This window comes from Lysobacter sp. KIS68-7 (genome assembly GCF_021284745.1).
GTDB lineage: Bacteria > Pseudomonadota > Gammaproteobacteria > Xanthomonadales > Xanthomonadaceae > Noviluteimonas.
Window position 1 is genome coordinate 224,521 of sequence record NZ_CP089925.1, and the last position, 56,418, is coordinate 280,938.

Genomic DNA, 56,418 nt, shown 5'->3' on the forward strand with positions numbered 1-56,418 from the left:
CGGGCCGGCCCGCGCGGTGCCGTACCCCGCCCCGAATGGCGTCCGCAGACGCATTTCGAGACGCGCGGCCAGAAGCTTGGCCACGGCACGTGGGACCTGCTGTACGACATGCTCGAAAGGACGCCAGGGGAACCGAGCGCGTGAACGATTCCGCGTTGATGCTCACCACCGACATGAAGCTCGTGCTCGGGCTGGTGGGCTTCACGATGGTCATGTTCCTGTTCGAGCGCATCCGCGCAGACGTCGTCGCGCTCGTCGTCCTCGTCCTGCTCGGCCTCACCGGGCTCGTGGCGCCGGAAGACCTGTTCGGTGGTTTCTCCGGTAACGCCGTGATGTCGGTGATCTCCACGATGATCCTCGGCGCAGGCCTGGATCGCACCGGCGCGCTCAACCGGCTCGCGGCCTGGCTGCTGCGTCGTGCCAAAGGCAACGAATCGCGGCTGCTGCTGCTGATCCAGGGCATCGCGGGCCTCAACTCCTCTTTCATGCAGAACCCGTCGGTGATGGCGCTGTACATGCCCGTCGCCTCGCGACTGAGTTCGCGCACGGGCCTGCCGCTGTCGCGCTTCCTGTTGCCGCTCACGGTCGCCATCGTGATGGGCGGCTCGCTGACGATGGTCGGCACCTCGCCGCTGATCATGCTCAACGACTTGCTGGTCTCGTCGAACGCGAACCTGCCCTCGGGCGCGGCGACGCTCGAACCGCTGCACATGTTCGCGCCCATGCCGATCGGCTTCGCGCTGCTGATCGCGGGCCTGTTGTACTTCCGCTTCTTCGGCGACAAGCAACTCGAGCGCTACGACATCGACCGCGGCGTCACGCCCGCGCGCACGCAGAGCTACTTCGCGCAGGCCTACGGCATCGAAGGCGACGTGTACGAACTCACGGTCTCCGCCGACAGCCCGCTGGTGGGCATGTCGCTCGGCGAAGCCGAAGCGCTGCGCGGCGCGCCCTTGCTGCTCGCGCTGAAGACGGGCAACGAATCGCGCCTGGCGCCGCCGGCGGACGCGCGCATCTGGGTCGGCAGCGTGCTCGGTGCGATGGGCAAGCGCGAGCAGGTGGCCGACTTCGCGCAGAACAATTTCCTGCGCCTGAGCACGCGCCTGCGCACCTTCGGCGACCTGTTCAACCCGAGCCGCGCCGGCATCGCCGAGGCGGTGGTGCCGCCGACTTCGCAATACCTCGGCAAGTCGCAGGCCGAACTGCAGCTGCGCAAGCAGTACGGCATCAGCCTGCTCGCGGTGAACCGCGACAAGCAGGTGCACCGCGAGAACGTCCGCCAGCTCGCGCTGCGCGCCGGCGACATGCTGGTGCTGCACGGCATCTGGCAGGACCTGGCCTCGGCCGCGGAGAACAAGGACTTCGTGGTGGTCACCGACTACCCGAAGGGCGAGCAGCGTCCGCACAAGTTCAAGCTGGCCATCGGCATCTTCGCGGTCACGATGCTGCTCGCGCTGTCCACGCGCATCCCGGTGTCGATCGCGCTGATGACCGGCGTGGCCGGCATGCTCGTGGCGGGCGTGCTGCACATCGACGAGGCCTACGCGGCGATCAACTGGAAGACCGTGTTCGTCATGGCCTGCCTGATTCCATTGGGCTGGGCGATGGATTCGAGCGGCGCGGCGGCGTGGATCGCGGGGCACACCATCGAGCAATTGCCCGAAGGCCTGCCCGTGGTGTTGCTGGAAGTCGCACTCGGCTTGCTGACCACCCTGTTCTCGCTGGTCATCGGCCACGTCGGCGCGACCATCGTGATGGTGCCGATGGGCATCAACCTCGCGCTTGCGGCGGGCGGCAATCCGACGGCCTTCGCGCTCATGGTCGCGCTCTCGGCGTCGAACAACTTCATGACCGCGTCCAATCCGGTGATGTCGATGATCACCGGGCCCGCGGGTTACCAGCCGCGCGACCTGTGGCGCCTCGGTGCGCCCTTGTCGCTGCTTTACCTGGTGATCGTGGTAATCGCGCTCAACATCATGTACTGAGCACGACGAGCCCGTCGCGCACTTCGACGTCGACCTGCTTCAGCGCCGAGCCCTTGCACGGCCCCGCAATGCATTCGCCCGCGGTGAGTTCGAAGGTCGCGCCGTGCACCGCGCACATCAGGTGCCCCTTTTTGTCGCGCAGGAACTTGCCCGGCGCCCAGTCCAGCCGACGGCCGGCATGCGGGCAGACGTTGAGCCACGCACGCACCGCGGCGCCGTCGCGATGGAGGATCAGGGATTCGTCGTCGCCGGCGAGGCGCGCTTCGGTTTCGAAGAAGCCGCCGTCTTCGATCTGGTCCAGGCGGGCGAGGACTTGTGGCAACGATCCGGATTGTTCGACGGCTGTCATCACGGTTTAACAAAGTCCTCACACACCGGGGAAACGGCGGCCGGATACTCGCGACCCCGGCACCGCCTAATTGTGTCACGGCCCCCGACGATGAAGTTTTACGCCCACCGCTTCGACTTCTCCCGCTTCGCGCCGCGCAAGCCGCGCAACACCTGGCTGCGCGTGTTGCTCGGGGTCGTCGGCGTCGCTGTGTTGCTCGCGCTGGTGTTCGTCAGCGTGTTCGTCGGAATCGCGATGCTCGCGATCGGCCTGGCGGTGCGCCTGCTGAAGCAGCGCGGCAAGCCCGTCGCGCGCGACCGCAACGTGCTCGACGGTGAGTTCCGCGTCGTGCGCAAGCACGCCCTGCCCTCTGCATGAGCGATGTGATTGCCGCGCCCGCGCAAGCGCGGGTGCCCGTGCGTGGCGGCGGCACCTTCCCGGTACGACGCATCTTCTGCGTCGGCCGCAACTTCGCCGACCACGCGAAGGAAATGGGCGCCCCGGTGCCCGCCTCGAAGGCCGAACGCGGCCAGCCCGTCTTCTTCACCAAGCCCGCCGATGCGATCGTGATCGACGGTGTCGTGCCCTACGCCTCCGCAACGCACGACCTGCACCATGAAGTGGAACTCGTCGTCGCGCTCGGCGAAGGCGCGAAGGTCTTCGGTTACGCCGTCGGCCTCGACCTGACCCGCCGCGACCTGCAATCCGCCGCGAAGGCGAAGGGCCTGCCCTGGGACATCGGCAAGGCCTTCGACCACTCCGCCCCAATCGGCGAGATCGCCCCCGCCGCGCTCGTGGGCGAACTCGCCCCGCGCACGCTCTCGCTCATGGTCAACGGCACGCAGCGCCAGCATTCCACGCTCGACCAGCTGATCTGGGACGTGCCGGACATCCTGGCCGAGCTCTCGAAGCTGTTCGAACTCAAGGCAGGCGACCTGGTCTTCATGGGTACGCCGGCGGGCGTCTCCGCCCTGCAGGTCGGCGACCGCTTCGAAGCCCGCCTCGACGACGTGCTGCACCTGGCCGGCACCATCGCACCGCCACGCCCCGCGCGTTAACCTCGCCGCAACCGGCGCCCCGGCCGGCAAAGGGAGGAACCACGATGGGCATGCTCACCGAGTTCAAGGCCTTCATCGCGCGTGGCAACGTCGTCGATCTCGCGGTCGGCGTCGTGATCGGCGCAGCCTTCGGCAAGATCGTCACGGCGCTGGTGGACGGCATCGTCATGCCCGTCGTCGCGTTGCTTACGGGCGGCACGAGCGTGGCGGACTGGAAGTACGTGGTCACCCCCGCGGCGGTGGACGCGGCGGGCAAGCAGACGGCCGAAGTCGCCTTCAAGTACGGCATGGTGCTGCAGACCCTGATCGACTTCCTCCTCATCGCCTTCGTGATCTTCCTGTTCCTCAAGGCCTACAACCGCCTGCGCGATCCGGCCCCCGAGCCGGCGACCCCCGAGGACGTGCTCCTGCTGCGGGAGATCCGCGATTCCTTGAAGCGCTGACGCTTCGACCATGACCTGCGGCACCCCGGCACCGCCGGGGGCCGCTGCTACGCTCCGGGGCTTCCGTCGCCTGTCCCTGGAGTTCCGCAATGCGTTTGACCCCGACGATGCTGGCCGTCGCCCTTGCCGTGACCCTGGGTGCCGCGCAGGCCGCGACGCCGTCGCAGACCACGATCTCGCCGAAGTCGATCGACGCCGCCACGCAATTGCGCGAGCGCGCCTTGAACGACGACACCGGCTACAAGGTCGTCGAATCGCTCACCACCGAAGTCGGCCCGCGCATGGCCGGCAGCGAAGCCGACGCACGCGCGGTCGCGTGGGCGCAGGCGAAGTTCAAGCAACTCGGTTTCGATCGCGTGTGGACCGAGCCGGTCACCTTCCCGAAGTGGGAACGCCGCAGCGAAAGCGCGCAGGTGCTCGGCGACCATTCGCAGAAGCTGGCCGTCACCGCACTCGGCGGTTCGCCGGGCGGCACCATCGAAGGCGAAGTCGTGCGCTTCGCCGACCTCGCTTCGCTGCAGGCCGCGCCGGCCGGATCGCTCGCGGGCAAGATCGCCTTCATCGACCACGAAATGGAACGCGCGAAGGACGGCAGCGGCTACGGCATGGGCTCGCGCATCCGCAGCGCCGGCCCGTCGGCTGCAATCCGCGCCGGCGCCGCCGCCTACATGATGCGTTCGGCGGGCACCGACTCGCACCGCAACCCGCACACCGGCATCACGCACTTCGACGACGGCCTGGCGCCGATCCCGTCGGCCGCACTCGCTGCGCCGGACGCGGAACAGCTCGCGCGCCTGGTCGCGCTGGGCAAGCCGGTGCGCGTGAAGCTGGCGCTCGACTGCGGTTGGAACGGCACGGCGACGTCGTACAACGTCATCGGTGAAATGCGCGGCCGCAGCAAGCCCGATGAAGTCGTCGTGATCGGCGGCCACCTGGATTCGTGGGACCTCGGTACCGGCGCGATCGACGACGGCGCGGGCGTGGCCATCGCGATGGGCGCGGGCAAGCTGATTGGCGACATGAAGCAGCGTCCGGCGCGCACGATCCGCGTGGTGGCGTTCGCGAACGAGGAGCAGGGCCTGTTCGGTGGTCGTGCGTACGGGGAGAAGCACGTGGCCGATGTGCGCAAGCACCAGATCGGCGCGGAGAGCGACTTCGGTGCGGGGCGCGTCTATGCGTTCAGCACGAGTGCGCCGGATTACGCGAAGGATGCGGCGAAGCAGATCGCGGATGTGCTGGCGCCGTTGGGCATTGCGTATACGCCGGGCGAGGGTGGGCCGGGGCCGGACGTGGGTCCGTTCGCTGCCAATGGTTTGGCGTGGGCGGCGTTGCGCCAGGACGGTACGGATTACTTCGATTTCCACCACACGCCGGACGATACGCTCGACAAGATCGATCCGAAGGCGTTGGCGCAGAACGTGGCGGCGTATGCGGTGTTCGCTTACTTGGCTGCGGATGCGCAAGGGGATTTCGGGAGCAAGCCTGGGAAGGTCACTCCGCCGCACGAGTGATCGCGGGTTTCCACAAGACGGGCGGATCGCCATGAGGTGTCGTGCCCGTCTTGTCCACTCCATACGACAAGTCGCGGCCAAGACGGGCACGACACCTCACGTCGCTCCGCTCGCTACTTGATGCTTGCGCGGAGCGTCTGGCAGCCGCGCGCCACCGCGATGCGAACGGCTGCGCCAACTCCCGGCTGCGGAGGGTCGGCACTTTGCCCCCTCGCTCGCTGCATCGGCATGTGCGTCCCGCTTCGGAGGGCAAGGTGCCTAGCGACAAAGTTGGGAGGCGCTCCTTCGGATGAAGGAGAGCGCTGCTTCGCTTTGCCGAAGGCGCATGTCTTGCAAATGAGGTGAGGCACGTCGCTCTTCGAAGCGGGACGCAGCATGCCGATGCAGCGAGCGAGGGAGCGATGTGCCGTCGTTCCGAAGCCGGGTGTAGGCGCGAAGGAGTCTGGTCGCGACGGCCCGAAACCCCAGACGCTCCGCGCAAACATCAGATCGCGAGCGGGCCGACGTGAGACGTCGTGTGCTCCTCGACGGGAGCTGCGGTATGTGAGCGGCGAGGAGCACACGACGGCTCGCGGCGGAACGCCCGTCTTGTGGAGTGCGTTACAACCGCACGCGCCCGCGCAGAATGTCAGCGAACATCACCCAGTCGCCCATCAGCGAATAGATCGGATGCTTGAACGTCGCCGGGCGGTTATGTTCGAAGAAGAAGTGGCCGACCCAGGCGAACGCATAGCCACACACCAACGCACCGAGCAGCCACCACGCATTGCCGGACACGATCGCGAACACGACCAACGCGATCACCCCAATGCTGCCGACGAAATGCAAACGGCGGCACGTCGGATTCGCATGCTCGCCGAGGTAGAACGGATAGAACTCGCGGAAGCTGGCGAATTGCCGGCTCACTTGCGCTCCTCCGCCTTCGCACGATTCCAATAGGCATCCTGCGCATCGAGCGGCAAGGACGACAACACCACGCCCTCCTCCGCCGCCAGCGCCTCCATGTGGCGGAAGCGGCGCTCGAACTTCAGGTTGGCGCGGCGCAGCGCGTTGCCCACGTCGACCTTGGCGTGACGCGCGAGGTTGGCGCAGACGAACAACAGGTCGCCCATTTCGTCTTCCAGGCGCTCGCGCGCGGCGCCGTCGCCCGGATCGGCGGCGACGGCGGCGAACTCGGCGCGCACTTCGTCGATCTCTTCGTGCAACTTGTCGATCACGGGCGCGGGGCCCGGCCAGTCGAAGCCGACCTTCGCGGCCTTGTGCTGCAACTTCACGGCACGCTGCCATTCGGGCAGACCGCGCGCGACGCCGGCGAGTGCAGAGGTGTCTTCGTGTCCTGCTTCGTCGCGCTCGCGGCGCTTGTGTTCTTCCCACGCGATCGTCTGCGCGGTGGCATCGCCCACTTGCGCGTCGGCGAAGACATGCGGGTGGCGGCGGACCATCTTGTCGCAGATCGCGGCGACGACGTCATGGAATGCGAAAGCGCCCTGCTCTTCCGCCATGCGCGCGTGGAAGACGACCTGCAGCAACAGGTCGCCGAGTTCGTCGCGCAGGCCGGGCAGGTCCTTGCGGTCGATCGCGTCGGCGACTTCGTAGGCTTCTTCGACGGTGTACGGCGCGATCGTCGCGAAGGTCTGTTCGACATCCCACGGGCAGCCACCCTGCGGGTCGCGCAGGCGCGCCATGATCTGCAGCAGCGTTTCGATCGAAGGTGTGCTCACACGCCCATCCATTCGCGCCACGGCAGGTCGGGGTCGCCCACCGCGAGGAAATCGCCGTTGAGCAGGGTGTCGCGCTGGTTGTAGCGCATCGGGCGGCCCTTGCGGTCGACGACCAGGCCGCCGGCGGCTTCGAGCACGACCTGGCCCGCAGCGGTGTCCCATTCGGAAGTCGGGCCGAAGCGCGGATACACATCGAGCGCGCCATCGGCGATGCGGCAGAACTTCAGCGACGAGCCGATGCCCACCACGTCCACCTCGCCCATGCGCTGGATGAACGCGTCGGTCTTCTCGTCGCGGTGCGAGCGGCTGCCGGCGACGCGCAAGGGCGCGGTCGCGGGACGGCGCACGTGCAACTCGAATTCCTGCCGGCCTTCGCGCCGGAACGCCTGTCCGCCGCGCACGCCATGCCAGCATTGTCCGGTCACCGGCGCCTGCACCACGCCGAAGATCGCTTCGCCGTCTTCGATCAGGGCGAGGTTCACGGTGAACTCGCCGTTGCGCTTGACGAATTCGCGCGTGCCGTCGAGCGGGTCCACCAGCCAGAAGCGACGCCAGTCGCGACGCATGTGCCAGGTGGTGTCTTCCGCGGCTTCCTCCGACAGCACGGGGACGTCGGGCGTCAGCGCTTCCAGGCCTTCGACCAGGATGCGGTGCGCGGCGAGGTCGGCGGCGGTCAGCGGGCTGCGGTCGGATTTTTGCTCGACTTCGAACGCGTGTTCGTACACCGCGAGGATGGCGTCGGCGGCTTCGTACGCGAGTGCGATGGCGCCTTCGCGCAGGGCGTCGTCGATCTTCATGCGCGTGCGCCGGGTTGCGTGCGCAGCCATTCGCGCACGAGGAACAGGGCGGCGATGGAGCGGCCTTCGGAGAAATCCTCGCGCAGGATCAGCTGGTCGAGGGCATCGAGTTTCCAGGGCACGACTTCGAGCTCCTCGGGTTCGTCACCGGGCAGGCGTTCGGGATACAGGTCGCGGGCGAGGACCAGGTGGGTCTGGTGGCTCATGTAGGTGGGCGCGAGCGTAAGGGCGCGCAGCACGACCAGCGAGCGCGCGCCGTAGCCGGCTTCTTCCTTCAGTTCGCGGTCGGCGGCCTGTTCCGGGGTCTCGCCGGCGTCGATGCGACCCTTCACGAGGCCCAGCTCGTAACGGTGCACGCCCGCGGCGTATTCGCGCACCAGCAGCGCGGTGGCATCGTCGAGCATGGGCACGACGATCACGGCCCCGTGGCCGCGGCCGTGAAGGCGCTCGTAGCGCCGGCGCTCACCGTTGTCGAACTCCAGGTCCAGGCGTTCCATGCGCCACGGGCCCGCGTCGTGCTCGGTGATGCCGTGGATGGTGGGCAGGCGGCGGGTCATGGACCAGAATGCGCACATGGCACAGGGAACGGACCACCGGATGATAGCGCGCGACCTCGCGGTGCTGTGGCATCCGTGCACGCAGATGCGCGAGCACCCGGACACGCTTCCGCTGGTGCCCATCGCGCGCGGGGAAGGCGCGTGGCTCATCGGCCATGACGGCCGGCGCTACCTCGATGCGGTGTCGAGCTGGTGGACCAACCTGTTCGGCCACGCCGAGCCGCGCATCGCGCGCGCGATCGCCGAACAGGCGGGCACGCTCGAACAGGTGATCCTCGCCGGCTTCTCGCACGAGCCCGCGGTCGCGCTCGCCGAACGCCTGCTGGCGCTCGCGCCGCGCGAGGCGGGCCGCGCGCCATTGGCGAAGGTGTTCTACGCCGACAACGGTTCGGCCGGCGTGGAAGTCGCGCTGAAGATGGCCTTCCACTGGTTCCGCAATCGCGGCGACACGCAACGCACCAAGTTCATCGCGCTGGAGAACGGCTACCACGGTGAAACCATCGGCGCGCTGTCGGTCGGCGACATCCCGCTCTATCGCCGCGTGTATGCGCCGTTGCTGGCCGAAGCGATCTTCGCGCCTTCGCCTGACGCTTATCTCGCACGCGACGGCGAATCCGCAGCCGATTGCGCAGAGCGCGCCGCTGCGGAACTGCGCGACATCCTGCAACGCCACGGCCACGAAACCTGCGCGCTGATCCTCGAACCACGCGTGCAGTGCGCCGGTGGCATGCGCATGCACGACCCGGTCTACCTCAAGCGCGTGCGCGAACTGTGCGATGCGCATGGCGTGTTCCTGATCGCCGACGAGATCGCGGTCGGCTTCGGCCGCACGGGCACGCGCTTCGCGTGCGAACAGGCCGGCATCCAACCGGACCTGATGTGTTTGTCGAAGGGCCTCACGGGCGGCTTCCTGCCGCTCGCGGCCGTGCTCGCCACGCAGGCGATCTACGACGGCTTCCTCGACGATTCGCGCGAACGCGCGTTCCTGCATTCGCACAGCTACACGGGCAATCCGCTCGCGTGCGCGGCGGCGCTGCGGGCGCAGGCGATCTTCGACGAAGACGACGTGCTGGCCCGCAACGTGCGCACCGCCGCGCGCATGACCGAACTCGCCGCGCCGCTGGCGGACCTGCCGCACGTGGCCGACGTCCGCCAGGCCGGCATGATCGTGGCCTTCGAACTCACCAGGGGCGGCGATCGCAACACGCCGTTCGCGGCCGGGTCGCGCGTAGGCCTGCACGCGTATCGCAAGGCGCTGGAACGCGGGGTCGTGCTGCGTCCGCTGGGCGACATCCTGTACTGGATGCCGCCCTATTGCGTCGACGAGGACCAGCTCGTGCTGCTCGCCGACACCACGCGTGAGGCCATCGCGCATGCCACGAAGGATGCGAACTGATGCGTACGACGCGCGTGCACGTGGATCTCCCGCTCGCGCGCGGCGCGCATGTCGCGCTGCCCGAGGACGCGGCCAACCACCTCGTACGCGTGCTGCGCATGCGCGAGGGCGACGCGTGCGTGCTGTTCAACGGCGACGGACACGACTATCCGGCGACGCTCACCGTGGCGAACAAGCGCGGCGTCGAAGCGGACGTCGGCGCGCCCGTCACGGTGGACAACGAATCGCCGCTGCGCATCGCGCTCGTCCAGGGCATCGCGCGCGGCGAGAAGATGGACTGGATCCTGCAGAAGGCCACCGAACTCGGCGTGGCGTCGGTGCATCCGGTGCACAGCGACCGCAGCGAGGTGAAGCTGGAAGGCGAACGCGCGGCCAAACGGCTCGCGCACTGGCAGAGCGTCGTGGTGTCGGGATGCGAACAGAGCGGACGCGCGCGGGTGCCGGCGGTGTCGGCTGCGCAGGCGCTGGACGCGCTGCTGACGGGCGCCCTGCCTTCGACGCATCGTTTCCTGCTCGATCCCGAAGCGCGCGACTCGATCGCGACGATGGCGCCGCTGCAAAGCGATTGCGTGCTCGCCGTCGGTCCGGAGGGTGGTTGGTCCGCGCGCGATCGGCAGGCACTGCATGCCGCAGGCTTCGTCGGATTGCGCCTCGGTCCGCGGATCCTACGCACGGAAACGGCGGGCATCGCGGCCATCGCCGCGCTGCAATCGCGTTTCGGGGATCTTGGCTGAGGCCGCTTAAGCGGCCTGGCGCAACGCTTCGCCGATCATCGCTTCCACGCGCTCCAGGTCCGGCAGCAGCGCGTTGTCTTCGTTGAGCAGCACGCGGGCCTGCACGCCGGCGGGCAACGTTTCGTCGTCGTCACCGCCGTCGGCGACCACCGTGTCCTGCGACACCGTCACCAGGCGCGGGAAGCCCTGGGTCAGCAGCGCGAAGTAAGGCGTCTTCGCATCGGCGCTGAGTGACTTGAGCACGACGACCTTGGAGCCCAGCCCGCCCTTTTCATCGGCGATGCCCGACAGGCGCGAGAACGCGATCAGCGGCAACTGCCAACCGCGCCAGCGGATGCGGCCGAGCAACCAGTCCGGCGTGTTCGCGACGGGTTCCGGATCGGCGAAGGACATCACCTCGGCGATGGTCGCGTTGGGCAGCAGCAAGCGGCCACCGGTGACCTGGATGAGGACGCCTCGGATGTCGTGGCTGGGCGTTTGGGTCATCGTGATGGATCTCAGGCAGGCCAGCGCTGCAGCAGCGACTGGACAAGTTCGTTGGGCGTGCCGGCGGTGCCGCCGCGCTCGGCGAGCGCGATCGGCGCCGCGGCGTCGTAGCAACCTTCGGGCGATTGGCCGGCGACCAGCGCGCCGCGTCCGGCATGCGCCATCGCGGCATCGACCAGGGCCGGATCCGCGCCGCTGAGCAGCAGCACGGCGCTGTCGTCGGAGGGCAGCGCGTCGAGCAGCGACACGCCGGCGGTGAAACGCAGGCCCGCGCCGGCATCCGGCGCGACGCCGATGTCCGGCGGCACGATGTACACCTTGCCCGGCGCGATCATCTGCGCCGCTTCGGCCAGCAACACCGGCATCGAAGCCGCGCGTGCCATCTGCTGCACGAGGCGGTCGTAACGGCCACCGTCGAGGCGCTGGTGGATCAGCACGGCGCGCGGGAAGCCTTCCGGCAGCGCGGTGAGGATCTGGCGCACCGCATCGGGGCCGCCGATGCCGGCGAGGATGACCACGGCGCCGCGTGCGCCGTGTGCCATCTCGGGCAGCAGCGACAACGTCGAAATCTTCTTTTCCAGCTCCGTCAGGTCGTGGCGGAACTTCGTGGAGACCGGTGCATCCTCGGCGCGGACGGTGGCGGCCACGACGCCCACGTGGGGTTCGTCGGTCAGCGCTTCCAGCGACAGCGAGCGGAAGCTCGGCATCGCACGTTCGGTCTCCTTCGGCTTCGTCAGGTCGACCGCGATGTCGAAGTCCATGCTCGGCAGGGCTTCCTTCGGCGCGAACTCGCGCATCGCCGGCATCTCCATCGGCGCGACGTCGTCGGCCTCGACGGCCTCCACATCGTTCCCGCCGAGGTCGCGCAGCAGCGCGTCCAGGTCCTGCACGTCCTGGCCGAATTCCGGCGCGGGCGTCGCGAGGGACGGTGCGTCGGTGGATTCGAAGTCGAGTGCGTTGAGGTCGTCGGTGAAGGAGAGTGCGCCGTATTCCGAAACAGGTTCTGCGGCGATCGCCGCGGTCGGCGTCGGCTCGGAGTCCACTTCGAACGACACGGCTTCGAGCGCATCGAGCGAGACTTCTTCCAGCGACACGGCTTCCAGGGACGGGGCTTCGAAAGACACCGAATCCATCGTCGCTTCCGCGACCTCGATCGATTCGCTCGCTGCCACCGGCGGCATCTCGATCTCTTCGATCGCTTCCAGCCCGCCCATCGACACGGCTTCGAGTTCGAGCCCGCCAAGGCCCGGCGCCTGCGCGGCTTCCGGATCGAAGTGGACTTCTTCCTCCGCGTACGCGACATCCGCTTCCGCCGCGACATGGATCGCGTCGACGTCGATGGCCTCGTCGTCCTCGGGCTCGCGGCCCGGCGGCAGCACGTCGTCGTGGCGGTGCAGCTTCGCGGCGAGGTGGCGCACCCAGCGCGCCGCATCCCAGCCTTCGCGGCGCGCGGCCAGGTCCGCTTCGTCGAAGATCACTTCGATCGCGCGGTCGCCGAGCACCTCGTCGAATTTCTCCAGCGCATCCTCGACCGCGGGGTCGAGCGCGACGAGCACCGTTTCCACTGCCGCGACCCGCAGCGACTGCGGGTCGAGCGTGGACGGATCGGCCTCGATCACGATCTCGCCACCGGCTTCGCGCAGCGCCGCACGGAGGCGTTCGCACGCCTCCCCGGGCCTGGCGAGCAAGGCGACGCGGCGGGACTCACCCATTGTTCGCGCGCTCCTGGGCCAGCAGTTCGAACACGTTGCGCAGCAATTCGTGCTCCTGGTACGGCTTGCCGAGGTAGCGCTCCACGCCGATGTCGAACGCGCGCTGGCGGTGCTTCTCGCCGGTACGCGAGGTGATCATGATGATCGGCACGTTGCGCAGGCGCGGGTCGGCCTTCATCGCGGTCGCGAGTTCGTAACCGTCCATGCGCGGCATTTCGATGTCGAGCAGCATCAGGTCGGGCACGCGCTCGTCCATGCGTTCCAGTGCGTCCACGCCGTCCTTCGCCGTGGCGACTTCGAAGTTGTGGCGTTCGAGCACGCGGCCGGTGACCTTGCGCATCGTGACCGAGTCGTCGACCACCATGACCAGCGGGATGTGGCGCGCTTCGGGCGCAGCGGGTGCCGGTGCGGCATCGCGCGGCAGCGCGGCCTGGCGGCGCACGAGCGGTGCGACGTCGAGGATCACGACCACCGAGCCGTCACCCATGATGGTCGCGCCGAAGATGCCCGGCACCGAACCGACCTGCGGGCCCACCGGCTTCACCACGATTTCGCGGTTGCCGATGACCTGGTCGATGCTCACCGCGGCACGCAGTTCGCCCGAGCGGATCAGCAGCAGCGGCATCTGCAGCTGGCCTTCGGCCTTCGCCGTGGCGTGGCCGAGCAGCGTGCCGAGGTCGTGCAGCGCGTACTGCTCGCCACCGTAGTTGTAGTTCGTGTCGTCCTTGCCCAACGCGTCGCGCGAGATGCGGCCCACGCCGCGCACCGAGGCGATCGGCACTGCGTAGGTGGTTTCGCCGATCTTGACGAACACCGCCTGCGTGACCGCGAGCGTCTGCGGCAGGCGCAGGGTGAAGGTGGTGCCCTTGCCCTGCTCCGACCGGATGTCGAACGCGCCGCCGAGCTGGCGGACTTCGCTCGCCACCACGTCCATGCCCACGCCGCGGCCGGCGAGGCGGCTGACGGTGTCGGCGGTGGAGAAGCCGGGCTCCATGATCAGCGCGTCGAGGTCGGCGTCGGCGAGCACCGCATCGCTGCGGATCAGGCCGCGCTCTTCGGCGCGCTTTCGGATCGCGGCGCGGTTGAGGCCGGCACCGTCGTCGCCCACTTCCAGCACGACTTCCGACCCTTCGCGGCGCACCGCGATGCGGATCGTGCCTTCCTCGTGCTTCTTGTGCTTCTTGCGTTCGGCCGGCGATTCCAGGCCGTGCGCGACCGCGTTGCGCAGCATGTGTTCCAGCGGCGCGGTCATGCGCTCGAGCACGTTGCGGTCGAGTTCGCCCTGCGCACCGTCCAGCTTGAGCTGCACGTTCTTGCCGGTATCGGCCGCCGCCTGGCGGACGACGCGGCGCAGGCGCGGCACGAGCGCATCGAAGGGCACCATGCGCGTGCGCATGAGGCCTTCCTGCAGTTCCGAGCTCACGCGCGACTGCTGGAGCAGCAGCGTTTCGTACTGGCGGGTCAGGTCTTCCAGCGAGCCCTGCAGCGAGGCCATGTCGGCCGCCGACTCCGCGAGGCCGCGGGACAGCTGCTGCAGCGTCGAGAAGCGGTCGAGCTCGAGCGGATCGAACGTCGCGTCGGCCGTGTCCTGCTCGCGCTGGAAGCGCGCGATGATCTGCGCTTCGGTTTCGATGTCGAGGCGGCGCAGCTGGTCGCGCAGTCGCGCGTTCGTCTGCTCCATTTCGCCCATCGCGTTACGGAACGCACCGAGCTGCTGTTCCAGGCGCGAGCGGTAGATCGCCACTTCGCCCGCGTAGTTGACGAGGCGGTCGAGCAGGTCGGCGCGGATGCGCACCTGTTCCTGCGGGGCGCGCACGCCGACGTCGTCGTCGTCGCCCGCCAGCGCGTCCACCATCGGCGCGGACAGCGGCTTGAGTTCGACCTTCGGCGCCTGCACCGGACGCGAGATCGCCGGCGCGGCTTCCGGTTCGTACGTGCGGCCCTTGGCGCGCGCGTCGAATTCGGCGATCAGCTGTTCCGGCATGGCGATCGCGCGGCGTTCGCCGACGCGCGTGACCATCGCATGCAGGCGGTCGAAACCGCGCTCGAGCAGCGGGATGCCGTCGCGGCCGAGTTCGCTGCGGTGTTCGACCACCGCTTCGAGCAGCGATTCCATCGCGTGGCCGAGTTCGCCCACGGCCATGATGCCGGCCATGCGCGCACCGCCCTTGAGCGTGTGCAGGTCGCGCTGCAGGCCGACGAGGTGTTCGCGTTCGCCCGGCGCTTCGCGCAGTGCGGCGAGCAGGCCGTCGGAATGGTCGAGCAGGTCGCCGCCTTCCTCGACGAAGATGTCGACGAGTTCGGGGTCGAGGTCGGTGAGGTCGAGGGCCTCGTCCGGATCCTGCACGCTGGCCACGGCATCGGCGAGGAACTGCGCGATGGCGGGTTCGTCGTGGTCGGCTTCGACTTCGGGTTCGGCTTCCGGTTCGGCCGGCACGGCCAGCGACTGCACGGCGTCCTGCGCGGCGCGTTCGCGCGCCTGGCGCTCGGCTTCGTACTCGGCTTCCAGGCGTGCGTATTCCGCGGCTTCTTCGGCGGCGGCCGCTTCCGCGGCGAGGCGCTCGGCTTCAGCGCGTTCGGCCTGGAAGAGCCGTTCTGCTTCGAGGCGTTCGGCTTCGGCCTGCTCGGCGGCAAGGCGCTCGGCTTCGGCGCGCTGCGCTTCGAGGCGTTCGGCTTCGGCGCGTTCGGTTTCGGCGCGTTCGAGTTCGAGGCGCTCGGCTTCCTGGCGTTCGAATTCGATGCGCTCGGCTTCGAGGCGTTCGGCTTCGATGCGGGCGGATTCGAGGGCGCGTTCGGTTTCGAGGCGTTCGGTTTCAACGCGTTCGGCCTCGGCACGCTCGGCTTCGACGCGTTCGGCTTCGAGCCGTTCGCTTTCGATTCGTTCGGCTTCGGCGCGTTCGGCTTCGGCGCGCTCTGCTTCGAGGCGTTCGGCTTCGAGCAGCGAGGCTTCCAGCGCGGCCTGTGCGTCGATCGCCGCATTGTCGAAGGCTTCGCCGGCTTCGATCGCTTCGATCGTGCCTTCCGACACGAACGTGGCGTCGTCGAAGGCAGGCGCGGCTTCGAACACCATGCCGGGCATATCGCCTTCGAGCACGATCTCTTCGTGCCCACCCTCGAGCACGATGTCCTCGAGCACGATCTCTTCGATGCCGTGGTCGTGCGTCGAGCCGTCCAGCGCCATCGTCGCGTTGATCGGCAGGCCGCCATCGGCCGGGATCGCATCGGCGAGGTCGAGGAACTCCGACATGTCGGCGGCAGGAATCGCCTCTTCCGCCGTTTCCGCCGGGATTTCCTGCAGTTCCAGGCCCGTGTCGGCCGGTGCGGCTTCGGCGAAATCGGTGTAACCGCTGAGGTCGATCGCGGCCAGCGCTTCTTCGAACGGTTCGCTCGGCAGCAGCGGCGACTTGGCTTCCGGCAACGTGTCGCGCAGGGCGACGACTTCGCGCGCGAGGCCTTCCAGCAAGGGCACGCGCGGGGCGGCGGTCTGCAGTGCGGCCACCGTGCGACGGATCGCGTCGGCGGTCGCGGCGAGTGCGGCGACGCCGGCGGCGGTCGGCAGCGCATGCGCGGCGAGCAGGCGGCGGATGTAGGTCTCGGCCGGGCCGGTGACGTTGGTGATGGCCGGCACTTCGGTCATCGCGAACGCACCGTTCATGGTGTGCATCGCGCGCAGCAGGCCATCGTTGGCCGCGATCGGGCGCGACTGCGACTGCGCGAGCCACGCATCGATGGTGACCAGGTGGCCGCTGACTTCGGCGCCGAGGATTTCGAGCAGCACCGGGTCGACGGTCGCGGCGACGGTCGCTTCGCCGGATTCGACGAGCACCGGGGCAGCGGCTTCGACCACGACGGGGGCGGCGGCCAGCATTTCCGCAGCGGGCGTGGTGCTCGGCGTGAACGTGGCTTCTTCGCCCGACGCAACGCGATCGGCCACCGCTTCGATGCCGGTGAGGTCGGCCGTCAGCGGCGCGTCGCCGCGCAGCGCGGCGTGCAAGGCAGGCAGCGTGTAGAAGGCATGGTCGACGACCGCCACCACGGCGGGGCTCGCCGGACGCGTGCCGTCGAGCACGCGGTTGAGCATGTTCTCGACCTTCCAGCTGAATTCACCGAGCGTGCGCGCGCCGACGAGCCGGCCGCTGCCCTTCAGCGTGTGGAAGACGCGACGGATCGGACGCAGCTTCTCCATGTCGTCCGGCGTGGCGCGCCAGCCGGGGAGCATCTGTTCGAGGTGGCCGATCTCTTCTTCGAATTCCTCGAGGAAGACCTCGCGGATTTCGTCGTCGATTTCATCGCCGGTGGCTTCGAAGCCACCACGCGCGCCGGTGGCGACCGGGGCGGCCGTCGACACGGGCGCGACGGGTGCGGTCGGGGCCGATGCGATTGCGACGGGCGGTGCGGCAACGGGCGCTTCCACGCGCGGCGCTTCGACCTTTGCCACCGGCATGTCGACGGCGGGCGTTTCCGGGGTCGCGACGGGCGCGGGTGCTTCGAGCACCGGCGGCGGCACGATCCCTTCTGCCGGCAGCGGCCAGTAGCGCAGCGATTCCAGGCTTTGGCGCGCGATGTCGAGGATGTTGTCGCGGTTCGGACGCTGGTCGCGCAGCGCTTCGAGGTAGTACTCGATGCTCGCGAGCGCGTCGGCCAGCGTGTCGAGCTGCTGGCCGTTCGGCACGCGGCGGCGGCCGAGCAGTTCGTTCTGGGTGAACATGCGCACGCCGGCCAGGTACTGCGCCGGTTGCGGCAGTTCGAGGATGCGCAGCGCGCCGGCGACTTCTTCGAGCAGGCGCGGCACGTCGGTCAGCTGCGAATGGTCCCAGCTGGTTTCGACGAAGGCCACGAAGGCCTGGCGTGCGTCGGCGAAGTTGGAGATCGCTTCGCGCACGAGGATGTCGAGCACCTTGCGCGATTCGCTCGCGATGGTGTCCGGCTCCTCGCCTTCGGACGGACGACCGAGGCGATCGACCTGGTCGTCGAGCGAGGCATCGACGTAGAGCAGCGCGCCGGCGATGTCGAGCAGCGCGCCTTCGTCGGCCGGGCGCGTGCCCGAAACGATGTCGTGCATGGCGTCGCGCTGCTGCAGCACGACGTTGCGCGCCACGCCCAGGCCCATCATGCCCAGCGTGTCGGCGGTGCGGCTCAGCGCTTCCACCTGTGGATGCAGGTCGGCCACGCCGGTCTGCTTCGTGCGCAGGTGCAGGTCCAGCGCGTCCTTCACGCGCAGCAGGTCTTCCTTGATCGCGGCGGCGACGGTGTCGAGCAACGCGCGGTTGCGGCCGCTGAGGCTGCCGCGGGCGTGCGCGAGTTCGGATTCGGTCGGCAGTTGCGCCGCAAGATCGAAGGTGTCGCGCAACGCGTCGAGCGCACCGTGCGCCTGTTCGTTGTGCGCCACGTGGTAGAGCAGCTGGCGCGTGGGTTCGGTCCCCGGATCCACGCGCGACGGCGCGGCCTCGCCTTCGAAGACGTGGCGCGCTTCGCGCTCGATGCCGGAGAAGGCCTGGCGCAGCGCGCGGGTCGGCGGCAGCGCGCCGTCGCGCAGCGCGGTGGCCACCGACGAGGCGACCCACAGCATGCGGCGCGTGGCTTCGTGGTCGGCGCTTTCGAGCAGGCCGTCGATGGCCTTGCCGATGCCGGCGATGTTCGCCGGCGCGCCGTCTTCCGGCCACGTCGACAGTGCATCGCGCAATGCGGTGAGCTGCTGCGCGGCCATGAGCTGGCGACTCTGGCGCGGCAACGGCATCGGCGCCGGCAAGGAGTCGGGCAGCGGGCGGTCGAGGTTCGGGACGAACAGGACGCTTTCGCTCAGGCCCGTTTCACCGCGTGCGGCGCGCAGCTCGTTGAGCAGCGGCAACAGGACGATCGGAATGTCCTTGTGGCCGCCCTGCAGGCGCTCGAGGTAGTCGGGCAGGAGCACCACGCCGCGCATCAGCGCTGCGCAGGCTTCGTCGCGGTCGGCGACGGCGCCGGTGGCGCCCTGCGGAACGACCAGCGCATGCGCCAGGCGTTCCATTTCTTCCGCGACCATCGCCGGGGCGTACAGCTCCACCATGCGCAGCGTGCCGTGCACCTGGTGCAGGAAGCTGGCGCAGGCGCGCATCAGTGTGGTGTCGGCGGGATTTTCGGCGAAGGCCTCGATTTCCCCGCGCGCCTGGCGCAGGGTTTCGTCGATCTCCGGCTTGATCCAGCCGAGCGTGGTGGTGTCGATGGCGTCGCGCAACGCGGTCATGCCCTATTTCCCTGCAGTCGGCGGCTGAGTGCTTTTCAGAATCAGGCCGGCAACTTGAAGTCCGCGACCGAACGACGCAGGTCGGCAGCGAGCTGGGCCAGGTTGCCGATCGATTCGGCCGTCTGGCTCGCGCCCTGCGAGGTCTGCGAGGTGATCTGCTGGATGGTGTTCATCGTGGCGGTGATGTTCGACGCGGCGCTGGACTGCTGCTGCGCCGCGGTCGAGATGCCCTGAATGAGGTTCGACAAGTCGGACGACACCTTTTCGATCTCGCCCAGTGCCGTACCCGCGTCTTCCGCGAGGCGTGCACCGGCGACCACTTCGGAGGTCGTCTGCTCCATCGAGCTCACCGCTTCGTTGGTGTCGGACTGAATCGTCTGCACCAGCGTTTCGATTCGCTTCGTCGCGTTGGACGCGCGTTCGGCGAGTCGCTGCACTTCGTCCGCCACGACCGCGAAGCCGCGGCCCGCTTCACCCGCCGAGGCGGCCTGAATCGCGGCGTTCAGCGCGAGGATGTTCGTCTGCTCCGAGATGTCGTTGATGAGTTCAACGATCGAGCCGATTTCCTGCGAGCTTTCGCCGAGGCGCTTGATTCGCTTCGAGGTTTCCTGGATCTGGTCGCGAATCGAGTCCATGCCCGCGATGGTCTGGCGCACGACGCCGGCGCCCTTGGTCGCGATCTGCACCGAGCGCTGCGCCACGTCCGCCGATTCGGCCGAGTTGCGCGACACCTGGTTGATCGAGGCTGCGATTTCCGTGATCTTGTCGGAGGCCGAGTTGATTTCCTGCGCCTGGTGTTCCGCGGCTTCGGCGAGGTGCATGGCGGTCGCCTGCGTTTCCTGCGCGCTGGAGGCCACCTGCACCGACGTGTCGTTAATCGTGGCCACGAGGCTGCGGAGCTGTTCGACCGCGAAGTTGATCGAGTCCGCGATCGCGCCGGTCATGTCTTCGGTGACCGTCGCCTTCACCGTCAGGTCGCCTTCTGCGAGCGAGCCCATTTCGTCGAGGAGGCGCATGATCGCCTCCTGGTTGCGGTCGTTCAGTTCCTTCGTGGTTTCGAAGCGCTTCTGCTGCGCGCGCCACAAGCTGAAGAGCAGGCCGAGGATCGAGAACACCGCGAGCGCACCGGCCACGAGGCTGACCAGCGGGTGGCCGATCGGGTTGGTGCTCTTGACCGAGCCGAAGGCGGTCAGCGCGTCGAACAGGCCCTGGCTGCTTTCGAGCAGGGCATCCGAACCGCCCGTGATCGACGCGGCCGCGGTCTGCGCGGCGAACAGGTTGTTCGAACCGGCGAGGATCGCGTCCAGGTCCTTGCGCATGTCGGTCCACAGCACGCTGGCCTGGTTCAGCGCGGCGATGGCCGAGCCGTTGCTCAGCTTCTGCACGTTGGCCGAGCCGCCGTCGCGCAGGCCCTTGAGGACGTTTTCGAACACGTCGGTATCGCGCTTGAGGGCGTCGCCGGCCAGGCTCGCGGTCGCGCCACCGGCGCGGATCTGCGTGACGCGCTGGGCCATGGTCGAGGCGAGCACCACCTGGCGCAGGGCGATGTAGACCTGCGAGGAGGGTGCGCCGCCGGCGGACATCGCGCGCACGACTTCGTCGAGCTGCGCCTGCAGCTGCGGGACGCGGGCGGTGAACTTGTCGGCGTGGTCGGCGAATTCGACCACCGTCTTCTCGGCGCCGATCACCTGGTCGGCGTTCTTGCCGAGCGGCGCCCAGGTGGTCACGACCTGTTCGATCGGGGCGGTGACGCCGGCCTTGTCGCCGTAGTTGGCGCGCAGCTTGACGACGTTGCCTTCGATCTCGTCGCGCGTCTTCCTGAAGGCGGCGAAGGCTTCGGGCTTGCCCGACACCGCTTCACGGCCCTGCACCGCGAGCTGCTGCGACTGCACCTGCAGGCTCGCCGCCGAGGCGTTGGCGCCGGCCAGCTGGCTGCTGCGATAGGTCGCAACGCCCGTGTTGCCGGCAAGGACCGCCATCGACAAGACCAGCAAGACGATCCAGGCGGTGGTGCCCAGGCTGCGCCCCTTTTCCATCATCGTGCTCATATCGAAACCTCTGGTTCTTGCGATGCGGCTCAGGCCGCGGCTTGTCGGAATTCGGGGGTGCGCGCCAGCAACGACAGGCTGAAGACGCCCCAGGGGTGGTCGCCGAGCTTGTAGGCGCGGTCGACGAAATACGCGTAGCGGCCTACGGCGATGCCGTCCGTGTCGATCTTCTGCTCGTCGACGAAGGAGCGCTGGCCGTAGAGCTCGTCGATGGTCACCGCGACGTCGCCGCCCGACTGGCGGACGATCAGCACGCGCTGGCCTTCGTGGAGCACGGTGCGCTCGCCTTCGAGGAACTGCTTGAGGTCGACGATCGGCAGCAGGTTGCCGCGGATGTTGGCGACGCCGAGCATCCACGGCTGCGCACCCGGCACCGGCGTGACCGGCGGGAGCGGCAGGATTTCGACGACTTCATCGAAGCCCGAGGCCAGGCGATGCGACCCGATGCGGTAACCGACGCCGCGCCACAGGCCCGGCGAGTCCAGCTGTTCGGGCAGGCCTGCGACGTGCGCGAGGCTGCGGCGCTCGTACTCCGCGATGACCTCGTACGGCGAATGGCGCGTGCGGGACGGAGCGGTCATGACGGACATTCCTTACGCGCCCAGGAGTTCGTTGATCCGCGCAATGAGGCTCGGCTCATGCGGCGGCTTCACGATGTAGTCCTTGGCTCCTTGCCGCAAACCCCAGGCCTTGTCGGTTTCCATGCCCTTCGTGCTCACGATCAGCACGGGGATGGCGCTCGTCGCGGCGTCCTTGGACAGTGCGCGCGTGGCCTGGAACCCGTTCATGCCGGGCAGGATGACGTCCATGAGGACGAGGTCGGGAAGCTCGCGCTTGCAGACGGCGATGCCGTCCTCCGCGCTCGCCGAGGCAAGGACCTGGTGGCCATTGCGTTCCAGCAACTGGGTCAGGACCGCCGTATCGGTCGGCGAATCCTCGATCAACAAAATTCGAGCCATGGTGTCGCCCTACCCCCCGGTCAGGCGTTGACGTGCTTGCGGATCGCGTCGAGCAGTTCTTCGCGTGTGAATGGTTTTGTCAGGTATTGCTCGGAGCCGACGATGCGGCCCCGCGCCTTGTCGAACAGGCCGTCCTTGGAGGACAGCATGATCACGGGCGTGGATTTGAACAGCGCATTGTTCTTGATCAGCGCGCAGGTCTGATATCCGTCGAGCCTCGGCATCATGATGTCGACGAAAATGATCTGCGGCTGGTTGTCGGCGATCTTCGCGAGCGCCTCGAAGCCGTCGGTCGCGGTCACGACCTCCGCGCCCTCGCGCTTGAGCAAGGTCTCGGCGGTGCGCCGGATCGTCTTCGAGTCGTCGATGACCATCACCCTCAGGCCACCGAGGCTGGCGGTCGCGCCCTCTTCCTGCATCACGGGATCCCCTTCGAATCGCACGTCGCTCCTACTCCCCTGGCGCCGCTGCGGACGTTCTATATCCCAGTACGGACGAGGGCTGTCAAGCAAAAATTCAGCCACTTTCCTGATGGATGCATTCACGCGTGCACTTGCGCCGGCCGGCGCGTGCACGCCTGCTAACATCCGGCCCCAATTGCCGGCAGCGGACGCACCCCATGCTCGACATCGTCGTGGTGATGGATCCCATCGGGTCGATCAAGATCGCCAAGGATTCGACGTTCGCGATGTTGCTCGAGGCGCAGCGCCGCGGGTATCGCCTGCTGTACGTCGTGCCCGGCGGCCTGTGGGTCCGCGACGGACGCGCCGGGGCGACGGTCGCGCCGCTTTCTGTGCGCGATGCGTACGGAAACCACTACGAACTGGGAACTGCGTCACAGATTGAGCTGGGTCCGGGGCACGTCGTGCTCATGCGCAAGGACCCGCCGGTCGACACCGATTACCTCAACGACACCCAGGTCCTGGGCCTGGCCCAGCGTGCCGGGGCGATGGTGGTCAACGACCCGCAGGGGCTGCGCGACCTCAACGAGAAGCTGGGGTCGCTCGAATTCCCGCAGTGCTGCCCGCCCTCCCTGGTCTCGCGGGATGCCGCGGCGCTCAAGGCCTTCGTCGCCGAGCACGGGCAGGTCGTGGTCAAACCCCTGGACGGCATGGGCGGCCGGTCGATCTTCCGGCTGCAGGCCGGCGAGGCCAACGTCAACGTGGTCCTGGAAACGATCACCGCGGGTGGCCTGCACCTCGCGGTTGCGCAGCGTTACCTGCCGGAGATCGCGCAGGGCGACAAGCGCATCCTGCTGGTCGATGGCGAGCCCATCGATTACTGCCTCGCCCGCATCCCGCAAGGCGACGAGTTCCGCGGCAACCTGGCCGCGGGCGGGCGCGGCGAAGGCCGGCCCCTGAGCGAGCGCGATCGTTGGATCGCCGCCCAGGTCGGCCCCGAGATGCGTCGTCGCGGCATGGTGTTCGTCGGACTGGATGTCATCGGCGATTACCTCACCGAGGTCAACGTCACCAGCCCGACCTGCATTCGCGAACTGGATTCGCAGTTCGGATTGAACATCGCCGGTACGCTGTTCGACGCGATCGAAGCGCGCATGCGGGTCGCCACCCGAGCCTGAGGAAAGACCGCCCGCCGATGTCCGCCGTCGCAGCACCCCCGCCCGCCCCGCAGATCGGAGAGCCCGAGCGCCTCGGCGCGACCTTCGTGCTCTCGATGCTGCTGCACGGGATCCTCGTGCTCGGCGTCGGCTTCGCGCTCGACGACGCAGCGCCCGTGCTGCCCACGCTGGACGTCATCCTCACCCAGACGCAGACGCCGCTGACGCCCGCGCAGGCGGACTTCCTCGCGCAGGCCAACAACCAGGGCGGCGGCGACCAGGACAAGAGCGCGCGACCGAGGGATGCGCAGACCGGTATCGCACCGCAACCCGAACCCGGTGCCGCACCGCAGCCCTTGCGCCGCCAATCGCCCGCACCGCAGCCGCCGCCCGAAGCGCGCGTGATCACGGCGCTGCACAGCGACGCGCGAACGCCGCAGGCGCAGGACACGCCCACGCCCACCGAAGCGCCCTATCCCGAGGGCCGCGCGAAGGTCGAACGCGACATGGAGATGGCGCGCCTGGCCGCCGAGATCCAGTTGCGCAGCGCGGCCTACGCCAAGCGCCCGAAGCGCAAGTTCGTTTCGGCGAGCACGAAGGAATACGCGTACGCGGCGTACATGCGCCAATGGGTCGACCGCGCCGAGCGCGTGGGCAACCTCAACTATCCCGATGAAGCGCGCCGCCGCCACATCGGCGGCCTGCTGGTGATCAGCGTGGCGATCCGGCGCGACGGCAGCGTCGAGAAGATGATCATCGTCGAGTCGAGCCACGTGCCGATGCTCGACGACGCCGCGCTGCGCATCGTGCGCCTGAGCGAACCCTTCGCCCCGTTGCCGAAGACGCAGGAAGACCCCGACATCCTGCACGTCACGCGCACCTGGCAGTTCATGCCCGGTGGCGAACTGATCGACCGCTGAGGGTCAGCCGCGACGCCGCCACGCCATCCAGCGCGCGGGCACTTCGCCGATGAGGATGGCGCCCGCGCCGCCGACGACGCCCGCGAACAGGGCCCAGGCCAGTTCGAAATCCATTTCGCGATCCTTGCTTCCGGTCAGAACGAGCGGCATGTGAACAGCGCGAGGGCGATCGGGCAAGAAGAAAAATTCCTGCTGCAGGACGGCAATCCTTCAGGACCGCGCCTTTCGCGCCGCTTGCTGCTCCACCAACGTCAACGCCACGTTGTCCCGCAAGTACGCCGGCTCCGCGCGTTCGGGCGCCACGCCTTCGCCCCGCGCGAACGCATGCGCGGCCAGGCGTGCGACATCCGCCGCATGCGGTAGTGCGGCCGCATCGATCCGCGCGAAGCGCGTGCCCAGCGTGGTGGCGAGCGCACCTTCGACTGCACCGAAACCCGTCCCGACACCGACCCAGCCATCGTCTTCGCCAGGCAACACCACCTGGCCCGGGACGATCACGCGTTCGACATCGAGCCCCACGACATCGCCGCCTTCGCATCGGAACGCAGCCGCATACACCTCGCCCATGCGCGCATCGATGGCCGCGAGCACGCGCGGTGCGTCGGCCTGCAGCGCGAGCGCGGCGAGCGTGGAGACCGGCACGACGGGACGATCCAGCGCGAGCGCGACGCCCTGCGCCACCGCAATCGCCAGGCGCACGCCGGTGAACGCGCCGGGCCCGCGACCGACGGCGATCGCATCGAGCGACGACTTCGCAACACCCGCTTCGGACAACAGCGCATCCGCCCATGGCAACGCGAGCTCGGCATGGCGCCGCGGCGCAAGCTCGAAGCGCTCATGCACCTGCCCGTCGACCCACACGGCGACCGAACACGCTTCGGTCGCGGTCTCGAAAGCCAGCAGTCTCACGCAGCGTCCTCGGGCGCCGGCTCCCACAGTTCGACGAGCCCGCCTTCCGGATCCAGCACGTAACCGAACTTGCCCTGGTCGCTCGCATCGTAGCGATCGAGCACGTTGCAGCCTTCCGCGCGCAGTGCGGTGAGCGTGGCGTCGAGGTCGTCGACGCGCAGGTTCACCATGTAGGGCTTCTGGCTCGGCTCGAAATACGCGGTGTCGGCCTTGAACGGCGACCACACGGTGCATGCGTCCTCGCCCGTGTCCTCGCGCTTCCATTTGAAGATGTGGCCGCCCCAGCCTTCGCCGCCGACATCCAGGTGCTTGGCGTACCAGGCCGACAATGCATCGGGATCGGCCGCCTTGAAGAACACGCCGCCGATGCCGTGGACGCGAGGACGCTCAGCCATGGGGAAGCTCCTGGGGGGTCGGGTCCGGCGATTGTGGACCAAAGAACGCCACGACATCGCCGACCTCGCGGGTCCGCGCGAACGGCGGCAGCGAGTCGAAGAACACGCGCCCGTAGCTCTTCCCCACCAGGCGCGGATCGCACAGCACGAGCACGCCACGGTCGGTCTCGCTGCGGATGAGCCGGCCGACGCCCTGCTTCAGCGCGATCACGGCCTGCGGCAACTGCTCGTCGCGGAAGGGATTGCCGCCGGCGCGGCGGATCGCATCCAGGCGCGCTTCGAACACCGGATCGTCCGGTGCGGCGAAGGGCAGTTTGTCGATGACCACCACGCTCAGCGCCTCGCCCGCGACGTCCACGCCTTCGCGGAAGCTCGCGGCGCCCAGCAGCACGCCGTTGCCCGAGTCGCGGAAGCGTTGCAGTAGCACGTGGCGCGGCGCTTCGCCCTGCACGAACAAGGGCCACGGGCCGTCGCGGAGGTGCTCCGCCGCTTCGCGCAATGCACGATGCGAGGCGAACAGGACGAAGGCGCGTCCCCCCGAGGCTTCGAGCACGGGCGTGAGCGCGTCGACCACGGCGCGGCCGTAGTCGCGCGACATCGGTTCGGGCATGCGCGGCGGCAGGTAGCACAGCGCCTGCGCGTTCCAGTCGAAGGGACTGGGTTCGATCAGCGTGGCGGGCGTGTCGAGGCCCAGGCGTGCGCGCAGGTGCTCGAATCCGCCGGCCACCGAGAGCGTCGCCGACGTGAACACCCAGGCCGCGTGCGAGCGTTCGCGGTGATCGCGCAAGGGGCCGGACACATCGAGCGGCGTGCGTTGCAGGCGGAAGCCGCGCGGGGTGAGTTCGTACCAGAGGACGTCGCCGCTGCGATCGGGCGCGGGTGCGTCGCCCGGATCGAGGTCGATGTCGTCTTCGGTCGCGTGGAAGTCCGATGCCTCCGGCATTTCCAGCCAGCGGCGCAGGCGCCCGCCGAAATCCTGCGCGCGTGCGTGGCAGGCGTCGAAGCCCGGCGCGGCGTCGCGCATCGGCGCCAGCGTTTCGACGAAACCTTGCAGCGCATCCAGCAATTGCTCGCAGGCCTCGCGCACGGGCGCATCATGCAGCGCGCGTCCGCGGGTGCCGCGCGTCGGCAGCACGTCCATCGCGGCGCGCAACACGCGCGTGGCGTGTTCCAGGCGCTGCGCGGGTGCCTGCACGGCGGCGAGCGTGCCCGCGACGTCCTTGCATTCGCCGATCGCATCGCGCGCGAGTTCCACCAGCGGCCGTGCGCCGATGCCTTCGCCGAAGAACTGCGCGGCGAGGTCGGGCAGCTGGTGCGCTTCGTCGACGACGAAGGCCTGCGCACCCGGCAGGATTTCGCCGAAGCCTTCCTGCTTCAGCGCCAGGTCCGCGAGCAGCAGATGGTGGTTCACCACCACGATGTCGGCGACCTGCGCACGCGCGCGGGCCTGCACGACGAAACACTCGGACCAGAACGGGCATTCGCTGCCGAGGCAGTTTTCGGCCGTGCTGGTGACCATCGGCAGCAGCGGCGAATCCTCGGGCAGCGCGTCGATCTCGGCCATGTCGCCGATGCGCGTGCGTCCGCTCCACGCGACGATGCGCTGGAACTGCGCGATCTGTTCGCGGTTGGCGAATCGCGGCTCGCCCTTCGCGCGTTCGAGGCGATGCTTGCACAAGTAGTTCGCGCGGCCCTTGAGCAGCGCGGTCTTCACCGGCGTGCCGAGGGCATCGCGCACGCGCGGCAGGTCGCGCAGGAACAGCTGGTCCTGCAGCGCGCGCGTGCCGGTCGAGACGATCGTCTTCAGGCCCGACAACAACGCGGGGACGAGATAGGCGAAGGTCTTGCCCGTGCCAGTGCCCGCTTCTGCAAGCAAGGCGCCGCGCGTGTCGAAGGCGTCGGCCACCGCCATCGCGAGGCGCTGCTGCGAGGGGCGCGGCGAAAATCCGGGAATCGCATCGGCGAGCGCGCCGCCTTCGGCGAGCGCGTCGCGCGTGGCGACAGGCAGGTCCGACATCTCAGTAGCGCGGGGGCGCGGCGACCCGGCAAGCGTCGAACTGACGCTGCGCCTCCGCCGTGCCCGCCGGATCGTGGGCGTGTTCCCGCACGGTGCGGATCGTGGCCCAGTGCCTGCGACACAAGGGCCCGACCTGCGCGCCGACCGCATGCGCCTGGCGCGCGAAGCGCTCGGCGCCTTCGAAATCGGCAGCGAACAGGGCGGCCTCGGCGCGTTCCTGCAGCACCGCCGGATCGTCGCCGACGATGGCGAGCGCCTGGTCGAGGGCGGTCGCGGCGTCGGCGTAGCGGTGTTCGTCTTCCGCGCGCTGCGCTTGCTTGCGCAGGTCTTCCACGTAGGGATCGCGCAAGGGTTGAATCGCGAGTTCGTCCTTCACTTCCGCCGGGCCGGCGGCAGCGCGCACGGCGGCGACGAGCGCGACGGTGTCCACCGGCGGCGGCGTCGGAGCCTGCGGTGCAGGCGGCGTTGCACAAGCGGCAAGCAAGGCGATCGACAACGCCAACCCGAACGCGCGCATCAGTGCTGCGGCTCCGGTGCCGGCTGCGGCGCCTGCTGCGGTTGCTGCGGTTGTTGCGGCGCCTGCTGGTCGTTGTCCTTGCCGAAACCGAACCAGTCGCGCCAGTTGCTGCCCTGCTCTTCCGTGGCCTGCTGTTCGACCGTGCAGGGCGCGAAGGCGGGCTGGAACCCGGCGACGAAGGCGAAGCGACGCGCGCCCGGGCAGTCGGCACTGGTCACGTTGCTGCCCGACACCCACTGGAAGTCGAGGCCCTTGCCGGCGATGTCGAGCGGCTTGCTCGGCAGGCGCGAGAAGATGCCGGACCACACGCGCATGCCACCGGTCGCGCCGTACAGGCCCGTCGGCTGGTTCTGGTCGTTGCCGACCCAGATCACCGCGAGGTGGTCGCCGGTGTAGCCGGCGTACCAGCTGTCGCGGCTGTCGTTCGACGTGCCCGTCTTGCCCGCCGACTGCAGGCCGCCGAGCCCGTCGGACACGAGCTGGTGCGCCGTGCCGTTGGTGACCGTGTGCTGCAGCGCCGTGCCGATCAGGCGCGCGGCGATCGCATCGCCCTCCTGCGCGGGCGCGGGCGCCACGTCGTAACGGTTGAGCGCCTTGCCGTTGGTGTCGAGCACGCCGCGCACCGCATGCAGCGGCTGGATCTGGCCGCCCGAAGCGAGGAACTGGTAGAGCTGCGCCATCGCGTACGGGCTCTGGTCCACCGCACCGAGGATGAGCGCCGGATTCGGATCGGACTCGATGCCGGCGAGCACCTTGATCAGGCTCGCCAGGCGACGCGGATCCACCAGCATGCCGATGCGCACCGTCGCCTGGTTGTACGAATGCGCGAGCGCATCCTCCATGCGCACGGCGCCGTGGCTGCGACCGTCGGAATTGCCGGGCGTCCAGCGCTTGCCGCGGCCCGTGGCCACCGTGACCGGGGAATCGTCGACGTAACTGGCCAGCGACCAGCGCGAAGGCTGCGCGAGCGCGAGCAGGTACACGAAGGGCTTGAGCAGCGAACCCACCGGGCGCTGCGCTTCCACCGCGCGGTTGAAGCCGTGTTCCTGGAAGCTGCGGCTGCCGACCACGGCGACGACATCGCCGTTGTGCACGTCGGTGACGACCAGGCCCGCCTGCAGCGGCGGACGCTTGGCACTGTCCAGCGACTTCAGCGTGCGCGTCACCGCGCCCTCGGCATAGGCCTGCGCCGACGGCGACATCGCGCTGAGCACGGTGAGCCCGGCGCCCTGCAAGGCGTCGGCGGGATAGTCGCGCGCGAGCTGGCGGCGGATCAGGTCGACGTACGACGGAAAGCGGTTGGCGATGTTCATCGGCGTCTTGGTCACGCCGAGCGGCGCGGCGAGCGCACGCTTGTATTCGTCGTCGTTCACCAGGCCGCTTTCGTGCATCTTGCCGAGCGCGAAATTGCGGCGCTCCAGCGCGCGCTCCGGGTTGCGGCGCGGGTCGTACAGCGACGGGCCGCGCACCATGCCGATCATCAGCGCGATCTGTTCGGTGGTCAGGTCGCGCAGGTCGCGGCCGAACCAGAACTCCGACGCGGCCGCCACGCCATGGATCGCCTGCGAACCCTGCTGGCCGAGGTAGACCTGGTTGAAGTAGGCCTCCAGGATCGTGCGCTTGTCGTAGCGCGCTTCGATGAGCAGCGCGTACAGCACTTCGTTGAACTTGCGGCTGAAGGTCTGTTCCTTGCCGATGCCGAGCAGGCCGCTGCGCGCGAGCTGCTGGGTGATGGTGCTCGCGCCCTGGCGCGCTTCGCCCGAACGCAGGTTCACCCACGCCGCGCGCGCGATGCCGGACAGGTCGATGCCGTGGTGGTGGTTGAAGTCGCGGTCCTCGACGGCCTGCAGGCCGGTGACCAGCAACTCGGGCACTTCCTCGATGCGGACCAGGCGACGCTCTTCCTGCTGCTGGCCGTAGAGCGTGGCGATGCGCGCCGGGTCCAGGCGCGCGACCTTCAGCGATTGCTTGCGGGCCGGGTCGCGCAGGCTGGACACGCGCGAGCCCGACAGCACCACTTCCACGCGGCGCGGCGCGACCTTGCCGTCGACGTCGAAATACCCGCGGCTGGCGATCAGCCAACGCCCGCCGTTGCGCGAATAGGTGCCGGGACGCACGCCGGCGCCGTCGTCGCGGTAGCCCGATGCGTCGAGCTCGGTCTTGAGCGTCTGCGCGTCCATCGCCAGGCCGGGCTTGAGCACGAGCGGGCGCGCATACACGCGCGTGGGCACCTGCCAGCGCAACTGGCCGAAGCGTTCGCCGACCTGGTGGTTCAGGTACAGGGTGTAGGGAATGAGGAACCCGAGGCCGAGCCCGACCGCGGCCAGGCCCCACGTGAGCAGGCGGCGCCGCCAGTCCGGACTGGCCGGGGCGTGGTCCGCGCGACCGTCGTCGTCTTCGTCGTATTCGATGCGCGGGGACTTGGGCATGGTTCCGGGTGCGACAATAAAGGCGCGAGTCTAGCGCAGGGCCGCCGTTGCGCAGGTTCGTGGTATCCCTTCCCCCATTGTTTCCAGTCAGCCGGAGTTGTGTTGGCATGTCGATGACCCCGGCCGATGCGCGCTTTTTCTTTCGCCGCGCGCTCGGACTCGTCCATCGCGGGCTCTCGAGCCTGCACGCGCGCGGCTGGCGGGCGACCTGGGAACGGACGAAAGTGCAGTTCGCACGCCGGGCCGCCCCGTCCCCGCAGGCCGCCCCTTGGCGACCCGGCCGAAGCCCGTTCGCCCCGTTCGCGATGCCCGCGGCGTGGTCGAGCCCGGCGCCGACGGCGAGCGTGGTCATTCCGGTGTACGGGCAGTTCGCGCGCACGCTGGAGTGCCTGCGCGCCCTGGCCGCGCATCCGTGCGCGGCGGCGGCCGAGGTGATCGTCGTCGACGACGGCTCCCCGGACGAAACCCCCGAGGCGATGCCCCGCATCGAAGGCGTCCGCTACCACCGGCGCGCGCAGAACGGCGGATTCATCGCCGCGTGCAACGACGGCGCCGCCCTCGCGCGCGGCGAGTACGTCGTCTTCCTCAACAACGACACGATCCCGCAGGCGGGTTGGCTCGATGCGCTGCTGCGCACCTTCGAGGACCATGCCGATGTCGGGCTCGTCGGCGCGCAGTTGCGCTATCCGGACGGGCGCCTGCAGGAAGCCGGCGGCGTCGTGTTTTCCGACGGCAGCGCCTGGAACTACGGGCGCTTCGAATCGCCCGAGGATTGCCGCTACGCCTATGTGCGCGATTGCGACTACGCGAGCGGTGCGGCGATCGCGTTGCCGCGCGCCCTGTTCGAGGACATCGGCGGCTTCTCCACGCTGTACGCGCCGGCCTACTACGAAGACACCGACCTCGCCTTCGCGGTGCGCGCACGCGGCAAGCGCGTGCTGTACCAGCCCGAGTCCGTCGTGGTGCACGACGAAGGCGGCACCGCGGGCACCGACGTCAACACCGGCCAGAAGGCCTACCAGGTGCGCAACCAGGCGAAGTTCGCCGAACGCTGGCGGGATGCGCTGGCCACGCATCTGCCGCCGGGCACGGTGCCGACGCCGGCGAACCTGCACAAGCGCCAGGTCCTGATCGTCGATGCGCTCACGCCGCGCCCGGACCACGATTCTGGCTCGCTGCGCATGGTGAACCTGATGCGCCTGCTCCAGCAGGAAGGCGCGCACGTCGTGTTCCTGCCTGCGAACCGCGCGCACGACGGAGAGGCGACGCTCGCGCTCCAGCGCATGGGCGTGGAAGCCTGGCATGCCCCGTGGGCCGAACGCGCGCCCGCGTGGTTCCGCATGCACGGCCCGCGCTTCGACGCGATCGTGCTGTGCCGCCACTACGTGGCCTCGGAAATGCTGCCGCTCGCGCGTCGCCATGCGCCGCAGGCGCGCGTGGTCTTCGACAGCGTCGACCTGCACTACCTGCGCGAGCGCCGCGGTGCGGAAGTCGCCGGCGACCGCGCACTCGCCCGTGCCGCCGAGCGCACGCGCGCCCTGGAACTGGACGTCATCGCGCGCAGCGACGCCACGCTGGTCGTCAGCGACGTCGAGCAGGCACTGCTCGCCACCGATGCACCGAATGCGCGCGTGGCGGTGGTCTCCAACCTGCACCGCATCGCCGGCGCGGGACACCCCTTCGTCGAGCGCAGCGACCTGGTGTTCGTCGGCGGCTTCCGCCATCCGCCGAACGTGGATGCGGTGCGCTGGTTCATCGGCGACATCCTGCCTCGCGTGCGCGAACGCCTGCCCGCCATCCGCTTCCATTGCATCGGCAGCCACGCCACCGAGGAGATCCTCGCGCTCGCCGATCGTCCGGGCGTGGTGATGCACGGCCACGTCCCCGACATCGCGCCCTTCATGGATGGCGCACGCATCGCGCTCGCGCCCTTGCGCTTCGGCGCCGGCGTGAAGGGCAAGGTCAACCTGAGCATGGCGCACGGCCAGCCGGTGGTCGCGACGTCCTGCGCGGTGGAAGGCATGCACCTGCACGACGGCGAAGACGTGCTCGTCGCCGACGAAGCGAATGCCTTCGCCGATGCGATCGTGCGCCTGCATGAAGACGAGGCGCTGTGGACGCGCCTGCGCGATGCGGGCCTGCACAGCGTCGCGCGGCATTTCTCGCTCGACGCCGCGCGCCCGGTCGTGCGCGAGGTCGTGCTCGGGATCGAATGAACTAACGGTGCGCTTCGGCCGCGCGCGTCGCCGTGTTCAGGCGCAGCGCGAAGGCGTCGAGGCCTTCGGTTGCAGGATCCAGCCCGCGCGCGGCGTTGAGCGCGCTGCGCGCCGCCGAGAGTTCGCCCGCGCCCAGGCGTTCTTCGCCGACGGCGACCCAGCGCAACGCAAGACGACGGCGCGCGATGCGCAGCGTCGTGGCCTCTTCGCCGAGCTGTGTGCGCGAATCCAGGCAGCCCTCCGCGCGCACGAGCCGATTGGCCCGCAAGGCATCGTCGAAGCACTGACGCGCAGCGGGCAGCAGGCGTGCGAATGCGCGCTGCACGGCGGGGTCGTTCGGCGCCAGCGCTTTCGCGCGACGCAGGTGGTCGTAGGCGCTGTCGCCCGGCGGCGTGAGCAGGTCGCCGCGCGCTTCGGCATCCTGCGCGGCGGCGAGCAGATTGCGCACTTCGGCGATCGCAGCCGGCGTGGGCTTGGGAACCGGGACGTGTTCCTTGCGCGAGGTAGATTCGGTCCGTGCCTGCGCGAGTTTGCGCTCCGCATCCGCAAGGCCGGGCGTCTGCGGATCGAGCGTGCGCGCCGAGTCGATGCTGTGCTGCGCGTCTTCGAAGGCGAAGTCGGCGGCCTGTTTCTCTGCGCGTTGCGTCCAGGCGACGGCGGTGCGCGCGAGGCCATCGTGTGCGGCGGCATCGTCGGGATCCAAAGCGACGGCGGCGGCGTAGCCCTCGCCCGCATCCGCGATCCGGCCCCGTCGCAGCGCGCGGTCGGCCTGGGTGCGTTCGCGATCCGCGGCCTGCGTCAGCGCGGCCTGCGCATCGGGCACGCCGACATGGCCCGGGTCGTATTCGCGCACGCGCGCCACCAGCCGCGCGGCTTCGGTGAAGTCGCGCTTGGCCAACGCAGGCGCGACCTGTTGCAGCAGGTCGGACAGTGCGTCCTCGCGTCCTTCCACCGCTTCGTTGCGCGAGGGCTGGAGGTCGAGCACGCGCTTGTAGAGCGGCAGCGCGGCTTGCGGGTCGCCATCGAGATGGCCTTCGGCGCGCGCGCTGGCCGCCTGCGCGAGCATCGTGTCGATGCCCGCGACATCGGCTTCACGCTGGCGCAGGCGTTCGGCGATGCGATCGGTGTCCGCGGTCGGCACGGAAAGCTCGCGCGCCAGGCGCAGGGCCGTGTGGGCTTCGCCGAAGCGCGCCTGCTCGGTCGCTTCGGCGGCTTGCTTCAGCGCAGCGGCGCCCACGCGTTGCAGGCCGACGCGCGCATCGGGCCGATCCGGATCCAGCGCAAGCGCCGCGGCAAACAACTCACGCGCGCCCGTGCCGTCCGGCGAAGTGAGCTTGCCCTGCGAGAGCGCGAGCTGCGCGGCGTCGCGCAATTGCTGTCCGCGCGCATCGGGATACACGCGTTCGGACATCGGTTGGCGGAAGGCGATGAGCAGCACGGCGATGCCCAGCACGCCCATGCCGAACCACTCCACGCGCTTGCGCAAGGCCGGCGGCCAACGCCGCACCCAATCGACGAAGCGCAGGCGGAGCGGTCGGCGGGGCCACTGGTCAGGTCGCACGCCGCGCATCCTCCACGCCGGGCAGCGCCGCGAGCTTGCCGAGCAGGGTCGACAACTGGCCGAAGTCGTTCACGCGCAGGCGCACATTGAGATGCACGCGCCCGGTGCCGCGTTCGGGCTGGCTGTTGAAGCCGGCCACGTGTGCGTTCTCCTGCGCGATCAGGTTGGTCACGTCCTTGAGCAGCCACTTGCGGTCGAGCGCGAGCAACACGACGTCGACTTCGTGGCCACCGCCCACGCCACCCCATTCGACGGGAATCGCGCGCTGCGGTTGCGCGGTGGACAGGCGCACGTAAGTCGGACACCCGACGCGATGCACCGAGATGCCCTTGCCGCGCGTGAGATAACCCACGATCGGTTCGCCCGGCAACGGTTGGCAGCAGCGCGCGGGTTGCGCGAGCAGGTTGCCGACGCCGGCGATGGTGAAATCCGAACGCCCCTTCTTCGCGGGCGCGCGCGACACGACGGGCGAGGCCGTCGGTTCCGGTTCCGCCTGCGCGCGTTCGTATTCCAGCAGCGCGCGGCCCACCTGGTGCGGACCCACGTCGCCCAGCGCGACGAGCACGACGAGTTCGTCTTCGTTCGCGGCGTTGAAACGCGCAAGCACCGGCGTGAGATCCGCCTTGGCCAGGCCCAGGCGCTTGAGTTCCTTGTCGAGCAGTTCGCGGCCGGCCTGGAGATTGCGCGCGCGGTCGAGCTTGTGGAACCAGCTGCGTACCTTCTCGCGCGAACGTGCACTGGCGAGGAAGCCATTGGATTGCACGAGCCAGTCGCGCCGCGGTTCGGCGACCTTGCCGGTGAGGATCTCGACGCGGTCGCCACTGCGCAGCACGTGGTCCAGCGGCACGATGCGGCCGTCGACTTTCGCACCGCGGCAGCGATGCCCGACTTCGGTGTGCACGAGGTAGGCGAAGTCCAGCGGCGTCGCGCCCTGCGGCAAATCCATCACCTCGCCGCGCGGCGTGAGCACGTACACGCGGTCCTCGGCGAGTTCGGTGTCGAGCTCGCGCAACAGGCCCGCTTCGTCGCCGGGCGTGCCTTCCAGCAACTGACGCATCCACGCGATGCGCTTTTCCATCGCCGCATCGCCGCCCTTGCTGTGGCTGCGGCCTTCCTTGTACTTCCAGTGCGCGGCGACGCCGAGCTCGGCCTGCGCATGCATCTCGTGCGTGCGGATCTGCACTTCCAGCGTCTTGCCTTCCGGCCCGATCACGGCGGTGTGCAGCGAGCGATAGTCGTTGCGCTTGGGGCGTGCGATGTAGTCGTCGAATTCTTCCGGGATCGGCAGCCACAGCGCATGCACGACGCCGAGCACGGCGTAGCACGCAGGGATGTCGTCGACGAGCACGCGCACCGCACGCAGGTCGTAGAGCTCGCCGATCGGCACGTTCTTCTTCTGCATCTTCTTCCAGATGCTGTAGATGTGCTTCGGCCGCCCGGCCACGTCGCCGCGGATGCCCTGCGCTTCCAATGCATCGCGCAACTGTTGCTTGACCTGTTCGATAAAACGTTCACGGCCGCTGCGCTTGTCGTCGAGCAGGCGCGCGATCTGCTGGTACGTCGCCGGTTCGAGGTAACGGAACGCGAGGTCTTCGAGTTCCCACTTGAGCTGCCAGATGCCGAGGCGGTTGGCGAGCGGCGCGTGGATGTCGCGCGTGAGCTGCGCGAGCGCGCGGCGTTGTTCTTCCGGCAACGAAGCCGCCAGGCGCAGGCGCGCGAGGTGGCGCGCGAGCAGCACGGGCACGATGCGCAGGTCGCGCACCATGGCGAGCAACAGGCGCCGCAGGCCTTCGCTGTTGCCGTGCCCGTGTTGCTCCGCATGCAGCGACCACACCTGCGCCGCGGCGCGCTGCCCTTCGAGCAGCGCGGCGATCTGCGGGAAATCCTTGTCGATGCGCGGGCGCAACGCGGCCTGCAGCGCCGGCAGCGCATGCAGGATGGCGGCGGCGGTGACTTCGCCGTCGGCGCCCAGGCGCGCGAGCGAACCGAGCGTATCCACCAGCACCGCGGGCGCATCCGGCGCGCCGCGGAACGGATCGCCTTCCACGTGCAGCATCGCCTCGCGCAACGCAGGCGCGATCGCATCCGCCGGCGGTTTGCCGAGCAGCGCGTGGAGGTCGAATGCGGGGGTGGTCGTGGGCGAGGCGTTCAAGCGTGGCGGTCCTGCGGTTGCGCCAAAGGTAGCGTGATCCGCGTAAACGCAGGGCGTCCGGGGGTGCTCAGCCCCCTTGCAATCGCGCCAGGCGCTGCGCCAGCCGCTTCGGCGACACGCCCGATTTCGCGCCCAGCTCCTGCGCGAACAGGGACACGCGCAGTTCCTCCAGGTCCCAGCGCAGGGCCTGCCATTCCGGATCGGCGAGGCGGTCGTTGGCGGCCGCACCCGCCAGGGCGTCGGCGAAGGGCTTCAGTTCGAGCATGCGCGCCTGGTCCTTGCCCGGGTCGCGCAAGGCACGTTCGCTGCGCAGGACCAGGGCCCGCAGGTAGCGCGGATAGTCCGCGAGCGCGGGCGCCGGCACGTCGCGCAGGAAGCCCGGGGGCACCAGTGCCGACAGTTGCGTCCGCATGTCGTCGAGGTTGCCGCTGGCCCAGCCCATCAACTTCGAATCCAGGCCCGCGCGCACGTCGGCGACCAGGCCAAGGATCGCCTGGGCTTGCTGCAGGCGGGCCATCGCTTCTGGGAACAGGCCCTTGGCGATCGCCTCGCGGCGGTGTTCGAAGGCGTCATGGTCGCGGATGGATTCCAACCCGTCGGCAGCGAGGGCGGCGAACGCGCCTTCGATCAGGTCGGCACGCAGGCGGTCGCTGTCGTTGCCGGGGAGATTGCGGGGTGCGGCCGATTCGATGGCGGCATACAGAAGCGCGGTCTTCGGCTGGACCGGCAACTGCTTGCGCGCCTGCTTCAGCTTGTCCGCGAGCGCCATGCGCAACAGGCGGCGCACGCCTTGCGGGTGGCGGCGCAGCGCTTCGTCGCGGCTCGCATGCACGGTAAGCGCGACGTCCTCGCCGCGATCCTCCAGGGCGGGATACGCGGGCACGCCGCCCGCGCCTGGCACGGACACCGGGATCGCGCGTTCGGGGAAATGCGACAGACCCTGTTGCGCGAGGCCTTCCGCCGCACGCGCCGCGAAGGCGGCTTCCGCGCGCGCGCCGAAGCGCGTGCGCAGGTCCGTGAGATCGCGCGATTCGGCGAGCACATGGCGTTCGCCCTTCGTCGAAGCATCGAGCAGACGGAGGTTCGCGTGCAGGTGCGGTTCGATCGACGCCGGATCGAACTCGGTGGCCGCGATCGCCACGCCCGTGAGCTTGTGCAGGTAGCGCGCGAGTTCGCCTTCGATGCTGTCGGCGGTGGGCTGCGGGAAGGCTTCGGCGAAGGCGCGCGCGAAATCCGGCGCGGGCACGAAATTGCGGCGCAAGGCCTTGGGCAGCGACTTGATCAGCGCGCTCGCCTTGTCCGCGATGAAGCCTGGCGCGAGCCACGACAGCCGCGCAGGGTCGAGCGCGTTGAGCAGATGCAGCGGCACGGCGATCGTCATGCCGTCGTCGGGAGAACCGGGTTCGAAGCGATAGCGCACGGCGAGCTTCGCATCGCCGATCGACACGAAGGGCGGGAAGCGCGTGGCGTCGCTTTCGTCGCCGACCATCAGGTCCGCGCGCGACCATTCGACCGCGTCCTTCGCGTCCTTTGCGAGCCGGCCGTACCACGCATCGAGCGCCTGCGCGTTGTGCACGTGCGGCGGCAGGCGGTCGAGGTACCACTGCGCCTGCCATTCCTCGTCGACGACCAGGCCGGTGCGGCGCTGCTTGGCTTCCTCTTCCTTCGCCTTCGCGAGCGTGGCGAGGTTGCGCGCGAGGAAGGCGCTGCGCGTGTTGATCTCGCCGGTCAGCAGCGCGTCGCGCACGAAGATCTGCCGCGCTTCCTCGGGGAACAGCGCGCCGTAATGGATCGGGCGCTTCGGTGCGAGCACGAGGCCGAACAGGGAAATCTGTTCGCTGCCCACCACGCGCCCCTGCGAGCGTGCCCAGCGCGGATCGTGCTGCCGGCGCGCGAGCAGGTGCGGCAACGCCTCGATCGCCCACTCGGGTTCGATGCTCGCATTGGTCAGCGACCACACACGCTCGGTGTCGAGCAGGGTCGCGGACAGGATCCACGGGGGCGGCTTCTTCGCGAGCGGCGAGCCGGGGAACAGCTGGAATTTGCGCCCGCGCGGGCCGTCGTAGAGTCCGCGATCCGCGCGATTGCCGAGCTGCGTGGGCAGGCCCGTCATCAGCGCGCGGTGCAGTTCCGCGTATTGCGCATCGGCGTCGTTCTGCTTCCACCCGAGTTCATCGCACAACAACTTCAGCTGCCGATGCAGCTCGCGCCATTCGCGCAGGCGCAGGAAGCCGAGGAAGTGTTTCTCCGCCCATTGGCGCAGCTTCGATTGCGTGAGGTCTTCGTGCGCGGTGCGGTAGGCATCCCACAACTTGAGGATCCCGACGAACTCGGATTTCTGGTCGGCGAACTGCGCATGCGCGGTGTCTGCGGCGCCGCGCTGGTCGGCGGGGCGTTCGCGCGGATTCTGGATACCGAGGAAGGACGCGATGGCGAGCATCTCGCGCAGGCAGCCGCGCTCGTGCGCCGCGACGAGCATGCGCGCGAGCTTCACGTCGACCGGCAGGCGCGCCATTGTTCGGCCGATGGACGTGAGCTTGCGCAGGCCCTTGTCGCCCTCCTCCACCGCGCCGAGCTCGAACAACTGCTGCCAGCCATCGGCGATCGCGCGCGGGTCGGGCGGTTCGAGGAAGGGGAAATCCTCGATGCGCCCCAGGCCCAGCGACAGCATGCGCAGGATCACGCCCGCAAGCGCGGCGCGGCGGATCTCGGGATCGGTGTATTCCGCGCGCCCCTCGAACTCCGCTTCCGAATACAGGCGATAACACGTGCCCGGTGCGATTCGGCCGCAACGCCCCTTGCGCTGGTCCGCGCTCGCCTGGCTGATCGGCTCCACGTGCAGGCGATCGAGCTTCTGTCGCGGGCTGTAACGCTTGACGCGCGCGTAGCCCGGATCGACGACCGCATGGATGCGCGGCACCGTCAGCGAGGTTTCGGCCACGTTGGTCGCCAGCACGATGCGGCGCTGCGGACCGGGGTTGAAGACGCGGTCCTGGTCGCGCGCGGAGAGGCGCGCGTACAGCGGCAGGATTTCGGTGTGGCGGTACTTGCGACGCTCGAGCGCGAGGTGCGCATCGCGGATCTCGCGCTCGCCGGGGAGGAAGATCAGCGTGTCGCCCATCGGGTGATGGCGCGCGATTTCGTCGCAGGCGGACACGATGCCATCGAGCACCGTGCGGTCGCCGTCATCCTCGCCCTCGCCTTCCAGGGGGCGCCAGCGCACTTCCACCGGATATCCGCGCCCTTCCACGCTCACCACCGGTGCATTGCCGAAGTGCGCTGCGAAACGCTCGGTGTCGATCGTCGCGGAGGTGACGATGACCTTGAGATCCTTGCGGCGCTCCAGCAGTTGCTTCAGGTAACCGAGCAGGAAATCGATGTTGAGGCTGCGCTCGTGCGCCTCGTCGATGATCAGCGTGTCGTACTGCGACAACCAGCGATCGGACTGGATCTCCGCGAGCAGGATGCCGTCGGTCATGAACTTCACCGCCGTCTGCTCGCCCACGTTTTCCGTGAAGCGCACCTGGTAACCGACCGCGCCGCCCACGGGCACCTTGAGCTCTTCGGCGACGCGACGCGCCACCGCGCGTGCGGCGATGCGGCGCGGCTGCGTGCAGCCGATCATGCCCGCGGCGCCGCGGCCGGCGGTCAGGCACAACTTCGGCAACTGCGTGGTCTTGCCGGACCCGGTTTCGCCCGCGATCACCACCACCGGATGGCGGCGGATGAGTTCGACGATCTCCTCGGCGGCGGTGGCGATGGGCAGGTCCGCATCGACGCTGGCCTGCGGCAACGAAGCCGCACGCACCTCGCGCGCGGTGACCGAGCGCTGCAGCGCCTGCGCGAACGCGTCGCGCAGCGCCTCGTCGCCGGGCTTGGCGTTCCACCGCGACCACAGGCCGAGCAGGCGCCCGCGGTCGCGCGACAACGCGCCGTCGATGGCCTGCCGCCCCCGCGATGACGCGGCCTTGTCGTTCCCTTCCATACACTCCATGCCATAGCTTCGATCTATCGAGACGCCAGCGACAATCGATTTCCGCCGCGGGCGACCCCCCTCTATTGTGATCGCAACATCCCCCCACAAGGAGCGAAAGCATGGCCAAGGCCAAGAAATCCGCGACCGCCACCAACCCGCCGGGCGACCTCGCCGGTGCGCCGCCGATCGATATCGGCATCGACAAGGGCGATCGCCAGAAGATCAGCGAGTCGCTGTCGAAGGTGCTTGCGGACGCGTTCACGCTGTATCTGAAGACGCACAATTTCCATTGGAACGTCACGGGGCAGATGTTCAACAGCCTGCACTTGATGTTCGAGGCCCAGTACAACGAGCAGTGGCTGGCGCTGGACGAGATCGCCGAGCGCATCCGTGCGTTGGGGGCGGCGGCGCCGGCGTCGTATTCGGCCTACCAGAAGCTCACGTCGATCGAGCCGGGGGTCGAGGTGGTCCAGGATGATTGGCGCGAGATGGTGCGGCAGTTGACGGTCGGCAACGAGGCGGTCAGCCGGACGGCGCGCAAGGCGTTGGAGATCGCGGACAAGGCGGGGGACGATCCCAGCGTCGACATGCTCACGCAGCGGTTGAAGGTGCATGAGAAGAACGCTTGGATGTTGCGGTCTTTGTTGCAGTAGAGCGTCGCCACGAGACGGGCGGATCGCCGTGAGGTGTCGTGTGTGTCTTGTCCACTCCATACGACAAGTCGCGGCCAAGACACACACGACACCTCACGCCGCTCCGCTCACGACTTGATGCCCTCGCGGAGCGTCTGGAGGGTGAGTGCCACCGCGATGCGAACGCCTGCGCCAACTTCCGGCTCCGGTGGGTCGGCACTTTGCCCCCTCGCTCGCTGCATCGGCATGTGCGTCCCGCTTCGGAGGGCAAGGTGCCTAGCGATGTAAGTGGGGGGCGCACCTTCGGATGGAGGAGTGCTTCGCTTTTGCCGAAGGCGCGGATCTGACAAACGAGGTGAGGCACGTCGCCCTTCGAAGCGGGACGCACATGCCGATGCAGCGAGCGAGGGGGCGATGTGCCGTCCTTCCGGAGCCGGGTGTAGGCGCGAGGCATTCGAATTAGGGCGGACCTCCACACCAGACGCTCCGCGAGGCCATCAAGTCGCGAGCGGTCCGACGTGAGACGTCGTGTGCTCCTCGACGGGAGCTTGCCGTATGCGAGCGGCGAGGAGCACACGACGGCTCGCGGCGGAACGCCCCACTTGTGGAGTTTGCCGGCCAAGTTCCGCACGAAGAACCCCCCGTCGAATATCCTGTGCGCATCATGCAAGCCGCACTCGACACCCTTCGGCACGTCTTCGGATACGACGCATTTCGCGGAGAGCAAGGCGACATCGTCCACCACGTGGCCGGCGGCGGCGACGCACTGGTGCTCATGCCCACCGGCGGCGGCAAATCCCTCTGCTACCAGTTGCCGGCCCTGCTGCGCCAAGGCACCGCCATCGTCGTCTCACCCCTGATCGCCCTCATGCAGGACCAGGTGGAAGCGCTGCGGCAGCTCGGCGTGCGCGCAGCGTTCCTGAATTCCTCGCTCGATGCAGGCACCGCGCAGGCGGTGGAGCGCGATTTCGCAAGCGGGGCGCTCGATCTGCTGTATGTCGCGCCCGAACGGCTGCTCACGCCGCGCTTCCTGTCGCTGCTGGACGAGGCGCGCATCGCGCTGTTCGCGATCGACGAAGCGCATTGCGTGTCGCAATGGGGCCACGACTTCCGGCCGGAATACCGGCAGCTCACGCTGCTGCACGAGCGCTGGCCCGAGGTGCCGCGTATCGCGCTCACGGCCACGGCCGATGCGCCGACGCGGCGGGAGATCGTCGAACGCCTCGCACTCGAGGACGCGCGCCAGTTCGTCAGTTCCTTCGACCGGCCCAACATCACTTACACCGTCGTCGCGAAGGCAGACAGCAAGCGCCAGTTGCTCGACTTCCTCGCGGAGAAGCGCGGGCAGTCGGGCATCGTGTACTGCCTCTCGCGCCGCAAGGTGGAACAGATCGCCGGGGATCTCGCGGCGAAGGGCGTGGTCGCCCTGCCCTATCACGCGGGTCTGGACGCCGCGGTGCGCGCGGAGCACCAGCGCCGCTTCCTGCGCGAGGACGGGATCGTGATGGTCGCGACCATCGCCTTCGGCATGGGCATCGACAAGCCGGACGTGCGCTTCGTTGCGCACCTGGACCTTCCGAAATCGCTGGAAGGCTATTACCAGGAAACCGGGCGCGCGGGCCGCGACGGCGATCCGGCCGATGCGTGGATGGCCTACGGCCTCGGCGATGCAGTGCTGCTGCAGAAGATGATCGAGGAGTCGGAGTCCGGCGAGGAACGCAAGCGCCTGGAGCGGCGCAAGCTCGATGCACTCATCGGGTATTGCGAGTCCACCGGGTGCCGGCGGCAGTCGCTGCTCGCGTACTTCGGCGAAGCGCATCCCGGCGCATGCGGGCGTTGCGACAATTGCATCGAGCCGCCGCGCAGTTGGGACGGGACGGTGGCGGCGCAGAAGGCGCTGTCCTGCGTCTATCGCACGGGGCAGCGCTTCGGTGCCGCGCATGTCATCGACGTCTTGCGCGGCGCGGACACGCAGAAGGTGCGGCAGTTCGACCACGATCGCCTGAGCGTGTACGGCGTGGGCGAAGACCTCGATGCGAAGCAATGGCGCAGTGTGATGCGCCAGCTCGTGGCCGGAGGTTGGTTGCAGGTGGATGTGGAAGGGCACGGCGCCTTGCGGCTCACCTCGACGAGCGCCGATGTGCTGAAGGGCAACGCAACGCTGACGCTGCGCGCGGAAGCGGAACGCGCACCGCGCACGCGTCGCGGTCGCACGCCGACGACGGGCGAGCCCGCGACCGATCTTCCTTCCGACGCACAAGCCCGCTTCGAATCGCTCCGGCTCTGGCGCGCCAGCGTGGCGCGCGAGCAGAACGTCCCCGCCTACGTGATCTTCCACGACGCCACCTTGCGCCAGATCGCGCTCGCCGAGCCGTCCGACCTCGATGCACTCGCGCACATCCAGGGCGTCGGCGCAACGAAGCTCGAACGTTACGGCCGCGACGTGCTCGACGCGCTCGCTACCGCCTGAGCGCAACAACGCCGGGAAAGCGTGTGCTTTCCCGGCGTCGCCCTGATCAAGGGATTATTGCGTTGCTGCGGCGTCAGTGGCCGCTGTCGTCGCGTCCGGAACCGCTCATGCCGCGATCCTTCGTCGGCTGCTGGCTACCCAGATTGCTCTTGTCCTGCTGCTTGCCCTGGCCCTGCACCTGCTGGCTGCCCTGCTGCTTGCCTTGGCCTTCCTGGCGCGGCGCATTCGGGTTCGGGCTGCCCATCTTGGAATCACGGTTCGGATTGCTCGGATTGTTCGGCATCGTGTGTTCGACTCCGTTGTTGACCAATGTCCGACTGATCGTCGGCAAACACAGTCTGCAAGCGCGCGCATAAGAAACGCGTGATACATCCGCGCATTCAGCGCTCAAGCGCACGTAACGCATGAACTGCTTCATGAACGCAAGGACGTTTCGACAAAGTCGAATGCGAAGTTGCGGGAACTTTGTACAGCCGCTGCACCAAGGGGCACCCGGATTGCCCCTTTGGACAATAGTCGTCGTCCTGGTGGTTGCTAGCCTCGTCCTGCTTCCATCCCAACGAGAGACTTCGCATGCCAACGATCGCTTCTTCGACGCGCCGGCTGTGCGCGACCGTGCTTGCCACCGCGCTGCTGGTCGCAATCGCCGGCTGCAATCGCAATGCGGCGCCGGAAGCCGGCACGCCCGCGCCGTCGGCCGCCGAGGCCACGCGCACCGACGAGATCCGCGAACTGGCGCGCGATGCCTACATCTGGGGCTTCCCGATCGTCGACAACTACCGCGTCATGGATGCATACGTCCTCGACCCGAAGAACGCTGAGTACAAGGGCCCGTTCAACACCATCGCCAACAACGCGCGCCTGTACACGCCGCAGGACAAGGCGATCCAGACACCCAACTCCGACACCCCTTATTCGATGGTGTGGATGGACCTGCGCGCCGAGCCCGTCGTGCTGACGGTGCCGAAGATCGGGAAGCCGCGTTACTACTCCATCCAGCTGATCGATGCCTACACGCACAACACGGGCTACATCGGCAGCCGCACCACGGGCAACGATGCGGGCCACTACCTGATCGCGGGACCCGGTTGGACGGGCGACAAGCCACCAGGCATCAAGCAAGTCTTTCCGATGGAGACGCAGTTCGTCTTCGCCGTCTATCGCACGCAATTGTTCGGCGCGAAGGACATGGACAACATCAAGCGCATCCAGGTCGGTTACAAAGTGCAGCCCTTGTCGGCGTTCCTCGGCAAGCCCACACCGCCCGCGGCGCCGGCTGTCGATTGGATGAAGCCCGTGTCGGCGGAGGAGCAACGTACGTCGCTGGAGTTCTTCAACGAACTCGCCTTCGCGATCCAGTTCATCCCGACGCACCCGGCCGCGAAGCGCTTCCGCGAACGGCTCGCCGAAGTAGGCTTCGTGCCTGGCCGCCACTTCGATTTCGACAAAGCCGATCCCACCGTGCGCGAGGCGATGCTCGCCGGCATGCAGGAAGGCCAGGCCACCATCGACGCGGAGCGCAAGAAGCGCGTCTCGTCGATGGGCCTGTTCGGCACGCGCGAGGACATGCATTACGACCCGGTCGCGCGCGCGCTCGGCGCGCAGGTGGGCATCTACGCGAACTCCCCCGAGGAGGCGATGTACTCGACGTACGAGAAGGACGCCGATGGCCAGGCGCTCGATGGCGCGCATCGCTATGTCCTGCGCTTCCCGAAGGGCGGGCTGCCGCCGGCGAAGGGCTTCTGGTCGCTCACGATGTACGGCCTGCCCGACCAGCTGCTCGTCGACAACCCGATCGATCGTTACCTGATCAACTCGACCATGCTCGACACGCTCAAGCGCGACCCCGATGGCGGCATCACGCTGTACCTGCAGAACGCATCGCCGGACAAGGACAAGGAAGCGAACTGGCTGCCCGCGCCGCAGGGCCGGTTCTTCGCCGTGCTGCGCAACTACTGGCCGGACGCGTCGGTGGTGAAGGGCGACTGGAAGGCGCCCCAATTGCAGCGCGCGGAGTGATGCACGCGGCGTTCACGCCTTGATGGGGCGGCGCATGCGAGCGTCGCGGCTCCGCCTTCCCCCGGGCCCGCTCGCATGCGCTGGATCGTCCGCGCGCTCCTCGCCGTCAGCGTGATCGCTTTGGTCGCCGCCTGCGTGGCGCGCGGCGATCCTTCGCAACCCATTCCCGTGGCCACCGTGCCGGCGAAGCACACCGCGACGCGGCTGGTGGTCGTGCTGCCTGGCCGCGCCGACGACCTCGCCGCCTTGCGCAGCAGCGGCATCGCCGATGCGATCCAATCGGTGTGGCCCGACGCCGACGTCGTGCTCGCCGAAGTGACGGTCGACTACTACCAGCAAGGCGATGCATCGCAACGCCTGCACGATGAAGTGATCGAACCCGCGCGTGCACGCGGCTACCGGGAGATCTGGCTCGCGGGCGCTTCGATGGGCGGCATGGGGACCTTGCTCTACGACGCGCAGTATCCCGGCCAACTCGACGGCATGGTGTTGCTCGCGCCCTACCTCGGCGAATTCGACCTGCTCGCGGAAATCGACCACGCCGGCGGCATCGCGCACTGGAACGGCGGTCCGTCGCAGGGCTTCACGCGGGAGAGCTGGCAGCGCGACCTGTGGCGCTACATCCAGGGCTTGTCGAAGGATCCGGCGCGCAGCGAACGCATCTGGCTCGCCTATGGCGACCAGGATCGACTGCGCAAGGCGATGCCCTTGTTCGTGCCCGCATTGCATCCCGAGCATGTGTTCGTGCGCCAGGGCGGGCACACGTGGACGGTGTGGACGCCCGCGGCGCGCGCGATGTTGCAGGCGATCGACGCACGCGAGACGCGCGGCACGCACTGAGCCTACGCCGCCAGGCTCGGATCCTTGAGAGAGGACAGGCGCGGCAGGCTGGCTTCCGGCAGGACTTCGGCGAAGCGTTGCAGCACGCGTTCACCGTAGCTTGCCGTGGTGGTCGCCAGCAGATGGCGCATGCCTTCGAGCAGGCGTTCGATCAGCAGGTCCTGGTCGCTCGTGGTCTGGATCGCCAGGCGCAGGTCCGCGGCTTCGCCGGTGCGCTGCAGCTGCAGCATGTCGAGCATGTACATCTTGGTCGCGGCGAGGGAGCGGCGCGAACGTGCGGGCGTTGCATCGACCTGCGCCGGCGCAGGCGCGACGATGCGCGCTTCCGCGGGCACCACGGCCGGCGCGGGCACCGGCGCATACGCGGGCGCTGCTTCCGGCACATCGAGATATCCCTCGAGCCGCAATCGATCGATCGCTTGCCCGCTGTCCGCGCCGAGCATCGCCATCACGTCGTTGCGCGTGCGCTGCCCGTCGGCGAGGATCAGGATGCGCCGATCGCGCAGATCCAATGCCCCTGCCTTGCCCGCCGCCAACGCGTCGCGCGCCTTCCCCGTCTTGGCCAATCGCATACCGGCATTCCCCCTTGGAGGCGCAAGGCTAGGGGCGCTTTGTGAGCGTTCGATGACAATGCATCGTCATCCACGCGTCGTGCGACGGTCACGCGCCTGTCGCCGAAACAGCGGAGCCTTCATGGAACGCCGCTGCCGGATGTCGCATGCGCCACCGCGCTGCCTTCCTCTCCGACTGCCACCTCGGGGCGAAACATTGCCACGCCGCCGAGCTGGCCCGCTTCCTCGAACAACTCCAGTGCGACCGCCTCTACCTCGTCGGCGACATCGTCGACCTGTGGTGGATGACGTGCCGGCGCGCGCACTGGGACGCCGCGCACCTGCGTGTCGTCGAACGCCTGCATGCGCTGCGCCGCGCGGGCACCGAGATTATCTACATCCCCGGCAACCACGACCGTCCGGTGCGCAGGCTGTGCGGCCTGGCGCTGCCTGCGATGCGCGTGCGCCGCCGCGCGATCCACGTCACCGCTGACGGACGTCGCCTGCTGGTCGTGCATGGCGACGAGTTCGATGCGCAGACCCAGTTCGGCGGCCTGCAGGAGCGCGTCGGCGATTGGCTGTACTACAAGATCCTCACGGGCAACGCGCTGGTGAACCGCGCACGCCGGCACTTCGGACTGCGCTACTGGTCGCTCGCCGAATTCCTCAAGCAACGCAGCGGCGCCGCGGAGCGCTACATCGAGCGCTATCGACAGGCCGGCCTCGACGAAGCACGGCGCCGCGGGCTCGACGGCATCGTCTGCGGCCACATCCATCGCGCTGCGCTGGAGGTCCGCAGGGGGCTGGTCTATGCGAACGATGGTGACTGGGTCGAGTCGCTGACCGCGCTGGTCGAAGACCAGGACGGCACGCTGCGCCTGCTCTCGCACCACCACACCACCCTCGCGCGCATCGCGCCGCGCCCGGTGCTCCCGCCGCGTGCCTGGGAGCGCGCCGCGGCCTGACGCAGGACTGTCACATGCGTGCCATAGCGTGGCCGCGCATGGACATCCTGATGGTTTCCGACGTGTATTTCCCTCGCGTGAACGGGGTGTCCACGTCGATCCGCACCTTCGTCCGCGCCCTCGTGCGCATGGGCCATCGCGTCACGCTGGTGGCGCCGGATTACGGGGCGGGCGAGGAACAACACGCACGCGACGCGGAATTCGGCGACGCCTTCGAGGTGCTGCGCCTGCCGGCGCGCGTGTTGTTCTTCGACCCGGAAGACCGGCTCTTCACGCGGCGCGCGATGCAAGCGGCCTTCGCGACACTGACCACGCGACGCTGGGATGTCGTGCACGTGCACACCCCCTTTCGCGGCCACGCGCTGGGCGTTCGCATCGCGCGCGCCTGCGGCGTGCCGGTGGTGGAGACCTACCACACCTACTTCGAGGAATACGCGGCGCATTACCTGCCGTGGTTGCCTGCGCCCATCCTGCGGATGCTGGCGCGCCGCTTGTCGCGCAAGCTGTGTCACGAAGTCGACCATCTGATCGTGCCGACCGAAGAAATGACGGCGGTGCTGCGCCGATACGGCATCCGCACGCCCGCGACGGTGTTGCCGACGGGCATCGACCTGGACGAATTCACCGGCGGCCACGGCGCGTCCTTCCGCGCCGCGCTGGGTCTGCGCGACGACCAGCCGGTGGTCGCGACGGTGAGCCGGCTGGCGGTCGAGAAGAACATCCCGTTCCTGCTCGATGCCGTGCGACGCCTGCTGCCCGAGTTCCCGAACCTGTTCTTCGTCATCGCAGGCGAAGGTCCCGATGCGAAACGCTTGCGCGCGCTCGCCACATCGTCGGGGCTGTCGCAGCATGTCCTGTTCGTCGGCAACCTCGATCGGCGCAGCACGTTGCTCGACTGCTATCGCGCCGCGGATGTCTTCCTCTTCGCCTCGCCCACCGAAACGCAGGGGCTGGTGCTGATCGAAGCGATGGCCCTCGGCGTGCCGATCGTTTCGACGGCGGTGATGGGCACGGCGACCGTGTTGCGCGATGCGCGCAGTGCAGTCACCAGCGCGGAAGACCCCGAGGTGTTCGCCGGGCACGTCGCGCGCGTGTTGCGCGATCACGCACTGCGCGCAACGCTCGCGGCCGCCGGCCCGCAGGATGCGCAAGCCTGGAGCCATGCACGCCTGATGCAGCGCGTGCTGGAGGTGTACGCTGGCGCGCGCCCGACCGCCCCGTCGACCGCCCTTCCCGTGCAGGAGCAGGCATGAAACGTCTTGCGTTGTGCATCGTCCTCGCGAGCGCCTGCGTGGCCGCGTTCGCTGCGTCGCAATGGATCGACCTGGAACAGCGCTTAACCCGCGAGCAGATGCATGCAACGGGGTTGGATACGCTGACGGCCGAACAGCTCGCGACGCTCAATCGCTTGTTGCGCGATGACGCGGAAGCCACGGCACGTGCGCAGCCCGTCGCGGCGGCGCCGGCGGCCGCGGCGCCGGAAAAGGAAGGCCATTCCAACTGGGTCGGCTTCAACGACGAACCGATCGTGAGCCAGCTGGTCGGGACGCTCACGGGCTGGGAGCCCGGCACCGAATTCGTGCTCGCCAACGGCCAGCACTGGAAAGTGCTCAAGGGCCATTACAAGTTGAACAAGCCGCTGGACAACCCGCAGGTGAAGGTCGTCCCCGGCGCGGCGGGCCGCTGGTTCTTCCGCATCGACGACGACACACCGGGCGCGCGCGTCTACCGCACCGACTGAGCGCTCAGTGGCGGGCGAAGACCTGCGTGGTCCCGTCCGCCATCACCAGCACGACGTCGTAAGGCATCGTGCGTCCGCCGGGCACTTCCATCCCCGGCGAACCCATCGGCATGCCGGCCACGGCGATGCCGCGTGCCTTCGGCTTTTCCTTGAGCAGGCGACGCACGTCGTCCGCGGGCACGTGGCCTTCGATGAAATACCCGCCGATCTGCGCGGTGTGGCACGAGCGTTGATCGTCGGGCACGCCGGCCTGCTTCTTCACTGCGTCGAGCCCGTCGGTCTCGCGCACGTCGACCTGGAAGCCCGCCTTGCGCATGTAGTCGATCCACGCCTTGCAGCATCCGCAGTAGGCGTCCTTGTAGACGACCATGGAAGGCAATGCGGCCGCCGCGGTGGCGGCGAAGGAGGCCAGTGCGAGCGCGACCGCGAGAAGGGAGCGATGCAGTTTCATTGTTTGTCGTCCTGCGAGAAGTGCCAGCGCAATGCCGTTTCCAGGATCGGCGCCAGCTTGGTGTATTCGGGGCGCCATCCCAGGCGCGCGCGTGCGCGATCGCTCGAGGCGACGAGCACCGCCGGATCGCCCGGACGTCGCGGCGCGACCGAATGCGGGACGGCGCGCCCGGCGACCTGCGCCACGGCTGCGATCACTTCGCGCACGGAGAAGCCCTGCCCGTTGCCGAGGTTGAACGCATGCGCCCCCGGATTCGCGTCGAGGTAATCCAGCGCGAGCAGGTGCGCCTGCGCGAGATCGTCGACGTGCACGTAGTCGCGGATGCAGGTGCCGTCTGGCGTCGGATAGTCGTCGCCGAACAGCGTGAGCGCGGGCCCGGTGCCGAGCGCCGCCTTGATGGCGTTGGGGACCAGGTGCGTTTCCGGATCGTGCGCTTCGCCGATCGTGCCGTCCGGTGCGGCACCGGCCGCGTTGAAGTAACGCAGCGCCACCGAACGCAGGCCGTAGGCGGAGGCCGCATCGGCGAGGATGCGTTCGACCATCAGCTTGCTTGCGCCGTAGGGATTGATCGGCTTCTGCGGATGGTCCTCGTCGATGCGATCGGCCTGCGGATGGCCGAACACGGCCGCCGTCGACGAGAACACGAGGCGCGCGACGTCGTGCGTGCGCATGGCCTGCAACAGGTTGAGCGTGCCGCCTACGTTGCTGGCGTAGTAGCTGTACGGGTCGGCGACCGACTCGCCGACCAACGAGCGCGCGCAGAAGTGCATCACCGCATCGAAGCGCTGCGCGGCGAACACGCGATCGAGCGCGACGGGGTCGCGGATGTCCGCTTCGATCAGGTCGCCCCACTGCACGAAGCTGCGATGCCCGGTGGAGAGATCGTCGAGCACGGTGACGCGGATGTCGCGCAGCGCGAGCCAGCGCGCCATGTGGCTTCCGATGTAACCCGCACCGCCGCAGACGAGGATATGCATCGGCATAGGATGCCGTGGTGCTTGCGGGTCTGTCGAACGGGCCCCTGGATCCCTTGCCGGCCCTGATGCCTTCGCACGCGGAAATCCCGTATGCATGAGCTTGGAAAGCACGCGCGACACTTGGCTTTCCTTTCACGCGAATTCCGGTGCAATCGCGCCCATGGACGTGCGGATCCCAGGGACGACGGTGGCGATGTCGATCGCCATGGGTTTGGCTGGGATGGCGTGCGCCGCGACCGCCTCTGCGCAGTCGACCATGGGGACGTTCAACGTCAGCGTCCGCGTCGTCCGCCAGGTGGCGGCCACCGATGCCACACCCCTCCTCGACGCGATGCCCATGCCCGCGGGCGCACGGCGCCTGACGCGCATCCGCGCGGTCGACAGCCTGTGGGTGGACGACACGCCGAGCACGGTGGCCCGCCACTATCGCGAGGCGATGCAGGCCCGCGGCTATCGCCTCGCTTACGAAAGCGGCGACGGCCTCGACAGCGCCTGGATCGACGATCGCAGCCACCACCGCATCGCACTGCAGTTGCGCCCCGTCATCGGCGCGGCGTTCGCCACGCGCGTCGTGCTGCAGGCCACACCCGACACCTGACGACGCCCGTATCCTCGGGGTGTCATTGGACAAGGACCTCCCCCGATGAAGTACTGCGACCTGGTCATGAAGGGCGGCATCACCAGCGGCATCGTGTATCCCAACGCGGTGCTCGCGCTTGCGAAATCCTTCCGCTTCAAATCGGTGGGCGGCACGTCCGCCGGCGCGATCGCGGCGGCAGTGACGGCCGCGGCGGCCTTGGGCGACCGGACCAAGCAATCCGGGGCCGCGTCCGTGCATCCCGATGCGCAGGTGGGCTTCGAAGGCCTCGCGCAGGTGTCTGCGCAACTGGCCACGGAAGGCTTCATCTTCGGCCTGTTCCAGCCGGCGCGCGGCGCGCGCAATGCGTATCGCGCGCTCGTCGTCATGACGGGAAAGGCATCGGTGTGGCGCAAGTTCGCCACCCTGCTGCTCGCCGTGCTGGCGATCGCGCCGCTGGAAATCCTGCTCGTGCTGGGGATGTTGCTGGCCATCGGCTTCTGGTTCGGCGCCGGTGCGGGTGTGGCCGCGACGCTGTTGCCCTCGCTCGCGTGCGCCTACGGTGCAGGCGCGCTATGCGCAGCGATGCGCGTGGCCCGCGTGGCCCGCGCGAACCTGTTGGGCCTTTGCTCCGGTATGCGCCACCACGACGGCGCACCCCCCGCGCTCACCGAATGGTTGCACGACACGCTGCAACGCCTTGCAGGCAAACCGCTCGATGCACCGTTGACCTTCAGCGACCTGCACGATGCGCCGCGCTATCCGGACGAACCGGCGACCCCCGGCGCGATCGCCCTGCGCATGATCACCACCGGCGTGTCGCATCGCGAACCGCGCACGCTGCCCTTCCGCGATGTGCAGTTCTGGTTCCTGCGCGACGAGTTCGATCGCCTGTTTCCGAAGGGCGTGGTGGACTGGATGGTCGCGCACGGCGGCACGCCGCCGGAGGTTATCGAAGGGAAAACGTATTACGCGCTCCCTGCCGATGACGCCCTTCCGGTCCTCGTCGCCACGCGCATGAGCCTGAGCTTTCCGTTCCTGGTCAGCGCGGTGCCTTTGCACGAACCGGCGCGCCGCGTGCACGCGAGCGAAACCACGGTGGAGCATGCCGCACCCGCTGCGGAGAAGAGCATCGCCGAAACCGCGGACCACCTGGCCACGGGCGGCACGCGCTCCGCGGCCGCGCCTGCCCGCATCGCCGAGTTCCGCAAATGCTGGTTCAGCGACGGCGGCATCTCCAGCAACTTCCCGATCCACCTGTTCGACGCCGCCCTACCCCTGTGGCCGACCTTCGCGATCGACCTGGTGTACCCCGGCAGCGACGACCGCGCCCCCGCCGATCGCGAAGCGGTCTCGATGCCCGAGCACAACGCGCAGGGCTGGCAGCGCACTTACCAACCCATTGGCGGGCGCATGGCGGCGTCGGAGTTGCTGGGCTTCCTCTTCGCCATCGTCGCCACCATGCAGAACTGGCGCGACTTGCTGCTCGCGCGCGCACCGGGGCAACGCGATCGCATCGTGCATGTCGCTCTCTCGCCCGCCGAAGGCGGCATGAACCTGGACATGCCGGGCACGGTGCTGGCGGGCATCGCCGCGAAAGGCACGCTCGCAGGCGAACGCCTCTCCGCGTTCGACTTCGACAACCACTACTGGATCCGCTGGCGTTGCCTGGCGGCCGCGCTGCAGCAGTACACCCAACAGGTCGCACGCACCAACGATGCACGCCTGCGCGTGACCGACTACGCACTGGTGTACGCCCTGCCGGAATCGGCGGAAACCGAGCCGCCGTCCTACGCGTTCTCCTCGTACTTCCAGCGCGTGGAGTCCGCGCGCCTGCTGGCCTCGCTCGTCGCGCAGGGGGAGATCTGGAACGACATGCACCCCGACCTCGTGCAGGGCGCACCGCGCCCCGCGCCGCAGATGAAGGTGACGCCGATCTACTAGGCGTCGCCCAGCGTGAAGCCGACCTTCAGCGTCACCTGCCAGTGGGCGACTTCGCCGCCTTCGATGTAGCCGCGCGTTTCGACGACCTGGAACCACTTCAGGTCGCGCATCGTCTTCGACGCACGCTCGATCGCGGTGCGGATCGCATCGTCGGAGCTGCGGGTGGAGGAGCCCGTCAGCTCGATGGTCTTGTACACATGGTTGGTCATTCTCGATCCTTGGTGATGCGCACGCCTTTCACCGAAACCTGGATGTCGACCACGTCCAGGTCCGGTTGCCCGCGCTTCTTCTTCACCAGCACGTCTTCGCCGTCATCGACCTCGGAGGTGCAGCAGGCCTTCGCTTGCGCGCGGACTGCATCGCTGATGTGCCTGGCGACTTTGTTCTCGCCAGTGCCCTTCTTGATGTCGACACTGACCGGGATGCGTTGGCCATCGTCCAGCGCGAGCGTGAACGCAACGGTGCCGTCGCTCTCCGCACCGCCGCTGACCTGCAGGCGCCATTTGTTGGAGCCGGCGAACGCGTTGCCCGCGATGCAGGCGGACAACAGCAGGGCCAGGGCGATGCGCTTCATCTTCGTTCGCGTCCTTACGGCAGGGTCCAGGGCTTGCTCCAGACGATGTTGTTGATCTTGTTGCCGCCACCGTTGGTCGAGCAGCTGGTGATCGTGGCGTAGATTGGACTGCCGACCTGTTCGGCCAACGTGACGGTCACCAGCGCGCCCTGCGCGATGCTGGCGAAGTTGATCGTGGTCGATTCGGTGTTCTTGTGGTCGTTCACCGCGGCATTGATGGTGCCGTTGACGCCGTTGGCGGCCGCCGCAGTGACGGTGAAGTCGCGGAAGGTCGGACGCGCCACCGTGTCGGTCGCGGTCCTGCCGCCGCACGTGGCCGTCATGGTTTGGCTGGTCGTCGTTTCGATCCAGTAGTTCGACACCGTCACCGTCCCCGGTTGCGGCAGCACCGTCCCGGTGGTGGCCACGCAGTGGTTGTCGGACCCCGCTGGCTTCACGCACTCCACGTTGTTGTCGACGCCGAGCGTGAAGAACACGAACGGGTTGGAGCCGCCACCGCTGACGCGCACGTCGAACGACGGCCCGTTGCCGCCGCCCACCTGGAAGTCCTGCAAATCGGTGAGCAGGACCGCGTCCGGATCGCCGACGATGGGGTCGCCGTTGTCCGCGGGATCCACGCCCTTGATGTTGGTCAGCGTGGAGTTCACCGCCACGCCCGAGTTGGAGCGGCGCATCTGCGTCGCGTTGGTCGTCGCGCCGTTGGCCTTGCCGATCGTGCGACCACCCGAGGGCTGCTGCGCGTTGGTGGACAACAGGTTGCCACTGTTGACCGTGATGACCGCCGGATTGGTCGCACGCCATTCCGCGATCTCGGTGAGGTTCGCGGTGGTGAACGGCAGGTAGGGCATCACGCAGTCTTCGGCGCTCGTGCCAGTCGGGCATCGGCCTTGCGGCCCGTTGTCGGCGAGCACGTCGATCAGTTTCTGGCGCGCCTTCTGTTCCAGGTAATCCACGTACAGGCCGCGACCGTGCAGGTAGCGATAGTCGGTGTTGTTCGCGGTGGGAATGACGATCGCCGGCACGTCGAACGTGGGCGTGTTCGCGAGGAAGGTCGCCTGGCCGTTCGTGGTCGGCGTCGGGCTTTGTCCGTTGTACTGGCGGAGGAACGCCTTCACGAAGTTCGTGTAGTTGGTCACCGCCGTGGGCGTGGGCAGGCCGCTCTTCGCCGCGACGTTGCTCACCGCCTGCGTTTCCAGCAGGCCGTATTGGCGTTCGTACAGGTCCGACGCGGTGCGCCAGAAGCCGTCGATGCGGATCATGCGGCAGCTGTCCACGTAGTCCGAGTTGTTCGTGTTGGGAGCAGCCACCAGCACGCCCGAGTTGTTCACGTCGTACTTGGCCGTGCCCGAGCGCTCCGGATCGAAGCGCACCGCGCCCGTGGCGCCGGTGTCGTGGTGGTCCCGGCAGCATTCCTGGCACAGCGCACTCTGGTCGACGCCGTTCTTCGGACCGGAGCTGAGGGACTGGCCGGGCGCCGCCGGATTGCCGTTTGGCGTGGTCACCTCGTACGCATCGCCCGTCCACACCGCAGGCCACATCGCCGTGCGATAGATCTCGGGCAGGTTGCTGCCGCCCGCGCCGTACTTGCACTTGCACTTCACCACTTCGTTGTCGAAGCGCTTCTGGATGATCACCGAGCCGCTGCCCGCCGACTGGTAGTTGAGCACGCTGAAACGCGTGCCCACGATCGTCTGGTTGTTCGACTGGCCGATGAGTTCCGGAATGGGGTTGGTCGTTGCCGAATCGGAATTCGTGGTGCCCAGCGCGATGGGAAGGACACCCGCAGTGGTGGCCGGGCTCGTGGTGCGCACGATCGGTCCGCCGCTCGTTGCGGCGACGGGATCGGGCGGCACCAGGATGTTGTTCGTCAGCATCATCGAGCTGACGTCGGAGGACAAAGACTGGTTGTGCGGGATGCCCGCGGCGTCGGTCCACGTCGAGGTGAGCGTGACGCGCTTGAACTGCGGGAGGGACGGATCGGCTTCCACCGTGCCGGAAGCAAAGCCACCGCTGCCGGACCAGACGGTGATGTTCTGGACCACGGTGAGCAGGCCGAGGCCTGCCTGCAC

General features: G+C 68.6%; 47 protein-coding genes and 1 pseudogene (2 of these 48 cut by a window edge). 20 read left to right on the plus strand and 28 right to left on the minus strand.

Features of this window, described 5'->3' with window-relative positions; translation table 11 throughout:
* A protein-coding gene (trmB, locus tag LVB87_RS01085; RefSeq protein ID WP_232899082.1) for a tRNA (guanosine(46)-N7)-methyltransferase TrmB crosses the window boundary here: on the plus strand, positions 1 to 144 show its final stretch. The gene continues 597 nt to the left of window position 1, outside the view; 144 of the gene's 741 nt are visible here — the last part of the coding sequence; its start codon lies off the left edge, out of view; it ends in the stop codon at positions 142 to 144.
* A gap of 14 nt (positions 145 to 158) precedes the next feature.
* Positions 159 to 1,985, plus strand: coding sequence for an SLC13 family permease (locus LVB87_RS01090; RefSeq protein ID WP_232900397.1), 1,827 nt, complete (start codon positions 159 to 161; stop codon positions 1,983 to 1,985).
* Here LVB87_RS01090 and LVB87_RS01095 read toward each other — a convergent pair.
* Positions 1,975 to 2,334, minus strand: coding sequence for a Rieske (2Fe-2S) protein (locus LVB87_RS01095; protein WP_232899084.1), 360 nt, complete (start codon positions 2,332 to 2,334; stop codon positions 1,975 to 1,977). The two genes, LVB87_RS01090 and LVB87_RS01095, sit on opposite strands and share 11 nt — an antisense overlap.
* 90 nt (positions 2,335 to 2,424) lie before the next feature.
* Between LVB87_RS01095 and LVB87_RS01100 the strand changes: the two genes are divergently transcribed.
* From LVB87_RS01100 to LVB87_RS01115, 4 genes are all read left to right on the plus strand, one after another.
* Positions 2,425 to 2,691 carry a hypothetical protein gene (locus LVB87_RS01100; protein WP_232899085.1) on the plus strand — a complete coding sequence of 89 codons (267 nt, stop codon included), beginning with the start codon at positions 2,425 to 2,427 and terminating at the stop codon, positions 2,689 to 2,691.
* Positions 2,688 to 3,371: a fumarylacetoacetate hydrolase family protein gene (locus LVB87_RS01105; protein WP_232899086.1), complete on the plus strand. Its 684-nt coding sequence runs from the start codon at positions 2,688 to 2,690 to the stop codon at positions 3,369 to 3,371. Before LVB87_RS01100 ends, LVB87_RS01105 begins: the two co-directional genes overlap by 4 nt.
* 44 nt (positions 3,372 to 3,415) lie before the next feature.
* Positions 3,416 to 3,814 (plus strand): large-conductance mechanosensitive channel protein MscL, encoded by a 399-nt coding sequence (gene mscL, locus LVB87_RS01110; RefSeq protein ID WP_232899088.1) that lies wholly within the window; start codon positions 3,416 to 3,418, stop codon positions 3,812 to 3,814.
* A 107-nt stretch (positions 3,815 to 3,921) separates the two neighbouring features.
* Positions 3,922 to 5,325, plus strand: a complete 1,404-nt coding sequence (locus LVB87_RS01115) for a M28 family peptidase (RefSeq protein ID WP_232900399.1) — start codon at positions 3,922 to 3,924, stop codon at positions 5,323 to 5,325.
* A 600-nt stretch (positions 5,326 to 5,925) separates the two neighbouring features.
* On the opposite strand, the gene LVB87_RS01120 is transcribed toward LVB87_RS01115, so the two are convergent.
* The 4 genes from LVB87_RS01120 to nudE are packed head-to-tail and all read right to left on the minus strand — an operon-like array spanning position 5,926 to position 8,400.
* Positions 5,926 to 6,231, minus strand: a complete 306-nt coding sequence (locus tag LVB87_RS01120) for a DUF962 domain-containing protein (protein ID WP_232899090.1) — start codon at positions 6,229 to 6,231, stop codon at positions 5,926 to 5,928.
* Positions 6,228 to 7,010, minus strand: a complete 783-nt coding sequence (gene mazG, locus LVB87_RS01125; protein WP_232900401.1) for a nucleoside triphosphate pyrophosphohydrolase — start codon at positions 7,008 to 7,010, stop codon at positions 6,228 to 6,230. Before mazG ends, LVB87_RS01120 begins: the two co-directional genes overlap by 4 nt.
* Positions 7,011 to 7,042: 32 nt before the next feature.
* Entirely contained in the window at positions 7,043 to 7,843 is an 801-nt protein-coding gene (gene cysQ / locus LVB87_RS01130; RefSeq protein WP_232899092.1) for a 3'(2'),5'-bisphosphate nucleotidase CysQ, read from the minus strand.
* Positions 7,840 to 8,400 (minus strand): ADP compounds hydrolase NudE, encoded by a 561-nt coding sequence (gene nudE, locus LVB87_RS01135; RefSeq protein WP_232899094.1) that lies wholly within the window; start codon positions 8,398 to 8,400, stop codon positions 7,840 to 7,842. The genes cysQ and nudE overlap by 4 nt, the downstream gene beginning before the upstream one ends.
* A gap of 16 nt (positions 8,401 to 8,416) precedes the next feature.
* Here nudE and bioA point away from each other — a divergent pair, with 16 nt between their 5' ends.
* Both bioA and LVB87_RS01145 read left to right on the plus strand, forming a co-directional pair.
* Positions 8,417 to 9,796: an adenosylmethionine--8-amino-7-oxononanoate transaminase gene (bioA, locus tag LVB87_RS01140; RefSeq protein WP_232899095.1), complete on the plus strand. Its 1,380-nt coding sequence runs from the start codon at positions 8,417 to 8,419 to the stop codon at positions 9,794 to 9,796.
* Entirely contained in the window at positions 9,796 to 10,530 is a 735-nt protein-coding gene (locus tag LVB87_RS01145; RefSeq protein ID WP_232899096.1) for a 16S rRNA (uracil(1498)-N(3))-methyltransferase, read from the plus strand. Before bioA ends, LVB87_RS01145 begins: the two co-directional genes overlap by 1 nt.
* 6 nt (positions 10,531 to 10,536) lie before the next feature.
* Here the strand turns inward: LVB87_RS01145 and LVB87_RS01150 are convergent, their stop codons facing one another.
* The 8 genes and pseudogenes from LVB87_RS01150 to pilG all read right to left on the minus strand — a co-directional run bounded on the left by LVB87_RS01150 (position 10,537) and on the right by pilG (position 22,377).
* The gene (locus LVB87_RS01150; protein ID WP_232899097.1) at positions 10,537 to 11,016 is read right to left on the minus strand and encodes a chemotaxis protein CheW; all 480 of its coding nucleotides are present in this window, start codon (positions 11,014 to 11,016) and stop codon (positions 10,537 to 10,539) included.
* Positions 11,017 to 11,027: 11 nt separating this feature from the next.
* Complete coding sequence (locus LVB87_RS15660; protein WP_343223421.1) at positions 11,028 to 12,230, minus strand: chemotaxis protein CheB; 1,203 nt, start codon at positions 12,228 to 12,230, stop codon at positions 11,028 to 11,030.
* Positions 12,231 to 12,368: 138 nt separating this feature from the next.
* Positions 12,369 to 12,728: pseudogene (locus LVB87_RS01160) on the minus strand (chemotaxis protein); the annotation flags it as partial.
* The gene (locus LVB87_RS01165; protein WP_232899098.1) at positions 12,721 to 18,951 is read right to left on the minus strand and encodes an Hpt domain-containing protein; all 6,231 of its coding nucleotides are present in this window, start codon (positions 18,949 to 18,951) and stop codon (positions 12,721 to 12,723) included. The gene LVB87_RS01165 and the pseudogene LVB87_RS01160, both read right to left, overlap by 8 nt.
* A gap of 41 nt (positions 18,952 to 18,992) precedes the next feature.
* On the minus strand, positions 18,993 to 20,999 hold the full coding sequence (locus LVB87_RS01170; protein ID WP_232899099.1) for a methyl-accepting chemotaxis protein: 2,007 nt from the start codon (positions 20,997 to 20,999) through the stop codon (positions 18,993 to 18,995).
* A 29-nt stretch (positions 21,000 to 21,028) separates the two neighbouring features.
* Positions 21,029 to 21,580, minus strand: a complete 552-nt coding sequence (locus tag LVB87_RS01175) for a chemotaxis protein CheW (RefSeq protein WP_232899101.1) — start codon at positions 21,578 to 21,580, stop codon at positions 21,029 to 21,031.
* A 12-nt stretch (positions 21,581 to 21,592) separates the two neighbouring features.
* Positions 21,593 to 21,958 (minus strand): response regulator, encoded by a 366-nt coding sequence (locus tag LVB87_RS01180; protein WP_156643282.1) that lies wholly within the window; start codon positions 21,956 to 21,958, stop codon positions 21,593 to 21,595.
* Positions 21,959 to 21,978: 20 nt separating this feature from the next.
* A complete protein-coding gene (gene pilG, locus LVB87_RS01185) occupies positions 21,979 to 22,377 on the minus strand; it encodes a twitching motility response regulator PilG (protein WP_232900404.1) in 399 nt (132 codons plus the stop codon).
* Between the two features lie 200 nt (positions 22,378 to 22,577).
* Between pilG and gshB the strand changes: the two genes are divergently transcribed.
* Positions 22,578 to 23,537, plus strand: a complete 960-nt coding sequence (gene gshB, locus LVB87_RS01190) for a glutathione synthase (RefSeq protein WP_232899102.1) — start codon at positions 22,578 to 22,580, stop codon at positions 23,535 to 23,537.
* Positions 23,538 to 23,554: 17 nt separating this feature from the next.
* The gene (locus LVB87_RS01195; protein ID WP_232899104.1) at positions 23,555 to 24,436 is read left to right on the plus strand and encodes an energy transducer TonB; all 882 of its coding nucleotides are present in this window, start codon (positions 23,555 to 23,557) and stop codon (positions 24,434 to 24,436) included.
* Between the two features lie 210 nt (positions 24,437 to 24,646).
* Here the strand turns inward: LVB87_RS01195 and tsaB are convergent, their stop codons facing one another.
* The 5 genes from tsaB to mrcB are packed head-to-tail and all read right to left on the minus strand — an operon-like array spanning position 24,647 to position 30,703.
* Entirely contained in the window at positions 24,647 to 25,345 is a 699-nt protein-coding gene (gene tsaB / locus LVB87_RS01200; RefSeq protein WP_232899105.1) for a tRNA (adenosine(37)-N6)-threonylcarbamoyltransferase complex dimerization subunit type 1 TsaB, read from the minus strand.
* Positions 25,342 to 25,740, minus strand: coding sequence for a VOC family protein (locus LVB87_RS01205; protein ID WP_232899106.1), 399 nt, complete (start codon positions 25,738 to 25,740; stop codon positions 25,342 to 25,344). Before LVB87_RS01205 ends, tsaB begins: the two co-directional genes overlap by 4 nt.
* The gene (locus tag LVB87_RS01210) at positions 25,733 to 27,757 is read right to left on the minus strand and encodes an ATP-dependent DNA helicase (protein WP_232899107.1); all 2,025 of its coding nucleotides are present in this window, start codon (positions 27,755 to 27,757) and stop codon (positions 25,733 to 25,735) included. Before LVB87_RS01210 ends, LVB87_RS01205 begins: the two co-directional genes overlap by 8 nt.
* A 1-nt stretch (position 27,758) precedes the next feature.
* Positions 27,759 to 28,274 carry a hypothetical protein gene (locus tag LVB87_RS01215; protein WP_232899108.1) on the minus strand — a complete coding sequence of 172 codons (516 nt, stop codon included), beginning with the start codon at positions 28,272 to 28,274 and terminating at the stop codon, positions 27,759 to 27,761.
* Complete coding sequence (gene mrcB, locus LVB87_RS01220) at positions 28,274 to 30,703, minus strand: penicillin-binding protein 1B (RefSeq protein ID WP_232899109.1); 2,430 nt, start codon at positions 30,701 to 30,703, stop codon at positions 28,274 to 28,276. Before mrcB ends, LVB87_RS01215 begins: the two co-directional genes overlap by 1 nt.
* A 107-nt stretch (positions 30,704 to 30,810) precedes the next feature.
* Between mrcB and LVB87_RS01225 the strand changes: the two genes are divergently transcribed.
* Positions 30,811 to 32,919, plus strand: coding sequence for a glycosyltransferase (locus LVB87_RS01225; RefSeq protein ID WP_232899110.1), 2,109 nt, complete (start codon positions 30,811 to 30,813; stop codon positions 32,917 to 32,919).
* A 1-nt stretch (position 32,920) separates the two neighbouring features.
* Here the strand turns inward: LVB87_RS01225 and LVB87_RS01230 are convergent, their stop codons facing one another.
* The 3 genes from LVB87_RS01230 to hrpA all read right to left on the minus strand — a co-directional run bounded on the left by LVB87_RS01230 (position 32,921) and on the right by hrpA (position 40,617).
* The gene (locus tag LVB87_RS01230; RefSeq protein WP_232899111.1) at positions 32,921 to 34,480 is read right to left on the minus strand and encodes a hypothetical protein; all 1,560 of its coding nucleotides are present in this window, start codon (positions 34,478 to 34,480) and stop codon (positions 32,921 to 32,923) included.
* Entirely contained in the window at positions 34,470 to 36,536 is a 2,067-nt protein-coding gene (locus tag LVB87_RS01235) for a bifunctional (p)ppGpp synthetase/guanosine-3',5'-bis(diphosphate) 3'-pyrophosphohydrolase (protein ID WP_232900406.1), read from the minus strand. The genes LVB87_RS01230 and LVB87_RS01235 overlap by 11 nt, the downstream gene beginning before the upstream one ends.
* Positions 36,537 to 36,699: 163 nt before the next feature.
* Positions 36,700 to 40,617: an ATP-dependent RNA helicase HrpA gene (gene hrpA / locus LVB87_RS01240; protein WP_232899112.1), complete on the minus strand. Its 3,918-nt coding sequence runs from the start codon at positions 40,615 to 40,617 to the stop codon at positions 36,700 to 36,702.
* A gap of 110 nt (positions 40,618 to 40,727) precedes the next feature.
* Here hrpA and LVB87_RS01245 point away from each other — a divergent pair, with 110 nt between their 5' ends.
* Positions 40,728 to 41,261 (plus strand): Dps family protein, encoded by a 534-nt coding sequence (locus tag LVB87_RS01245; RefSeq protein WP_232899113.1) that lies wholly within the window; start codon positions 40,728 to 40,730, stop codon positions 41,259 to 41,261.
* Between the two features lie 643 nt (positions 41,262 to 41,904).
* Positions 41,905 to 43,710, plus strand: a complete 1,806-nt coding sequence (gene recQ, locus LVB87_RS01250) for a DNA helicase RecQ (protein ID WP_232899114.1) — start codon at positions 41,905 to 41,907, stop codon at positions 43,708 to 43,710.
* Positions 43,711 to 43,783: 73 nt separating this feature from the next.
* Here the strand turns inward: recQ and LVB87_RS01255 are convergent, their stop codons facing one another.
* Positions 43,784 to 44,128 carry a hypothetical protein gene (locus LVB87_RS01255; protein WP_232899115.1) on the minus strand — a complete coding sequence of 115 codons (345 nt, stop codon included), beginning with the start codon at positions 44,126 to 44,128 and terminating at the stop codon, positions 43,784 to 43,786.
* 155 nt (positions 44,129 to 44,283) lie between these two features.
* Between LVB87_RS01255 and LVB87_RS01260 the strand changes: the two genes are divergently transcribed.
* A complete protein-coding gene (locus tag LVB87_RS01260; protein WP_232899116.1) occupies positions 44,284 to 45,729 on the plus strand; it encodes a DUF1254 domain-containing protein in 1,446 nt (481 codons plus the stop codon).
* Between the two features lie 75 nt (positions 45,730 to 45,804).
* Positions 45,805 to 46,569, plus strand: coding sequence for an alpha/beta hydrolase-fold protein (locus tag LVB87_RS01265; protein WP_232899117.1), 765 nt, complete (start codon positions 45,805 to 45,807; stop codon positions 46,567 to 46,569).
* A gap of 2 nt (positions 46,570 to 46,571) precedes the next feature.
* Here the strand turns inward: LVB87_RS01265 and LVB87_RS01270 are convergent, their stop codons facing one another.
* Positions 46,572 to 47,141, minus strand: a complete 570-nt coding sequence (locus LVB87_RS01270; RefSeq protein WP_232899118.1) for a hypothetical protein — start codon at positions 47,139 to 47,141, stop codon at positions 46,572 to 46,574.
* 146 nt (positions 47,142 to 47,287) lie between these two features.
* Here LVB87_RS01270 and LVB87_RS01275 point away from each other — a divergent pair, with 146 nt between their 5' ends.
* The 3 genes from LVB87_RS01275 to LVB87_RS01285 are packed head-to-tail and all read left to right on the plus strand — an operon-like array spanning position 47,288 to position 49,826.
* Positions 47,288 to 48,085, plus strand: coding sequence for a UDP-2,3-diacylglucosamine diphosphatase (locus tag LVB87_RS01275; protein ID WP_232899119.1), 798 nt, complete (start codon positions 47,288 to 47,290; stop codon positions 48,083 to 48,085).
* A gap of 38 nt (positions 48,086 to 48,123) precedes the next feature.
* A complete protein-coding gene (locus LVB87_RS01280; protein ID WP_232899120.1) occupies positions 48,124 to 49,338 on the plus strand; it encodes a glycosyltransferase in 1,215 nt (404 codons plus the stop codon).
* A complete protein-coding gene (locus tag LVB87_RS01285; protein ID WP_232899121.1) occupies positions 49,335 to 49,826 on the plus strand; it encodes a hypothetical protein in 492 nt (163 codons plus the stop codon). The genes LVB87_RS01280 and LVB87_RS01285 overlap by 4 nt, the downstream gene beginning before the upstream one ends.
* A 4-nt stretch (positions 49,827 to 49,830) precedes the next feature.
* Here LVB87_RS01285 and LVB87_RS01290 read toward each other — a convergent pair whose 3' ends face one another.
* Both LVB87_RS01290 and galE read right to left on the minus strand, forming a co-directional pair.
* The gene (locus LVB87_RS01290) at positions 49,831 to 50,277 is read right to left on the minus strand and encodes a DUF411 domain-containing protein (RefSeq protein ID WP_343223404.1); all 447 of its coding nucleotides are present in this window, start codon (positions 50,275 to 50,277) and stop codon (positions 49,831 to 49,833) included.
* Positions 50,274 to 51,254, minus strand: coding sequence for a UDP-glucose 4-epimerase GalE (gene galE / locus LVB87_RS01295; RefSeq protein ID WP_232899122.1), 981 nt, complete (start codon positions 51,252 to 51,254; stop codon positions 50,274 to 50,276). Before galE ends, LVB87_RS01290 begins: the two co-directional genes overlap by 4 nt.
* 160 nt (positions 51,255 to 51,414) lie before the next feature.
* On the opposite strand from galE, the gene LVB87_RS01300 reads away from it, so the two are divergent.
* Both LVB87_RS01300 and LVB87_RS01305 read left to right on the plus strand, forming a co-directional pair.
* Complete coding sequence (locus tag LVB87_RS01300; RefSeq protein WP_232899123.1) at positions 51,415 to 51,852, plus strand: hypothetical protein; 438 nt, start codon at positions 51,415 to 51,417, stop codon at positions 51,850 to 51,852.
* 45 nt (positions 51,853 to 51,897) lie between these two features.
* The gene (locus tag LVB87_RS01305) at positions 51,898 to 53,775 is read left to right on the plus strand and encodes a patatin-like phospholipase family protein (protein ID WP_232899124.1); all 1,878 of its coding nucleotides are present in this window, start codon (positions 51,898 to 51,900) and stop codon (positions 53,773 to 53,775) included.
* On the opposite strand, the gene LVB87_RS01310 is transcribed toward LVB87_RS01305, so the two are convergent.
* The 3 genes in view from LVB87_RS01310 to LVB87_RS01320 are tightly spaced (at most 14 nt apart) and all read right to left on the minus strand, a layout consistent with a single transcriptional unit that may run on beyond the window.
* Positions 53,772 to 53,984, minus strand: coding sequence for a dodecin (locus tag LVB87_RS01310; RefSeq protein WP_232899125.1), 213 nt, complete (start codon positions 53,982 to 53,984; stop codon positions 53,772 to 53,774). The two genes, LVB87_RS01305 and LVB87_RS01310, sit on opposite strands and share 4 nt — an antisense overlap.
* Positions 53,981 to 54,349: a hypothetical protein gene (locus LVB87_RS01315; protein ID WP_232899126.1), complete on the minus strand. Its 369-nt coding sequence runs from the start codon at positions 54,347 to 54,349 to the stop codon at positions 53,981 to 53,983. Before LVB87_RS01315 ends, LVB87_RS01310 begins: the two co-directional genes overlap by 4 nt.
* Positions 54,350 to 54,363: 14 nt before the next feature.
* Positions 54,364 to 56,418: the 3' portion of a prepilin-type N-terminal cleavage/methylation domain-containing protein gene (locus LVB87_RS01320; RefSeq protein WP_232899127.1), read on the minus strand. Its footprint extends 309 nt past the window's final position; only the last 2,055 of its 2,364 coding nucleotides appear in the window; its start codon lies beyond the right edge, outside the window; it ends in the stop codon at positions 54,364 to 54,366.

What these genes read in the sequence shown, in the direction of transcription:
- LVB87_RS01090 (WP_232900397.1), top strand. Translation starts at nt 159, where the DNA reads ATGCTCACCACCGACATGAAGCTCGTGCTCGGGCTGGTGGGCTTCACG.
- LVB87_RS01095 (WP_232899084.1), bottom strand. Translation starts at nt 2,334, where the DNA reads ATGACAGCCGTCGAACAATCCGGATCGTTGCCACAAGTCCTCGCCCGC.
- LVB87_RS01100 (WP_232899085.1), top strand. Translation starts at nt 2,425, where the DNA reads ATGAAGTTTTACGCCCACCGCTTCGACTTCTCCCGCTTCGCGCCGCGC.
- LVB87_RS01105 (WP_232899086.1), top strand. Translation starts at nt 2,688, where the DNA reads ATGAGCGATGTGATTGCCGCGCCCGCGCAAGCGCGGGTGCCCGTGCGT.
- mscL (WP_232899088.1), top strand. Translation starts at nt 3,416, where the DNA reads ATGGGCATGCTCACCGAGTTCAAGGCCTTCATCGCGCGTGGCAACGTC.
- LVB87_RS01115 (WP_232900399.1), top strand. Translation starts at nt 3,922, where the DNA reads ATGCTGGCCGTCGCCCTTGCCGTGACCCTGGGTGCCGCGCAGGCCGCG.
- mazG (WP_232900401.1), bottom strand. Translation starts at nt 7,010, where the DNA reads ATGGCGCGCCTGCGCGACCCGCAGGGTGGCTGCCCGTGGGATGTCGAA.
- cysQ (WP_232899092.1), bottom strand. Translation starts at nt 7,843, where the DNA reads ATGAAGATCGACGACGCCCTGCGCGAAGGCGCCATCGCACTCGCGTAC.
- nudE (WP_232899094.1), bottom strand. Translation starts at nt 8,400, where the DNA reads ATGACCCGCCGCCTGCCCACCATCCACGGCATCACCGAGCACGACGCG.
- bioA (WP_232899095.1), top strand. Translation starts at nt 8,417, where the DNA reads ATGGCACAGGGAACGGACCACCGGATGATAGCGCGCGACCTCGCGGTG.
- LVB87_RS01145 (WP_232899096.1), top strand. Translation starts at nt 9,796, where the DNA reads ATGCGTACGACGCGCGTGCACGTGGATCTCCCGCTCGCGCGCGGCGCG.
- LVB87_RS01150 (WP_232899097.1), bottom strand. Translation starts at nt 11,016, where the DNA reads ATGACCCAAACGCCCAGCCACGACATCCGAGGCGTCCTCATCCAGGTC.
- LVB87_RS15660 (WP_343223421.1), bottom strand. Translation starts at nt 12,230, where the DNA reads ATGGGCGGGCTGGAAGCGATCGAAGAGATCGAGATGCCGCCGGTGGCA.
- LVB87_RS01165 (WP_232899098.1), bottom strand. Translation starts at nt 18,951, where the DNA reads ATGACCGCGTTGCGCGACGCCATCGACACCACCACGCTCGGCTGGATC.
- LVB87_RS01170 (WP_232899099.1), bottom strand. Translation starts at nt 20,999, where the DNA reads ATGAGCACGATGATGGAAAAGGGGCGCAGCCTGGGCACCACCGCCTGG.
- LVB87_RS01175 (WP_232899101.1), bottom strand. Translation starts at nt 21,580, where the DNA reads ATGACCGCTCCGTCCCGCACGCGCCATTCGCCGTACGAGGTCATCGCG.
- LVB87_RS01180 (WP_156643282.1), bottom strand. Translation starts at nt 21,958, where the DNA reads ATGGCTCGAATTTTGTTGATCGAGGATTCGCCGACCGATACGGCGGTC.
- pilG (WP_232900404.1), bottom strand. Translation starts at nt 22,377, where the DNA reads ATGCAGGAAGAGGGCGCGACCGCCAGCCTCGGTGGCCTGAGGGTGATG.
- gshB (WP_232899102.1), top strand. Translation starts at nt 22,578, where the DNA reads ATGCTCGACATCGTCGTGGTGATGGATCCCATCGGGTCGATCAAGATC.
- LVB87_RS01195 (WP_232899104.1), top strand. Translation starts at nt 23,555, where the DNA reads ATGTCCGCCGTCGCAGCACCCCCGCCCGCCCCGCAGATCGGAGAGCCC.
- LVB87_RS01205 (WP_232899106.1), bottom strand. Translation starts at nt 25,740, where the DNA reads ATGGCTGAGCGTCCTCGCGTCCACGGCATCGGCGGCGTGTTCTTCAAG.
- LVB87_RS01210 (WP_232899107.1), bottom strand. Translation starts at nt 27,757, where the DNA reads ATGTCGGACCTGCCTGTCGCCACGCGCGACGCGCTCGCCGAAGGCGGC.
- LVB87_RS01215 (WP_232899108.1), bottom strand. Translation starts at nt 28,274, where the DNA reads ATGCGCGCGTTCGGGTTGGCGTTGTCGATCGCCTTGCTTGCCGCTTGT.
- mrcB (WP_232899109.1), bottom strand. Translation starts at nt 30,703, where the DNA reads ATGCCCAAGTCCCCGCGCATCGAATACGACGAAGACGACGACGGTCGC.
- LVB87_RS01225 (WP_232899110.1), top strand. Translation starts at nt 30,811, where the DNA reads ATGTCGATGACCCCGGCCGATGCGCGCTTTTTCTTTCGCCGCGCGCTC.
- LVB87_RS01235 (WP_232900406.1), bottom strand. Translation starts at nt 36,536, where the DNA reads ATGCTGCACGTGGAAGGCGATCCGTTCCGCGGCGCGCCGGATGCGCCC.
- hrpA (WP_232899112.1), bottom strand. Translation starts at nt 40,617, where the DNA reads ATGGAAGGGAACGACAAGGCCGCGTCATCGCGGGGGCGGCAGGCCATC.
- LVB87_RS01245 (WP_232899113.1), top strand. Translation starts at nt 40,728, where the DNA reads ATGGCCAAGGCCAAGAAATCCGCGACCGCCACCAACCCGCCGGGCGAC.
- recQ (WP_232899114.1), top strand. Translation starts at nt 41,905, where the DNA reads ATGCAAGCCGCACTCGACACCCTTCGGCACGTCTTCGGATACGACGCA.
- LVB87_RS01255 (WP_232899115.1), bottom strand. Translation starts at nt 44,128, where the DNA reads ATGAAGCAGTTCATGCGTTACGTGCGCTTGAGCGCTGAATGCGCGGAT.
- LVB87_RS01260 (WP_232899116.1), top strand. Translation starts at nt 44,284, where the DNA reads ATGCCAACGATCGCTTCTTCGACGCGCCGGCTGTGCGCGACCGTGCTT.
- LVB87_RS01265 (WP_232899117.1), top strand. Translation starts at nt 45,805, where the DNA reads ATGCGCTGGATCGTCCGCGCGCTCCTCGCCGTCAGCGTGATCGCTTTG.
- LVB87_RS01270 (WP_232899118.1), bottom strand. Translation starts at nt 47,141, where the DNA reads ATGCGATTGGCCAAGACGGGGAAGGCGCGCGACGCGTTGGCGGCGGGC.
- LVB87_RS01275 (WP_232899119.1), top strand. Translation starts at nt 47,288, where the DNA reads ATGCGCCACCGCGCTGCCTTCCTCTCCGACTGCCACCTCGGGGCGAAA.
- LVB87_RS01280 (WP_232899120.1), top strand. Translation starts at nt 48,124, where the DNA reads ATGGACATCCTGATGGTTTCCGACGTGTATTTCCCTCGCGTGAACGGG.
- LVB87_RS01285 (WP_232899121.1), top strand. Translation starts at nt 49,335, where the DNA reads ATGAAACGTCTTGCGTTGTGCATCGTCCTCGCGAGCGCCTGCGTGGCC.
- LVB87_RS01290 (WP_343223404.1), bottom strand. Translation starts at nt 50,277, where the DNA reads ATGAAACTGCATCGCTCCCTTCTCGCGGTCGCGCTCGCACTGGCCTCC.
- galE (WP_232899122.1), bottom strand. Translation starts at nt 51,254, where the DNA reads ATGCATATCCTCGTCTGCGGCGGTGCGGGTTACATCGGAAGCCACATG.
- LVB87_RS01300 (WP_232899123.1), top strand. Translation starts at nt 51,415, where the DNA reads ATGGACGTGCGGATCCCAGGGACGACGGTGGCGATGTCGATCGCCATG.
- LVB87_RS01305 (WP_232899124.1), top strand. Translation starts at nt 51,898, where the DNA reads ATGAAGTACTGCGACCTGGTCATGAAGGGCGGCATCACCAGCGGCATC.
- LVB87_RS01310 (WP_232899125.1), bottom strand. Translation starts at nt 53,984, where the DNA reads ATGACCAACCATGTGTACAAGACCATCGAGCTGACGGGCTCCTCCACC.
- LVB87_RS01315 (WP_232899126.1), bottom strand. Translation starts at nt 54,349, where the DNA reads ATGAAGCGCATCGCCCTGGCCCTGCTGTTGTCCGCCTGCATCGCGGGC.